Source organism: Streptomyces sp. NPDC040589, assembly GCF_055594445.1.
The window spans coordinates 1109479-1165914 of sequence record NZ_JBVIWP010000003.1 but is presented as its reverse complement, the minus strand read 5'-3'; the positions used below and the strand labels follow the sequence as shown (position 1 = coordinate 1165914).

51 protein-coding genes (1 of these 51 only partly in view) are annotated in these 56436 nt (G+C 71.2%); 33 read left to right on the top strand and 18 right to left on the bottom strand.

All coding sequences use genetic code 11. From position 1 onward, the window contains the following. The 3 genes in view from aceE to ACZ58V_RS17690 are tightly spaced (at most 59 nt apart) and all read left to right on the top strand, a layout consistent with a single transcriptional unit that may run on beyond the window. A protein-coding gene (gene aceE, locus ACZ58V_RS17700; RefSeq protein ID WP_471290665.1) for a pyruvate dehydrogenase (acetyl-transferring), homodimeric type crosses the window boundary here: on the top strand, nucleotides 1-852 show its 3' portion. It extends 1851 nt beyond the left edge of the window; the window shows 852 of its 2703 coding nt (coding positions 1852-2703); the start codon falls outside the window, past its left edge; the stop codon is at nucleotides 850-852. Between the two features lie 59 nt (nucleotides 853-911). Beyond that, complete coding sequence (locus tag ACZ58V_RS17695) at nucleotides 912-1898, top strand: helix-turn-helix transcriptional regulator (RefSeq protein ID WP_468190600.1); 987 nt, start codon at nucleotides 912-914, stop codon at nucleotides 1896-1898. A gap of 53 nt (nucleotides 1899-1951) precedes the next feature. Beyond that, nucleotides 1952-2473: a DUF4240 domain-containing protein gene (locus tag ACZ58V_RS17690; protein WP_468190602.1), complete on the top strand. Its 522-nt coding sequence runs from the start codon at nucleotides 1952-1954 to the stop codon at nucleotides 2471-2473. Here the strand turns inward: ACZ58V_RS17690 and ACZ58V_RS17685 are convergent. Beyond that, nucleotides 2463-2657, bottom strand: a complete 195-nt coding sequence (locus ACZ58V_RS17685; RefSeq protein WP_468190604.1) for a hypothetical protein — start codon at nucleotides 2655-2657, stop codon at nucleotides 2463-2465. The genes ACZ58V_RS17690 and ACZ58V_RS17685 overlap by 11 nt on opposite strands. Next, nucleotides 2654-3574 (bottom strand): peptidoglycan recognition protein family protein, encoded by a 921-nt coding sequence (locus ACZ58V_RS17680; protein WP_468190606.1) that lies wholly within the window; start codon nucleotides 3572-3574, stop codon nucleotides 2654-2656. Before ACZ58V_RS17680 ends, ACZ58V_RS17685 begins: the two co-directional genes overlap by 4 nt. A gap of 190 nt (nucleotides 3575-3764) precedes the next feature. Here ACZ58V_RS17680 and ACZ58V_RS17675 point away from each other — a divergent pair, with 190 nt between their 5' ends. Next, nucleotides 3765-4949 carry a MarP family serine protease gene (locus ACZ58V_RS17675; RefSeq protein WP_468190608.1) on the top strand — a complete coding sequence of 395 codons (1185 nt, stop codon included), beginning with the start codon at nucleotides 3765-3767 and terminating at the stop codon, nucleotides 4947-4949. A gap of 7 nt (nucleotides 4950-4956) precedes the next feature. Here the strand turns inward: ACZ58V_RS17675 and ACZ58V_RS17670 are convergent, their stop codons facing one another. Further along, nucleotides 4957-5454 (bottom strand): GNAT family N-acetyltransferase, encoded by a 498-nt coding sequence (locus ACZ58V_RS17670; protein ID WP_468190610.1) that lies wholly within the window; start codon nucleotides 5452-5454, stop codon nucleotides 4957-4959. Nucleotides 5455-5525: 71 nt separating this feature from the next. On the opposite strand from ACZ58V_RS17670, the gene ACZ58V_RS17665 reads away from it, so the two are divergent. After that, nucleotides 5526-6422: a TIGR01777 family oxidoreductase gene (locus ACZ58V_RS17665; RefSeq protein WP_471290664.1), complete on the top strand. Its 897-nt coding sequence runs from the start codon at nucleotides 5526-5528 to the stop codon at nucleotides 6420-6422. Nucleotides 6423-6658: 236 nt separating this feature from the next. Beyond that, a complete protein-coding gene (locus ACZ58V_RS17660) occupies nucleotides 6659-8065 on the top strand; it encodes an NAD(P)/FAD-dependent oxidoreductase (RefSeq protein ID WP_468190614.1) in 1407 nt (468 codons plus the stop codon). A gap of 98 nt (nucleotides 8066-8163) precedes the next feature. Here the strand turns inward: ACZ58V_RS17660 and ACZ58V_RS17655 are convergent, their stop codons facing one another. Continuing rightward, nucleotides 8164-9642 carry a regulator gene (locus ACZ58V_RS17655; RefSeq protein ID WP_468190616.1) on the bottom strand — a complete coding sequence of 493 codons (1479 nt, stop codon included), beginning with the start codon at nucleotides 9640-9642 and terminating at the stop codon, nucleotides 8164-8166. A gap of 238 nt (nucleotides 9643-9880) precedes the next feature. Here ACZ58V_RS17655 and lipB point away from each other — a divergent pair, with 238 nt between their 5' ends. The 4 genes from lipB (at nucleotide 9881) to ACZ58V_RS17635 (ending at nucleotide 13002) form a co-directional block, all read left to right on the top strand. Continuing rightward, a complete protein-coding gene (gene lipB / locus ACZ58V_RS17650; protein ID WP_468190618.1) occupies nucleotides 9881-10681 on the top strand; it encodes a lipoyl(octanoyl) transferase LipB in 801 nt (266 codons plus the stop codon). A 103-nt stretch (nucleotides 10682-10784) separates the two neighbouring features. Beyond that, a complete protein-coding gene (lipA, locus tag ACZ58V_RS17645; RefSeq protein WP_468190620.1) occupies nucleotides 10785-11750 on the top strand; it encodes a lipoyl synthase in 966 nt (321 codons plus the stop codon). 261 nt (nucleotides 11751-12011) lie between these two features. Next, nucleotides 12012-12224, top strand: a complete 213-nt coding sequence (locus tag ACZ58V_RS17640) for an SCO2195 family GlnR-regulated protein (protein ID WP_189724639.1) — start codon at nucleotides 12012-12014, stop codon at nucleotides 12222-12224. A gap of 76 nt (nucleotides 12225-12300) precedes the next feature. Next, complete coding sequence (locus tag ACZ58V_RS17635) at nucleotides 12301-13002, top strand: DUF4191 domain-containing protein (protein ID WP_189724640.1); 702 nt, start codon at nucleotides 12301-12303, stop codon at nucleotides 13000-13002. Nucleotides 13003-13111: 109 nt separating this feature from the next. Here ACZ58V_RS17635 and ACZ58V_RS17630 read toward each other — a convergent pair whose 3' ends face one another. After that, nucleotides 13112-13579 carry an RDD family protein gene (locus tag ACZ58V_RS17630; protein ID WP_184596315.1) on the bottom strand — a complete coding sequence of 156 codons (468 nt, stop codon included), beginning with the start codon at nucleotides 13577-13579 and terminating at the stop codon, nucleotides 13112-13114. A 210-nt stretch (nucleotides 13580-13789) separates the two neighbouring features. Here ACZ58V_RS17630 and glnA point away from each other — a divergent pair, with 210 nt between their 5' ends. From glnA to ACZ58V_RS17600, 6 genes are all read left to right on the top strand, one after another. Continuing rightward, a complete protein-coding gene (gene glnA / locus ACZ58V_RS17625) occupies nucleotides 13790-15199 on the top strand; it encodes a type I glutamate--ammonia ligase (protein ID WP_376647837.1) in 1410 nt (469 codons plus the stop codon). A gap of 109 nt (nucleotides 15200-15308) precedes the next feature. Then, nucleotides 15309-15593 carry an SCO2583/SCO2584 N-terminal domain-containing protein gene (locus ACZ58V_RS17620; protein WP_468190660.1) on the top strand — a complete coding sequence of 95 codons (285 nt, stop codon included), beginning with the start codon at nucleotides 15309-15311 and terminating at the stop codon, nucleotides 15591-15593. 51 nt (nucleotides 15594-15644) lie between these two features. Further along, nucleotides 15645-16016, top strand: a complete 372-nt coding sequence (locus ACZ58V_RS17615; RefSeq protein ID WP_468190664.1) for a cupin domain-containing protein — start codon at nucleotides 15645-15647, stop codon at nucleotides 16014-16016. A 97-nt stretch (nucleotides 16017-16113) separates the two neighbouring features. Further along, nucleotides 16114-17031, top strand: coding sequence for a zinc metalloprotease HtpX (gene htpX, locus ACZ58V_RS17610; protein WP_471290663.1), 918 nt, complete (start codon nucleotides 16114-16116; stop codon nucleotides 17029-17031). Nucleotide 17032: 1 nt separating this feature from the next. Then, complete coding sequence (gene pspAB, locus ACZ58V_RS17605) at nucleotides 17033-17617, top strand: PspA-associated protein PspAB (protein ID WP_468190668.1); 585 nt, start codon at nucleotides 17033-17035, stop codon at nucleotides 17615-17617. A gap of 54 nt (nucleotides 17618-17671) precedes the next feature. Further along, a complete protein-coding gene (locus tag ACZ58V_RS17600) occupies nucleotides 17672-19312 on the top strand; it encodes an alpha/beta fold hydrolase (RefSeq protein WP_471290662.1) in 1641 nt (546 codons plus the stop codon). Between the two features lie 51 nt (nucleotides 19313-19363). Here ACZ58V_RS17600 and ACZ58V_RS17595 read toward each other — a convergent pair whose 3' ends face one another. Beyond that, entirely contained in the window at nucleotides 19364-19975 is a 612-nt protein-coding gene (locus ACZ58V_RS17595) for a TetR/AcrR family transcriptional regulator (RefSeq protein ID WP_471290661.1), read from the bottom strand. A gap of 118 nt (nucleotides 19976-20093) precedes the next feature. Here ACZ58V_RS17595 and ACZ58V_RS17590 point away from each other — a divergent pair, with 118 nt between their 5' ends. Beyond that, nucleotides 20094-21167: an aldo/keto reductase gene (locus ACZ58V_RS17590; protein WP_471290660.1), complete on the top strand. Its 1074-nt coding sequence runs from the start codon at nucleotides 20094-20096 to the stop codon at nucleotides 21165-21167. Here ACZ58V_RS17590 and ACZ58V_RS17585 read toward each other — a convergent pair. Continuing rightward, on the bottom strand, nucleotides 21155-21469 hold the full coding sequence (locus ACZ58V_RS17585; RefSeq protein WP_189724648.1) for a hypothetical protein: 315 nt from the start codon (nucleotides 21467-21469) through the stop codon (nucleotides 21155-21157). The two genes, ACZ58V_RS17590 and ACZ58V_RS17585, sit on opposite strands and share 13 nt — an antisense overlap. Before the next feature lie 228 nt (nucleotides 21470-21697). Between ACZ58V_RS17585 and ACZ58V_RS17580 the strand changes: the two genes are divergently transcribed. The 9 genes from ACZ58V_RS17580 (at nucleotide 21698) to ACZ58V_RS17540 (ending at nucleotide 31054) form a co-directional block, all read left to right on the top strand. Beyond that, complete coding sequence (locus tag ACZ58V_RS17580) at nucleotides 21698-22057, top strand: arsenate reductase family protein (RefSeq protein WP_471290659.1); 360 nt, start codon at nucleotides 21698-21700, stop codon at nucleotides 22055-22057. A gap of 119 nt (nucleotides 22058-22176) precedes the next feature. Continuing rightward, entirely contained in the window at nucleotides 22177-22872 is a 696-nt protein-coding gene (locus ACZ58V_RS17575) for an RlpA-like double-psi beta-barrel domain-containing protein (RefSeq protein ID WP_471290658.1), read from the top strand. 361 nt (nucleotides 22873-23233) lie between these two features. Beyond that, nucleotides 23234-24265, top strand: coding sequence for a glutamine synthetase (glnII, locus tag ACZ58V_RS17570; protein ID WP_468190680.1), 1032 nt, complete (start codon nucleotides 23234-23236; stop codon nucleotides 24263-24265). A gap of 88 nt (nucleotides 24266-24353) precedes the next feature. Continuing rightward, nucleotides 24354-25289, top strand: a complete 936-nt coding sequence (locus ACZ58V_RS17565; RefSeq protein WP_468190682.1) for a DUF6891 domain-containing protein — start codon at nucleotides 24354-24356, stop codon at nucleotides 25287-25289. Between the two features lie 331 nt (nucleotides 25290-25620). Beyond that, nucleotides 25621-26208 carry a winged helix-turn-helix domain-containing protein gene (locus tag ACZ58V_RS17560; protein ID WP_471290657.1) on the top strand — a complete coding sequence of 196 codons (588 nt, stop codon included), beginning with the start codon at nucleotides 25621-25623 and terminating at the stop codon, nucleotides 26206-26208. A 75-nt stretch (nucleotides 26209-26283) separates the two neighbouring features. After that, nucleotides 26284-27294, top strand: coding sequence for an SDR family oxidoreductase (locus ACZ58V_RS17555; RefSeq protein ID WP_471290656.1), 1011 nt, complete (start codon nucleotides 26284-26286; stop codon nucleotides 27292-27294). A 103-nt stretch (nucleotides 27295-27397) separates the two neighbouring features. Then, nucleotides 27398-28663 carry a sensor histidine kinase gene (locus ACZ58V_RS17550; protein WP_468190688.1) on the top strand — a complete coding sequence of 422 codons (1266 nt, stop codon included), beginning with the start codon at nucleotides 27398-27400 and terminating at the stop codon, nucleotides 28661-28663. Then, nucleotides 28648-29301, top strand: a complete 654-nt coding sequence (locus ACZ58V_RS17545) for a LuxR C-terminal-related transcriptional regulator (protein ID WP_184596280.1) — start codon at nucleotides 28648-28650, stop codon at nucleotides 29299-29301. The genes ACZ58V_RS17550 and ACZ58V_RS17545 overlap by 16 nt, the downstream gene beginning before the upstream one ends. Before the next feature lie 202 nt (nucleotides 29302-29503). After that, entirely contained in the window at nucleotides 29504-31054 is a 1551-nt protein-coding gene (locus ACZ58V_RS17540; RefSeq protein WP_471290655.1) for a DUF1996 domain-containing protein, read from the top strand. Between the two features lie 86 nt (nucleotides 31055-31140). Here ACZ58V_RS17540 and ACZ58V_RS17535 read toward each other — a convergent pair whose 3' ends face one another. After that, nucleotides 31141-31590 carry a hypothetical protein gene (locus ACZ58V_RS17535; protein WP_468190692.1) on the bottom strand — a complete coding sequence of 150 codons (450 nt, stop codon included), beginning with the start codon at nucleotides 31588-31590 and terminating at the stop codon, nucleotides 31141-31143. A gap of 145 nt (nucleotides 31591-31735) precedes the next feature. Here ACZ58V_RS17535 and ACZ58V_RS17530 point away from each other — a divergent pair, with 145 nt between their 5' ends. From ACZ58V_RS17530 to ACZ58V_RS17520, 3 genes are all read left to right on the top strand, one after another. After that, the gene (locus tag ACZ58V_RS17530) at nucleotides 31736-32263 is read left to right on the top strand and encodes a tetratricopeptide repeat protein (RefSeq protein WP_468190694.1); all 528 of its coding nucleotides are present in this window, start codon (nucleotides 31736-31738) and stop codon (nucleotides 32261-32263) included. Between the two features lie 48 nt (nucleotides 32264-32311). Beyond that, a complete protein-coding gene (locus tag ACZ58V_RS17525) occupies nucleotides 32312-34234 on the top strand; it encodes a hypothetical protein (protein ID WP_468190696.1) in 1923 nt (640 codons plus the stop codon). Nucleotides 34235-34328: 94 nt separating this feature from the next. Next, nucleotides 34329-35018, top strand: a complete 690-nt coding sequence (locus ACZ58V_RS17520; RefSeq protein WP_189724659.1) for a TetR/AcrR family transcriptional regulator — start codon at nucleotides 34329-34331, stop codon at nucleotides 35016-35018. 6 nt (nucleotides 35019-35024) lie between these two features. On the opposite strand, the gene ACZ58V_RS17515 is transcribed toward ACZ58V_RS17520, so the two are convergent. From ACZ58V_RS17515 to ACZ58V_RS17475, 9 genes are all read right to left on the bottom strand, one after another. After that, entirely contained in the window at nucleotides 35025-35381 is a 357-nt protein-coding gene (locus ACZ58V_RS17515; RefSeq protein ID WP_468190698.1) for a 5-carboxymethyl-2-hydroxymuconate Delta-isomerase, read from the bottom strand. Nucleotides 35382-35410: 29 nt separating this feature from the next. Continuing rightward, nucleotides 35411-37030 carry a SpoIIE family protein phosphatase gene (locus ACZ58V_RS17510; RefSeq protein WP_468190700.1) on the bottom strand — a complete coding sequence of 540 codons (1620 nt, stop codon included), beginning with the start codon at nucleotides 37028-37030 and terminating at the stop codon, nucleotides 35411-35413. A 78-nt stretch (nucleotides 37031-37108) separates the two neighbouring features. Then, on the bottom strand, nucleotides 37109-42439 hold the full coding sequence (gene pulA, locus ACZ58V_RS17505) for a pullulanase-type alpha-1,6-glucosidase (RefSeq protein ID WP_471290716.1): 5331 nt from the start codon (nucleotides 42437-42439) through the stop codon (nucleotides 37109-37111). Beyond that, nucleotides 42342-42893, bottom strand: a complete 552-nt coding sequence (locus ACZ58V_RS17500) for a helix-turn-helix domain-containing protein (RefSeq protein ID WP_471290714.1) — start codon at nucleotides 42891-42893, stop codon at nucleotides 42342-42344. The genes pulA and ACZ58V_RS17500 overlap by 98 nt, the downstream gene beginning before the upstream one ends. A gap of 166 nt (nucleotides 42894-43059) precedes the next feature. Next, nucleotides 43060-44445: an alpha-amylase gene (locus ACZ58V_RS17495; RefSeq protein WP_471290654.1), complete on the bottom strand. Its 1386-nt coding sequence runs from the start codon at nucleotides 44443-44445 to the stop codon at nucleotides 43060-43062. A 120-nt stretch (nucleotides 44446-44565) separates the two neighbouring features. Beyond that, nucleotides 44566-46257 carry a glycoside hydrolase family 13 protein gene (locus tag ACZ58V_RS17490; RefSeq protein ID WP_468190703.1) on the bottom strand — a complete coding sequence of 564 codons (1692 nt, stop codon included), beginning with the start codon at nucleotides 46255-46257 and terminating at the stop codon, nucleotides 44566-44568. 204 nt (nucleotides 46258-46461) lie between these two features. After that, complete coding sequence (locus ACZ58V_RS17485) at nucleotides 46462-47370, bottom strand: sugar ABC transporter permease (RefSeq protein ID WP_468190705.1); 909 nt, start codon at nucleotides 47368-47370, stop codon at nucleotides 46462-46464. Between the two features lie 14 nt (nucleotides 47371-47384). Further along, nucleotides 47385-48389 (bottom strand): carbohydrate ABC transporter permease, encoded by a 1005-nt coding sequence (locus ACZ58V_RS17480; RefSeq protein WP_468190707.1) that lies wholly within the window; start codon nucleotides 48387-48389, stop codon nucleotides 47385-47387. A gap of 119 nt (nucleotides 48390-48508) precedes the next feature. Next, entirely contained in the window at nucleotides 48509-49777 is a 1269-nt protein-coding gene (locus ACZ58V_RS17475) for an extracellular solute-binding protein (RefSeq protein ID WP_471290653.1), read from the bottom strand. A gap of 403 nt (nucleotides 49778-50180) precedes the next feature. Between ACZ58V_RS17475 and ACZ58V_RS17470 the strand changes: the two genes are divergently transcribed. Both ACZ58V_RS17470 and ACZ58V_RS17465 read left to right on the top strand, forming a co-directional pair. Next, entirely contained in the window at nucleotides 50181-51215 is a 1035-nt protein-coding gene (locus tag ACZ58V_RS17470; RefSeq protein ID WP_468190711.1) for a LacI family DNA-binding transcriptional regulator, read from the top strand. Nucleotides 51216-51311: 96 nt separating this feature from the next. Beyond that, nucleotides 51312-52193, top strand: a complete 882-nt coding sequence (locus ACZ58V_RS17465; protein ID WP_471290652.1) for a phosphatase PAP2 family protein — start codon at nucleotides 51312-51314, stop codon at nucleotides 52191-52193. Between the two features lie 8 nt (nucleotides 52194-52201). Here the strand turns inward: ACZ58V_RS17465 and ACZ58V_RS17460 are convergent, their stop codons facing one another. Next, nucleotides 52202-55210: a bifunctional [glutamine synthetase] adenylyltransferase/[glutamine synthetase]-adenylyl-L-tyrosine phosphorylase gene (locus ACZ58V_RS17460; RefSeq protein ID WP_471290651.1), complete on the bottom strand. Its 3009-nt coding sequence runs from the start codon at nucleotides 55208-55210 to the stop codon at nucleotides 52202-52204. Nucleotides 55211-55365: 155 nt separating this feature from the next. Here ACZ58V_RS17460 and ACZ58V_RS17455 point away from each other — a divergent pair, with 155 nt between their 5' ends. Further along, entirely contained in the window at nucleotides 55366-55878 is a 513-nt protein-coding gene (locus tag ACZ58V_RS17455) for a pyridoxamine 5'-phosphate oxidase family protein (protein ID WP_468190717.1), read from the top strand. A 61-nt stretch (nucleotides 55879-55939) separates the two neighbouring features. Continuing rightward, nucleotides 55940-56386: a VOC family protein gene (locus ACZ58V_RS17450; RefSeq protein ID WP_471290650.1), complete on the top strand. Its 447-nt coding sequence runs from the start codon at nucleotides 55940-55942 to the stop codon at nucleotides 56384-56386. Nucleotides 56387-56436 lie beyond the last annotated feature (50 nt).

The following is a 56436-nucleotide window of genomic DNA, read 5'->3' as shown; positions in this document are numbered from 1 at the left end:
CAGCGCACGGCCGACCAGATGTGGCAGCTCGGCGACCAGCTCGGCCGCGGCTTCCTCGTCGGCGCCACGGCCGGCCGCACCACCCTGACCGGTGAGGGCCTCCAGCACGCCGACGGCCACTCCCCCGTCATCGCGGCGACCAACCCGGCGGCACTGTCGTACGACCCGGCGTTCGCCTACGAGGTCGCGGCCATCGTCAAGGACGGTCTGCGCCGGATGTACGGCGAGGCGGCCCCGGGCGAGGACCAGAACGTCTTCTACTACCTGACCGTCTACAACGAGCCGATGCCGCAGCCGGCGAAGCCGTCCGTGGACGGGGTCGACGAGGGCATCGTCAAGGGCCTGTACCGCTTCAACACGGCGGAGTCGGCGGGCATCACGCCCCCGGCCAACGCCCCGCGGATCCAGCTGCTCGGCTCCGGTACGGCGATCCACTGGGCGCTCAAGGCGCAGCAGCTGCTCGCCGAGGAGTGGGGCGTGGCGGCCGACGTGTGGTCGGCGACGTCCTGGGGCGAGCTGCGCCGTGACGCGCTGGAGGCGGACGAGGCGCTGCTGCGCGGCGAGGAGCGGGTGCCGTTCGTCCGGCAGGCGCTCCAGGGCGCCGAGGGCCCGGTGCTGGCGGTCTCCGACTACATGCGCCAGGTCCCGGACCAGATCGCGCAGTGGGTCGAGCAGGACTGGTCCTCGCTGGGCGCCGACGGCTTCGGCCTCTCGGACACCCGTGAGGCGGCCCGCCGCCACTTCGGCGTGGACGCCGAGTCCATCGTCGTCGCGGCCCTGGCCCAGCTCGCCAAGCGCGGCGAGGTCAAGGCGACGGCCGTGAAGGAAGCGCGCGCGAAGTACGGTCTGTAAGGACCGGTGATCAGCAGGGCCCCCGGCTTCGGTCGGGGGCCCTGCTGCATGATGTGCCCATGCGTGCTGCCCGGCTCATCAAGATGGTGCTGCTCCTGCAGTCCCGGCCCGCCATGACGGCCGCCGAGCTCGCCCGTGAGCTGGAGGTGTCGGAGCGGACGGTGACCCGGGACGCCCAGGCGCTGTCGGAGGCGGGGGTTCCGGTGTACGCGGACCGGGGCCGGGCCGGCGGGTACCGGCTGATCGGCGGGTACCGGACGCGGCTGACCGGGCTGCACCGCGGCGAGGCGGAGGCGCTGTTCCTGTCCGGGGTTCCGGGGGCGCTGCGCGAGATGGGCCTGGAGGACGCCGCCTCGGCCGCTCAGCTGAAGGTGTCGGCGGCCCTGCTGCCGTCCCTGCGGGACGCCTCGAGGACGGCGGCGCAGCGCTTTCATCTGGACGCTCCGAACTGGTTCAAGGAGCCGAGGACGCCCGCGCTGCTGCCGGCCGTAGCCGACGCCGTGTGGGACGACCGGCGGGTCGTCGCACGGTACCGGCGCGGGGAGGACGAGGTCGTCCGGGAGCTGGAGCCGTACGGGCTCGTGCTGAAGGCGGGCGTCTGGTACCTGTGCGCGCGGGTGGCCGGGGGCGGGTCCTTCCGGGTGTACCGGATCGACCGGTTCACGGCGGTGGACCCGGGCGAGGAGCGCTTCGAACGGGAGCCGGAGTTCGAGCTGCCCGCCTTCTGGGAGGAGCGGGCGGAACAGTTCGCCCGGTCCATCCTGCGGGCGCGGGTGGTGGTGCGGCTGTCCCCCGCCGGTGTGCGCGCACTGCCGTACGCCCTCGACTCGCTGTCCGCGCGGGAGGCCCTGGCGGACGCGGACGGTCCGGACACCGACGGATGGGTGACGGTGGCTCTGCCGGTGGAGTCCGAGGAGGTCGCGCACACCCAGCTGACGGCGCTCGGCGCGGAGGTGGAGGTGCTGGCGCCCGAGGGCCTGCGCGAGCGGTTCGCGGGGGACGCGCTGCGGCTGGCCGGGCTGTACCACCGCGCGGACGGCGCATAACGATCCCGCGCACTCCGGGTGCGCCCGTGTGCCCCAGGGCCGATGCTTGACCCGTGATGGACGAGACGCAGTTCTGGGAGCTGGTGGACGACTCTCGCGAGGCCGCCGAAGGCGACCCGGAGGAACAGGCCGACCTGCTCGTGGAGCGGCTTTCGCAGCTGGACCCGGACTCGGTCCTGGACTTCGCCCGTCACTTCGAGTCGCGCTACAACCGCGCCTACCGGTGGGACCTGTGGGGCGCCGCCTGGGTGCTGCTGGACGGGGCGAGCGACGACGCCTTCGACTTCTTCCGGTGCTGGCTGATCGGCCAGGGCCGCCATGTCTTCGAGGGCGCCGTGCACGAGCCGGACTCGCTCGCCGAGCTGCTGGGCGAGTTCGACGAGGAGATCGACGGCGACGGCGAGGAACTCGGCTACGCGGCGGACGAGGCCTACGAGCAGCTCACCGGCGTGGTCGCCCCGGATCTGGAGATCCCGCCGGCGCCCCCGGAGCCGGAGGGCACGTCGCTCGACTTCGAGAACGAGCGGCTCCTCGCCGAGCGCTATCCCCGGCTGTGGGAGCGCTTCAGGGGCTGACCGCCGGGGTCCGGGTGTCGCTCTTCACCGCGTGGTACAGCGGGGCCGCGTTGGCCTGGTCGAGGGCGGACGCGGTGGCCGCCGCCGGGCCCAGGACGACGGTCGCGACCGCGCAGAGCACCGCCCAGGGGCCGCGCGTGGCCGTGATCCAGGTGTGCGGGTTCTTCGTACGGCGGTCGTTCATGGTCCCCACCTCCGGTCGGCTGCCTGTGCGGGTGACCGTAGGGGGCCGTGATCTGAGGACACTGCGCGCCGGCTGTGGCCTTGCTGTGGGTCTTTCGGCCGGTGCTGCAGTCGGGCCGCCAGCTCTCTGATCTCCGGCAGGCGGGCGTGCAGGGCGGCGCCGGGGCAGCTGGTCATGTAGCCGTCGTTGTGGCCCGCGAGGGCGGGGAGTTTCGCGGTGGTGCCGGCCGCGTACCGGCTCAGGCCGTTGCTGGAGACCAGGCGGACGCTCGCCCGCGGGTCGGTGCCGGACAGGCCCAGTTTCCAGGCGGACAGCGCGGCGATGGCGTGGATCATGGCCTGCGGCACGGGCATGCCGTCGGTGAAGGTGCCGAGGGCGGCGATGCCCGTGGTGCCGTGGTTGAAGCCCTGGGTGTGGGCGCCGGTGACGGCACGCTCGACGCCGCCGGCCCGGCCCTCGTAGATGGTGCCGCAGCGGTCGACGACGAAGTTGTAGCCGATGTCGTCCCAGTCGCGGGTGCCGGTCTGGCCGGTGTACACGTCCCGGATGATGCGGGGCGCGTCGGCGCAGTCGTAGCCGTTGGGCGTGTCGGTGTGGTGGACGAACACGGCGCCGACCCGGTCGTCGTAGCGGGGGCGCGGCTGCTTGCGGGCGGCGTCGCCCAGCCAGTGCGCTCGGGGCACGATGTGCGGCCGGGGGGCGGTGTAGGGCTTCGCGGTGGGGCGGGCCGCGGCCGGCTCGGGGGCGCTGTCGGCGGCGTTCTCGACGCCGTAGGCGCACAGCACCAGCGCCACGGCGGCGGAGAGGCCCGGCAGGCAGCCGAGGCCCACCCGGGCGGCGCGCGGCAGTCCGGTTATGCCGGGTGTCCTGGCGGCGCGGTGCCTGCGCGCACCCTGCCGTCTTCGGAAGACACGCATGTGCTCACTGTCGACCCGATCCGGTCCGTCCGCGATGTGTGATGTGCCACCCGGTGGAACCATCGTCACGGTCCGCGACGTTTTTCCTGGTGCACGGACGCGTGGCCGGTTCTGATCATCCACGCGCGTGTGACTGATCACCGGGCCCTCCCCCCACGTACTAAGGGGTTCCGAATGAAAGGCGGCGTGCGTGGACCTGCTCGACATCCTGCTGTTGCTGGTCGTCCTGGCCTATGCGGCGTCCGGGTACCGGCGCGGGCTGGTGGCCGGCTGCGTGTCACTGGCGGGCTTCGTGGGCGGCGCGGTCATCGGCGTGTGGGTCCTGCCGTGGGTGATGGACCTGGTGACGCCGGGGACGACGGGGGCGACGCTGACAGCGGTGTTCACGGTGCTGCTCCCGGCGGTGGTGGGGCACGAGCTGGCGGGGCGCCTCGCGCTGCGGCTGCGGCGGGAGCTGGACAGAGGGCCGCTCAGAGTGGCGGACGGGATCGGCGGGGCCGTGGCCAACGCCGTCGCCGTGCTGATCGTGGCGTGGGTGGCCGCGAGCGTCCTGGGCGTGTCCTCGTCGCCGCTGGTCACCTCGGCGATCCGGGACTCGCGGCTGCTCGACGCCGTGCAGCGGACGATGCCGGACACCACGCCGGACTGGTTCTCGGGGGCCACCTCCGCGCTGACCCAGGCGGGCTTCCCGCAGGTCTTCAACCCGTTCGAGAACGAGTCGACCGCCGAGGTCGCCGCGCCCTCCGGTGACAGCGTCACCGCGGCCGCCACCGACGCCGCCAAGCGGAGCACGGTGAAGGTCGAGGGCGTCGCCGGCACCCAGGGCCGCGAGGGCAGCGGGTTCGTGTACTCCCGGGAGCATGTGATGACCAACGCCCATGTGGTGGCCGGCATCGATGAGCCGACCGTGCAGATCGGCGGGGTCGGGCGGACGTACGAGGCGCGGGTGGTGCTCTTCGACTCGCAGAAGGACGTGGCCGTGCTGTACGTGCCGGGTCTCAAGGCCCCGGTGCTGCGGTTCGACGACGCGGCGGAGCGCGGCGACTCGGCGGTCGTCGCGGGCTATCCGCAGGACGGCGACCTGAACCTCCAGGCGGCGACGGTCGCGAACCGTGTGCGGGCGACGGGCCAGAACATCTACAACGACGGGACGGTCACCCGCGAGATCTACTCGATCCGCTCCACCGTCCGGCCCGGCAACTCCGGCGGCCCTCTCCTCACCACCGACGGCCGGGTCTACGGCGTGGTCTTCGCCCGCTCCACCTCGGACGCCGAGACCGGCTACGTCCTGACGGCGGCCGAGGTCGCCGCCGACGCGCGACGGGCGGCGGACGCGACCACTCCGGTGGACACGGGGGATCTCGCCACGTCATGACGCCCGGTCAGGCGGTCGGCAGGGAGCGCCCCATGAAGACGTCGTCGACATACGCGCCGTCCAGGAAGAACTCCTCCGGCAGGACCCCCTCCACCACGAATCCCTCGGACTCGTAGAGCTTTCGGGCCGCCGTGTTGTGCGCGAGGACGCGCAGGGTGATGCGCCGCGCCCCCTGCCGTCGTGCCTCCTGGCCCGCCGCCCGCAGCAGCGCCCGGGCGACGCCGTGCCCGCGGGCCTCCCCGGCGACGGCGAGCCCCCGGATCATCCGCACATGGGCGTTGCAGGCGAGCGACGTCGCGGTCCCCAGCCGGAGATAGCCGGCCAGGACCCCGTCGAACTCGGCGACAAGACAGTCCTGCGCCGGGTCCCGCTCGGAGAAGAAGGGCTCGTACGGCGGCTCGGGGCGGGGCTGGACGGCGTGCAGATGCGACCAGACGGCACGGTCGAGCAGCCCGAGCGCCTCCTCGTCGTCGAGCCGTGCGGGTCGTATGTGCGGAGTCGGCATGGCGGTCACGTTACGTCGGAGACGGCGGTTCCCGACGGGGCTTTTATGTACGCGAGCGGCAAGATTGAGCCATGCGACGCATCGCGGTGACCGGCGCTTCCGGTCTCATCGGCAGCGCTCTGGTGCGGTCCCTGACCGCCGACGGGCACGAGGTGGTGCGCCTGGTGCGCCATGGGCCCCGGGCGGCGGACGAGGTCCGCTGGGACCCGGAGGGCGGGCGCGTGGACGCGGCCGGGCTCGCCGGGTGCCACGGGGTGGTGAACCTGGCGGGGGCCGGGGTCGGCGACCGCCGCTGGACGGACGCCTACAAGCAGCGGATCCGCGACAGCCGGGTGAACGGCACGGCCGCGCTCGCCGAGGCCGTCGCCTCGCTGGACGAGAAGGACCGGCCGCGGGTCTTCGTGAACGGCAGCGCCATGGGCTACTACGGCGAGACCGGGGACCGGACCGTCGACGAGAGCGCTCCGGCGGGTGAGGGCTTCCTGCCCTCGCTCTGCGTGGACTGGGAGGGCGCCACGGCACCGGCCCAGGAGGCCGGTGTCCGCACGGTGTTCACGCGGACCGGCCTGGTCGTGTCCCGCGACGGCGGTGCGTGGGGGCGGCTGTTCCCGCTGTTCCAGGCGGGGCTCGGCGGGCGGATGGGCGACGGACGCCAGTACTGGTCGTTCATCGCGCTGCACGACGAGGTCGCCGCGATCCGGCATCTTATCGACACGGACGGTCTGTCCGGGCCGTTCAACCTCACCGCCCCGAACCCCCTGACGAACCGTGAGATCGTCGCGGCGATGGGACGCGTGCTGCGCCGCCCCACGCTGTTCGCCGTGCCCGCACCCGTCCTGCGGAGCGTGCTCGGCGAGATGGCCGGGGACGTGCTCGGCAGCGCCCGGGTGCTGCCGACGCGGCTGCTGGAGTCGGGCTTCCGGTTCGCCTTCCCGGAGATCGAGGGGGCGATCCGGGCGGCGCTGTGACGGGTCCGGTACGGGTCCCGGCCGTTCCGCGACAGCTCTTCGAGTCACCCACAAGCAGTCTGCGACCACTTCATGCCCACAAGGCATCCGTATGCGACCGCCGTGCGACCGTGCCCTGTTGATGCGCGACCCCATTTGACCGATCACGGCCCTACCCTCGACCAGAACTCGCGTATCCCTGCGGCCTGTTGAGGGCATGACGTCTCCAGCGCCCGCGCAACCTCGAGGAGGGGCACGTGCTTGAGCCCGCGTACCAGGCGGACGTGGTCGTCGTGGGGGCCGGGGTCGCCGGACTCTCGGCCGCGAACCGGCTCACCCGCGCAGGAGTGACGACCATGGTCCTGGAGGCCGCCCACGGCGTCGGCGGCCGCATGGCGACGGAGAAGGTCGACGGCTTCCGGCTCGACAGGATCGGCCAGTTGCTGTCCACGGCGTATCCCGAACTACAACGGACACCCGGCCTGGGCGGGCTGGTGCTGCGCCCCTTCGCACCCGGTGTCCTGCTGCACGGCGACGGACGCCACCATCGCGCGGGCGTCCAGCCGGGTGCGGGGGGCGCACGGGGCGCACTCCATGCGGTGCGCGCCCTGGCGAGCGCCCCCCGGTCGCCGGTCGCGCCCCGGCCGCCCAGGAGGCCGGTGGCGGTACCGGGCCGGCAGGTCTCCGTGCCCCGGAGCCGGTCCGGCGCCCCGCTCGGCACGGCCGTCGACCAGGCCCGGCTGGGTGCCGCGCTCACCCGGCTGGCGAGCACCCCGGCCGAACGGCTGCTGGCCCGCCCCGAGCGGCCCGCCGGTGAGGCCCTGGCGGCGCGCGGCCTGCCCGCCCGTACGATCGACGGCTTCCTGCGTCCGCTGCTCGCCGCCCTGCTGTGCGACCCGGACCTGACCACGTCCAGCCGGTGTGCCGACCTGGCGCTGCGGGCCTTCGCGAGCGGCCGGCTCTGCGTACCGGAGGGCGGCGCCGAGGCCCTGCCGGAGCTGCTGGCCCGCACGCTGCCGCCGGGCACCGTGCACACCGGCGTGCGTGTCACCTCCGTCTCCACGACCTCGGTGACCACCGCCGAGCACGGCGAGATCCGCTGCCGGGCGGTGCTGGTGGCGACCGATGCCCGGGCCGCCGCCGAGCTGCTGCCCGGGCTGCGGGTGCCGGAATTCCACCCGGTGACGGTGGTGCATCACACGACCGACGAGCCGCCGGAGACAGGGGCGTCGCTGCTGCTCGACGCGGATCTCGGCGGGCCCGTCGCGCACACGGCGGTGGTGAGTCATGTCGATCCGTCCCGGGCGCCGGCCGGGCGGGCGCTGGTGTCCTCGACGGTGCTGGGGCGGGCGCCGGGGGATGTCGACACGGCGGTGCGGATGCACTTGGCGCGGTTGTACGGGATGCCGACGGCTCGGTGGGAGACGCTGGCCGTGCACCGGACGGTGGAGGCTGTGCCGGCGATGCGGCCGCCGCATGATCTGCGGCGGCCGGTGCGGTTGATCGCCGGGCTGTATGTGTGTGGGGATCATCGGGACACCAGCACGGTCCAGGGCGCTTTGCACTCCGGGCATCGGGCTTCTGCGGCGATCTTGGCGGATCTGGGGGCGGGGCGGTCCATGCATGTCGCCGATCCGCTGCCTACTGTGCCTCGAGCTGCGTAGGAGCTTGGTCGGGTGCGGGCGCGTGGGGGCTTGTCGCGCCCACGCGGCGGAGCCGCGCATCGACACACCCCCCGCGCCCCTAAAGAAGGGCCGCTACCTTAAAGAAGGGCCGCTACTTTGTCGCGGTAGGTCCGCACCGGGGCCGCGTCCCTGTACGGCTCCAGCCGTCGCTCGAAGTCCCTGACGTACTCCACCGCCCTTACCGAACGCATCTCGGCGGCCTGGCCGGCGGCCTCCGCTCCGAGTTGGCAGGCCTGGTCGAGTTCGCCCAGGCCCAGGCGGGCGGTGGCCAGGACCACGCGGCAGAAGAGGCGGCTGCGGGCGTAGGAGGGGGCGCGTAGTTGCAGGGAGCGTTCCGCGTGCTGGGCGGCGGCGCGGAACTGCTGCAGGTCGCGGTGGCAGTGGCCGAACTCGTCGGCGAGCTGGGCCTCGTCGAAGAACTTCGCCCAGTGCGGCACGTCGTCCCCGGGCCGGGCCGTCTCCAGGGCGCGCTCGGCGCGGACCAGGGCCGCGGTGCAGGCCCGGACCTCGCCGAGCACTCCGTGCCCGCGCGCCTCGGAGGCGTGGAGCAGCGTCTGCACGACGGGCGGGGCCGAGGTGCCGACGCCCTGCTGTGCCACACGGGCGAGTTGCACGGCCTCCCGCCCGTGCCCGAGGTAGACGGCCTGCCGGCTCATGGTGACCAGCACATACGCCCCGTACGTCCGGTCCCCGGCCGCCTGGGCGAGCCGGAGCGCCTGCACGAAGTAGCGCTGGGCGAGTCCGTGCGCGGCGATGTCGTACGACGTCCAGCCCGCGAGCCGGGTCAGGTCGGCGGCGGCGGCGAACAGGCGGCGGCCGGTCTGCTCGCCGTAGGTGCCGCGCAGCATCGGCTCGCACTCGTGCTCCAGATAGCGCACCAGGGCCTGGCGGGCGTGACCGCCGCCGTAGGCGTCGTCGAGGGTGCGGAAGAGCTCGCCGACCGAGCGCAGGGCGGCGATGTCGCCGCCGGTGACCTTCTGGCCGGGCCCGCGCTCGGCCTGGCCGCGCTGGCGGGGCAGGGACGGTACGCCCGGCTCGCCCGTGGCCGGGAGACGGACGGGGACACGGCCCTGCGCCGGGATGCGGGCGGCGGGCGGCTCGCCCCGGGCGACCTTCTCGTCGGCCCGGCCGATCAGCCAGTCCCGGCTCGGCACGACCAGCCCGGCCGGGGTGAAGGCGATCTTGCGCAGCTCGGCGTGGCTGCCGGAGTCCTTGCGCCACAGCCCGCTGACGATGTCGACGGCCTCCTCGGGGGCGGCCGCGAATTCCAGCCCCGCGTAGACCGGGGCGCAGGCGTCCAGGCCGAGGTCCTGGGCGGTGAGGCGGCGGCCCAGGCGCCGGGTGAAGACCTCGGCGATGAGCGCGGGCGTGGTGCCTCGGGGCTGCTGGCCGCGCAGCCACCGGGTGACGGAGGTCTTGTCGTATCTCAAGTCGAGCCCGTGTTCGAGACCGAGCTGGTCCACGCGACGGGCGAGTCCCGCGTTGGAGAACCCCGCTTCTGCGATGAGCGCGGCGAGCTGTCGGTTGGGGGTGCGCTGCGCGGGTCGTTCCGTCATGGTGCGGTGCGGTCTCCTGCCTTCCGGTGTTGGTGATGTGCCGGATTGCGTGTGAGCAGGCCTTTTGGCTTGCTGGACGGCGCGAATGTAGCGGAGAGTAAGCACCCCATCACACATTTTCGGGGACATTCATCCGATCGTGTGAGGATTGGCCCTGGGACTGACGTGCGCGGGCCGGACGTACAGTGGCTTGGGCGCGATACGTGTCTGACACACCTGTCCGAGGGAGGCGCTTGCCGTGAGTGGGTTGCGGTTCGTCCGCATGGGGTTCGGTGACGAGGCCGTCGAGTACCGGGAGGCCTGGGACGAGCAGCGCCGGGTGCACGCGGCGCGGTTCGCCGACGAGATCTCCGACACGGTCCTGCTCCTGGAGCACCCCCCGGTCTACACGGCGGGACGGCGCACGGCGGACAACGAGCGGCCCCTGGACGGCACGCCGGTCGTCGACGTGGACCGCGGCGGCAAGATCACCTGGCACGGCCCCGGCCAGCTGGTGGGCTACCCGATCCAGAAGCTTCCCCGCCCGGTGGACGTGGTGGCGCACGTACGCCGCCTCGAAGAAGCCCTGATCCGCGCGTGCGCGGAGTTCGGCCTCGAGACGAGCCGGGTCGAGGGCCGCAGCGGCGTATGGGTCCTGGGCGACCCGGTCGAGCAGCGTCCCGCCCTCGGCGGCCTGTCGCTGGACATCGACCCGCGTCTGCACGACGAGGAGTTCGACCCGCGCATGAACGGCCCCGAGTACGCCCCGTCCAACGCGGGCCAGCGCCGTGAGGACCGCAAGATCGCCGCGATCGGCATCCGGGTGGCCAAGGGCGTCACCATGCACGGCTTCGCGCTCAACGTGAACCCCGACAACAAGTGGTTCGACCGGATCATCCCCTGCGGCATCCGCGACGCGGGCGTGGCATCCCTGGCGAACGAACTCGGCCGCGACGTGCCGATCGCCGAGGTGCTGCCGGTCGTCGAGCGCCATCTGAAGGATGTGCTGGAGAACGCGGAGCTGAAGCCGCGGGAGATCGAGAAGACGCCGGCGGCATAAATCGGCCCGCGCAGGAGCTAGAGGGGTTAGCACCCACGCAGGCTTTCAAATCAACGGGCGTACCCTAGAGGGCGCCGAAGAATCAATCGCTAGGGAGCCGGTCGTGTCCGCAGTCGCACCCGACGGACGCAAGATGCTGCGCCTGGAGGTCCGCAACAGCCAGACCCCCATCGAGCGCAAGCCCGAGTGGATCAAGACCCGGGCGAAAATGGGTCCCGAGTACACCAAGATGCAGAACCTCGTGAAGAGCGAGGGCCTGCACACGGTCTGCCAGGAAGCCGGCTGCCCCAACATCTACGAGTGCTGGGAGGACCGCGAGGCGACCTTCCTCATCGGCGGCGACCAGTGCACCCGGCGCTGCGACTTCTGCCAGATCGACACCGGCAAGCCCGAGGCGCTCGACCGCGACGAGCCGCGCCGGGTCGGTGAGTCCGTGGTCACCATGGACCTGAACTACGCCACGATCACCGGCGTCGCCCGCGACGACCTGGAGGACGGCGGCGCCTGGCTGTACGCCGAGACGGTCCGCCAGATCCACCAGCAGACGGCGGACCGCGAGGACGGCCGGACGAAGGTCGAGCTGCTCGCGCCCGACTTCAACGCCGTCCCCGAGCAGCTGGCGGAGGTCTTCTCCTCCCGCCCCGAGGTCTTCGCGCACAACGTCGAGACGGTCCCGCGCATCTTCAAGCGCATCCGCCCCGGCTTCCGCTACGAGCGCTCCCTGAAGGTCATCACCGAGGCCCGCGACTACGGCCTCGTCACCAAGTCGAACCTGATCCTCGGCATGGGCGAGACCCGCGAGGAGGTCAGTGACGCGCTCAGGCAGCTGCACGACGCGGGCTGCGAGCTGGTCACCATCACGCAGTACCTGCGGCCCTCCGTGCGCCACCACCCCGTGGAGCGCTGGGTGAAGCCCCACGAGTTCGTGGAGCTGCAGCAGGAGGCCGAGCAGATCGGCTTCTCCGGTGTGATGTCCGGCCCGCTGGTGCGCTCCTCGTACCGCGCGGGGCGCCTCTACCGGATGGCCATGGAACAGCGGGACGCGCGCATCGCGGCCCAGGCTGTCTGACGCATCGTCACCACCCTCGCCCACCACAGGGCGAGACCAGTGTGTGAATTCCCGCACAAGACGCTACCCGCCAGTAGCGGCCGATTCGACGCGGTCCTGACCGTCCTCGCAGATGAGGGCACATGTCAGGACCGCGTCGGCGTTTCACCACTCCCCGCCGGGGCTTCATGGGTGTTTGACCGGCCGGTCACGCCCTGGTAACACCAATCAGTGACGCTGAACTCACAGCACGTACACCCATACCGAGGGGGGACCTCACCCATGCAGGCCGCGCCGGTCCGCGCCACCGCGATTCCGTCCTTCACCACCGCACTGCGTGCCGTCGAGTCGCTGCTGATGAGCAGCGGTCAACGCACCGCCCGCCGCAACGCGTGGACCTCCGTGCTGGAGGACCGCCGTCGCGCCAAGGACCGGGTCGAGACGCAGCGCGTCCTCGACCAGTCGGTTTCCCGGTCCGCCTCCGTCCGTCCCTGACTCCGGGCCCCTCCCCCACGGGCCCCCGCGGGCACTGCCGTCGTCGGCGCTTGTGGGGCCACGTAGACTTCGTGCCATGGCGAGGAAGGAACCTGCAGCGGACGCTGCGAACCCCGGGCGACTGAAGCAGATCGCTCTGACCTACAAGATGACCCGCAGGGCCGACAAGAAGATCGGTCTTGTACTCGCGGCAGTCGGAATCGTCACCTTTGGTGTCTTCCTCGCGATCGGTTTCTTGATCGGTCACCCCATCTATCTCGGCATCCTGGGCCTCCTGCTCGCCTTCCTCGCGTCGGCGATCGTGTTCGGGCGCCGGGCCGAGCGGGCCGCCTTCGGGCAGATGGAGGGACAGCCCGGCGCCGCGGCGGCGGTGCTCGACAACGTCGGCCGGGGCTGGACGACGACCCCCGCGGTGGCGATGAACCGCAACCAGGACGTGGTGCACCGCGCGGTCGGCAAGGCCGGCATCGTCCTGGTGGCCGAGGGCAACCCGAACCGGGTGAAGTCCCTCCTCGCCGCCGAGAAGAAGAAGATGAACCGCATCGTCGCGGACGTGCCCGTGCACGACCTGGTCGTGGGCACGGGCGAGGGCCAGGTCGACCTGAAGAAGCTGCGCACGACCATGCTGAAGCTGCCGCGCGTGCTGACCGGCCCGCAGGTCACGGCGACGAACGACCGGCTGCGCGCCCTCGGCGACCTGATGAGCAACATGCCGCTGCCGAAGGGGCCCATGCCGAAGGGCATGAAGCTGCCGAAGGGCGGACCGAAGGCCCGCTGACACCCCGCACACGCTGACGACGAAGGGGCGCCCGGTGATCCGGGCGCCCCTTCGTCGTCAGCGTGTGGTCATCGGGGTCGCTGTCGTCAGCGTGTGGTCATCGGGGTCGCTAGATGCGGACCTCGACCGTGCCCGCCAGCCGGTCGTGCAGACCGCGGCCGTCGCGGTCCCAGATCAGGGCGGGGATCGCGAGGAAGAGCAGGACCGTGCGCAGGAGGGTGCGCCAGGGGCTGACGCGGCCGGTGTCCAGGGCGAGCACCCGCAGGCCGAGGAGCCGCTTGCCCGGGGTGAAGCCGACCGTGCCGACCGTGAGCACCATGAGGGCGAACAGGATGAGCGGTGCCCAGATCTGGGCCGCTTCGTTGTAGCTCTGCGTGATGAGACCGTATGCGATCAGGAGACTCAGCCCCCAGTCCACGGCGAGGGCGCCGAGCCGGCGCCCCGGACGGGCGATCGAGCCGGGTCCCTCCTCGGGCAGACCCAGCTGCTCGCCCCGGTAGCCGAAGTCGACACCGGCCTCTTCCGCGGCCGCGCGGGGCCCGGAAAGCCACGATCCGAGTGCTTGCCTGTTGTCCACCCGTCCACGGTACTGCGCCCGTAAATGACCAGGGCACGGCGGGGTGTGGTCCGGCTACGGTGGAGGGTGAGCCGGTTAACTTGTGCGAAACAAATGAGTCACGCCAGAGAAACCACCCGTCCCTAGGGTCTACGTCAGCGTGTGCCACCCGCACTGGCAGCACGAACGAACTACCACCCCGGCGGGACGGTCGGGAGTAGGAGGAGCTGGATGTTCCAGAACGCCGACGAGGCCAAGAAGTTCATCGCGGACGAGGACGTCAAGTTCATCGACGTCCGCTTCTGTGACCTGCCGGGCGTGATGCAGCACTTCACGATCCCCGCATCGGCCTTCGACCCGGCCGAGGAGCTCGCCTTCGACGGCTCCTCCATCCGCGGCTTCCAGGCCATTCACGAGTCCGACATGGCGCTCCGCGCCGACCTGTCCACCGCGCGCGTCGACCCGTTCCGCCGCGACAAGACGGTCAACATCAACTTCTTCATCCACGACCCGATCACGGGTGAGCAGTACTCCCGTGACCCGCGCAACGTGGCGAAGAAGGCCGAGGCCTACCTCGCCTCCACCGGGATCGCCGACACGGCGTACTTCGGTCCGGAGGCCGAGTTCTACGTCTTCGACAGCGTCCGCTTCGCGACCAGCGCGAACGAGTCCTTCTACCACATCGACTCCGAGGCCGGCGCCTGGAACACCGGTGCCGTCGAGAACAACCGTGGTTACAAGGTCCGCTACAAGGGTGGCTACTTCCCGGTCCCGCCGGTCGACCACTTCGCCGACCTGCGTGCCCAGATCTCCCTGGAGCTGGACCGGGCCGGCCTGCAGGTCGAGCGCCAGCACCACGAGGTGGGCACCGCCGGCCAGGCCGAGATCAACTACAAGTTCAACACGCTGCTCGCCGCGGCCGACGACCTGCAGCTCTTCAAGTACATCGTGAAGAACGTGGCGTGGCAGAACGGCAAGACGGCGACCTTCATGCCGAAGCCGATCTTCGGTGACAACGGCTCGGGCATGCACGTCCACCAGTCGCTGTGGACGGGCGGCCAGCCGCTCTTCTACGACGAGGCCGGTTACGCGGGCCTGTCGGACACCGCCCGCTACTACATCGGCGGCATCCTCAAGCACGCCCCGTCGCTGCTGGCCTTCACCAACCCGACGGTGAACTCGTACCACCGCCTGGTCCCGGGCTTCGAGGCGCCGGTCAACCTCGTGTACTCGCAGCGCAACCGCTCCGCGGCCATGCGTATCCCGATCACGGGCTCGAACCCGAAGGCCAAGCGCGTCGAGTTCCGTGCGCCCGACTCCTCCGGCAACCCGTACCTGGCCTTCTCGGCGCTGCTGCTCGCGGGCCTGGACGGCATCAAGAACAAGATCGAGCCGGCCGAGCCGATCGACAAGGACCTCTACGAGCTCGCCCCCGAGGAGCACGCGGGCGTCCCGCAGGTCCCGACCTCCCTCCCGGCCGTCCTCGACCGCCTGGAGGCCGACCACGAGTTCCTGCTCGCGGGCGACGTCTTCACGCCGGACCTGATCGAGACGTGGATCGACTACAAGCGCGCCAACGAGATCGCGCCGCTGCAGCTGCGTCCGCACCCGCACGAGTTCGAGCTGTACTTCGACGTGTGATCGACGCCTGATCGAGGCATCACGACCGTGCCCCCGCCGCCGTACCGGCAGCGGGGGCACGGTCGTTTGTTCTATTCTGCTGACAGGACCACACGGGGGTGGAGTGGGAATGTCCGAGCACGAACAAGACGGCCAGGAGCGCGAGTTCGACCTCAGATGGGCGGACGACGCCGAGCACAAGGAGCCCTCGGCCCGGGCCCGTATGCTCGCCGCGCGCTGGAAGCACAACCCTCCCGGCCCCGTGCCGTTCCGCCCCGATCCCGACCACCGGTCGTCCGGCCGCCGCTCACCCGGCCGCCGCTCCCGCTCGTCATGGATCTCCACGGCCCTGGTGTTCGGCTGTGTGGCGGCGGTGATCGTGCTGCTCGGGTACATCAACTTCCGGGCGCCGTAGCGGGGCGTGCGGTGAGAGCGCCGACCAGGGCGGCTGCTAGCGTCCCGGCGCGTGGACGACGGTGTGTACGTGGGCAACGCGGGTGTGGACGCGGCGTTGGACCGGGGGTGGCTGCTCGGGCATTTCAAGGGGGGCGGTGATCCGCGTCGGAGTGAGGCGGTGGAGGTCAAATGGGGTGTCCACGCCGCTGGTGAGGAGCGTGCGCGGTGGGTGCGGGGTGAGGAGCGGACCGCGTTGCTGGTGCTGATCAGCGGGCGCTTCCGGGTGGAGCTTCCCGGGCGCAGCGTGCTGCTGGAGAGGCAGGGGGACTATGTCGTGTGGGGGCGCGGGGTCGATCACTCCTGGGTCGCGGAGGAGGAGTCGGTGGTGCTGACCGTTCGGTGGCCGTCCGTGCCGGGGTACGCGGTGGGCGCGGGCGGCTGACGCCTTTGCCTGTCCTGGGGTCGATCACGACCCGTTCATGGGCGGGGCCGGGTGCACACTGGCAGTGGGACGAGTGCCTGACTGCGGGGTGATGCAGATGCACAGTCGCTTCCGGAGCGACCGGCGGTTGACCACCCGTATGGGGATCACGCTGTTCCTGCTCGGGCTGTTGTACGTGGGGTTCGTGGCGGCGCTGATCGTGCTGCTGAAGTCCTGGGTGCTGGTCGTGGTGGTCGCGGCCGGGCTGTTGGGGGCTCAGTACTGGTTCTCGGACCGGATCGCGCTGTACGCCATGCGCGGGCGGGTCGTGGAGCGGGAGGAGTTTCCCGAGCTGCACGGGGTCGTGGACCGGCTGTGTGCCATCGCGGACATGCCCAAGCCGGTGGTGGCCGTGTCCGATATGGACATGCCGAACGCGTTCGCGACCGGGCGGAACCCCGACCACGCCGTGGTCTGTGTGACGACCGGGCTGCTGCGGCGGCTGGAGCCGGCCGAGCTGGAGGGCGTCCTCGCGCACGAGCTGTCGCATGTGGCGCACAAGGACGTCGCCGTGATCACGGTCGCGTCCTTTCTGGGGGTGATCGCGGGGTTGATCGTGCGATTCGCCTTCTATTCGCAGCTGTTCGGCGGGGGGCGCAGGGACCAGAACACGGCGGTGATCTTCGCGGCGGTGATGGGTGTGTCGGCGGCCGTGTACGCGATCAGCTTCCTGCTGATCCGGGCCCTGTCCCGGTACCGGGAACTGGCCGCCGACCGGGCGGCCGCGCTGCTCACCGGCCGGCCCTCGGCGCTCGCCTCCGCCCTCACCAAGGTCTCCGGCGACATCGCCCGCATCCCGACGAAGGACCTGCGCACGGCCCAGGCCTTCAACGCCTTCTACTTCACCCCGGCGCTGGGCCGCGAGCCCGGTGTCGCGCGGCTCTTCTCGACCCACCCGAGCCTGGAGCAGCGCCTCGACCAACTGGGCCGGATCTCCGCCGAGCTGGGCGAGGCGGCGGCACCCGGAGGGGTGTGACATGGGGCTGCTGGACATCCTGCTCGGCCGGACCAAGCCGGTCGTGGCGGATCTCGACCGGCTCTTCGCGCTGCCGTCGGCGGCGGTGACCCTGGAGGCCGCGGCGGGCTTCGCCCCGACCGGGCAGGGCGCGGTCTGCTTCGCCACGGTCGAGGGCGCGGCCTTCGAGCAGACCCACCGCGAGGTGCAGGCCCTGCTGGACGCCGACACCGACCGCGACGGCCCACCGGTGGAACTGCGGCAGGACGGCTACGGCTACTCCTGGCTGGTCTCGCACCGCGCCCCCGACCAGCTGCACGCACTCGTGAACGACCTGCACGCCGTGAACAGCCAGATGGAGGTCAACGGCTTTGGCCCGCAACTGCTGTGCTCCCTGGCCGGGTTCCGGGACCGGGCCGGCCGGCGGCTCGCGCTGGTCTACCTCTACAAGCGCGGCACCTTCTATCCGTTCGCGCCCCTGCCGGACGAGGCGCAACGGCGCGACAACGCGCTGGAACTCCAGGTGCGCTCGGCGCTCGCCGACGATCTGCGCGTCGAACAGGACCTGAGCCGCTGGTTCCCGGTGTGGGGAGCGCCCGGCCTCTGATGGCCCCTCACGGATCACCCCTCACGTGCCTGTGCCGTGTGAGTGAATGACCGTATGAGTGAGCTGATCCCTTTCCGGCACACCATCGACTCCGCGCACACCCTCGGCGGTGAACGGCTCAGCGGGCTGTACGGCCGTGCCGGTGCGTCGGCGAGGGCGACCGCCGTGGTCCTGCACGGCGCGGGCAACGGCAGCAAGGAGCGGCTGGTGCCGCTGCTGTCGGAGTTCGCCGCACACGGCTGCCACGCCCTCGCCTTCGACTTCTCGGGTCATGGGGAGAGCACCGGCCTGCTGCGGGAGCTGAGCCTGCGCCGCCGCTTCGAGCAGGCCGTGTCCGTGATCGACGCGCACGCGCCCGGGGACGGGCCGCTGGTCCTGGTCGGGTTCAGCATGAGCGGTCAGACGGTGGCCGATCTCGCCCGGCACTACGGGGACCGGGTGGTGGCCCTGGGGCTGTGCGCGCCCGCGGTGTACGCGGCCGAGGCGTGGGACGTGCCGTTCGGGGAGGGTGACGGGCGGTTCAGCGAGATCATCCGCCGGCCCGGCAGTTGGCGTGCGTCGCCCGCGCTCGACGTGCTGCGGGCTTACGAGGGACGGGCGGTGCTCGCGGTGCCGGGCACGGACGAGGTCATTCCACCCGCCGTGACGGAGGCCCTCTCGGAGGCGCTGGCCCGGCGCGCCCAGTTCACCCACTGGGAACTTCCGGAGGCGGAGCACCGGTTGGGCCTGTGGTTCCGGGACCGTCCCGACGACCGGCGGGCGTTCGTCGGCGCCGTGCTGGCCGGACTCGGCGAGCAGGGCTGGACGGCGACCCGGGCGTGGGTGGCCAAGCAGCTCCCGGAGGGCCGTACGGTCGACAAGTCGTCTTTCCTGAAGGGTGGCTGGAGCGCCCAGATGCGGCGGCTCACCCTCGACGACGGCACCGCCCTCGCCCTGCGGACCTTCGTGAAGCCTTTCTTCCGGCGGCACGCCCCCGGGCTGCTGGCCCGCGAGGCGGACGTGCTCACGCTGCTGGCCGGGCAGGAGGGCGTGCCGGCGCCGGAGCTGATCGGCGTGGACGCGACCGCCGAGCACTGTGACCATCCGTCCCTGCTGATGTCCGTGCTGCCGGGGCGGGTCCGGGTCGACGAGGAGGACCTCGACGCGCGCGTGGAGCTGCTCGCGGCCCAACTGGCCGGGATCCACCGGGTCGTCCCCGGGGAGCGTCCGCGTGCGTACCAGGCGTGGACGTCGCCGACGGGGGTCCCGCCGGGGTGGGAGCGGGCCGTGGACGTCATCCGCGGCGATCCCCCGCCGTACGAGGGCTGTTTCCTGCACCGGGACTTCCACCCCGGGAACGTGCTGTTCACGGGCTCGGGGGCCGGTCTGCGGATCGGCGGTGTCGTCGACTGGGTGGAGACCTCGTGGGGTCCCGCCGACCTGGACGTAGCCCACTGCTCGACGGCGCTCGCGCTGCTGCACGGCCCGGAGTACGGCCTCGGGTTCCGGGAGCGCTACGAGGCACACGGCGGCCGACGCCTGGCCGACGGCCCGGACCATCTGTACTGGCGGCTGCTCGACGCCCTGGCCTACGTCCCCGACGCGGCGAAGCTGGCGGTCCCTTGGCGGGAGCTGGGGCGGACCGACCTGACGCCGGAGGTGCTGGGCGGGCGCTTGGACGCGTATGTGACGGGGCTGATGGAACGGTACGCCTGAGGCGCGCAGGCCGGGCGCGGGCGCTCCCGGGGCAGGCGCGCCTTCGCGGCCTCAGGCCCGTACGTACACACCCGCGCGTGCCGCGGTCGCCGCGGCCTCCGCGGCCCGGTCGGCCATGGCCCCGTCGAGCCGGCCGCCGCTGATCAGCAGGTGATAGTAGAGCGGGGCGGAGACGGCGCGGATCACTTCGTGCGTGTCGGTGCCCTCGGGCACCTCGCCCCGGTCGACGGCCTGCCGCACGCAGGGAGCCCATTCCCTGACGCGGATGTCGTAGAAGCGCCGCAGCGCCGCGGCCGTCTTGGGGTCGCAGGTGGCGGCGGCGATCAGCGCCTTGAACAGCGCACCCTGCCGGGGGTCCGTCAGGGTGCGCTGCACGAGCCGGGCGTTGGCCGTCAGGTCGCCGAGGAGCGAGCCGGTCTCGGTGCGGGGCGCGGACTGCTCGGCCATGTCCAGCAGGAGGTCGGCCACCAGCCCGGTGACCGTCGCCCAGCGGCGGTAGACGGTCGTCTTGCCGACTCCGGCGCGGCGGGCGACGTCGGCCAGGTCCAGGCCGGTGAAGCCCTGCTCGGTCAGGGCGTCCTCGGCCGCCCGCAGCACCGCTTCCCGTACCCGCGCCGTGCGCCCTCCCGGCCGTAGGGTCCCCGGCTCGCCTCCGTCAGCCATAACGGCACTCCCGTTCCATTAAGCGGTTCACCCTGCTACCTTAGTAACCACTAACGGAACCATAGACCCGTTAGTGGAGGCCACTCGTCAGCGAGGGTCGCTCTTGAAAGGGGCCGAGATGGAATACAGGCGACTGGGCACGTCCGGACTCATGGTTCCCGCGCTGAGCTTCGGAGCCGGCACCTTCGGCGGGCGGGGCCCGCTGTTCGGCGCGTGGGGCACGACCGACGCACAGGAGGCGCGCCGCCTGGTGGACATCTGCCTGGACGCCGGGATCACGATGTTCGACACCGCCGACGTCTACTCCGCCGGCGCCTCCGAGGAGGCCCTGGGGCAGGCGATCAAGGGCCGCCGGGACCAGGTGATCGTCTCCACCAAGACCGGCCTGCCGATGGGGGACGGACCGGGCGACGCGGGTTCCTCCCGCTCCCGTCTGATCACCGCCTGCGAGGACGCCCTGCGCAGACTGGGCACCGACCACATCGACCTGTTCCAGCTCCACGCCTTCGACGCCGGGACGCCGGTCGAAGAGGTGCTGGCCGCGCTCGACACCCTCGTCCAGGCGGGCAAGGTGCGCTACACCGGCGTCTCCAACTTCTCCGGCTGGCAGGTGATGAAGTCCCTCGCGAGCGCCGAGAGGTACGGCCGTCCGCGCCATGTGGCCCACCAGGTGTACTACTCCCTCGTCGGCCGCGACTACGAGTGGGAGCTCATGCCGCTCGCCCTCGACCAGGGCCTCGGAGCGATCGTCTGGAGCCCGCTCGGCTGGGGGCGCCTCACCGGCAAGGTCCGCCGCGGAGCACCGCTCCCGGCCGGCAGCCGGCTGCACCGCACCGCCGACCAGGGCCCGCCCGTCGCCGACCAGCACCTCTACGCCGTGGTCGACGCGCTGGACGAGATCGCGGAGGAGACGGGCAAGGCCGTGCCGCAGATCGCCCTCAACTGGCTGCTCCAGCGACCGACGGTGTCCTCCGTCCTCATCGGCGCCCGCGACGAGCGGCAACTGCGCCAGAACCTCGGCGCCGTCGGCTGGAGCCTGACCCCGGACCAGATGGCGAGGCTCGACGCGGCGAGCCACCGCCCGGCGCCCTACCCCTACTTCCCCTACGAACGCCAGGAGGGCTTCGCCCGGCTGAACCCACCGGTGTTCCCCGCGCCGGGAACACCGGTGGGACGGCTTCAGCGCGCGTAGCGCATGAACGCCCGCACCATGTGACACGTCGTGTCCGACGGCGGGTGGACACCGATCTGTTCCGCCGCGCCGCGGATCGTCTCGTTGCGGGCCTGGTTCGGCATGTAGACGCCGGAGTCGAGCAGGGCGATGGCGAGTCGCATCGCCTTGAGGCGACGGTTGTGCGTGACGTACCACTCGCGCGGCCGGCCCGGCGGCAGCGGCCGCTTCTCCACGGGCGCGTACGGCAGGTCGAGCAGGACGGGACGCTTCGCGGTGGACTGAGTGGGCAACGGCTTCGACTTCAGAGCGGCAGCGGGCACAGGCATCCTCCTGTCGCGATCGGGCGCTCACCGGAGTCCTCTGCGACCCCGGCGCCACCCTCGAACACTGCACATATTCTACCGCCGGGCACTGACAACGGGGAGTCCGCCGAGCGCGTCAAAAGCCCAGGTGAGAAAGGAAATTGGCACCACGTCACGGCAGGTCCACGAGGGGCGCCTGAGGTCGCCCGAAAATCGAACAGCGGCGGCAGCGCGTACCGTGAGCGCATGGAGATCTGGATCAATCCGGCCTGTTCGAAGTGCCGTAGCGCCCTGACGCTGCTCGACGCCGAGGGCGCCGACTACACCGTCCGCCGCTACCTGGAGGACGTGCCGAGCGAGGACGAGATCCGTGGCGTTCTCGCGCGCCTCGGTCTCGAGCCGTGGGACATCACCCGCACGCAGGAGGCGGCCGCCAAGGAGCTCGGGCTCAAGGAGTGGCCGCGGGACGCCGGTTCGCGCGACCGGTGGGTCAAGGCGCTCGCCGAGCACCCGAAGCTGATTCAGCGCCCGATCATCACCGCGGACGACGGCACGGCCGTGGTGGGCCGGACGGACGAGGCCGTGCGGGACGCACTGTCGCGCTGACCACCCCTCTTTTCACGTGTGGCGCAGGTCACTTCGTTGACTCCTGTAACCGCTGAGTAACTTCGTTCGGTATCTCGTACATAGCGGCGTACGCTCCCCTACCTCTTCAGGAGGCGCGCATGTCGCGTAGGAGAACTCTCGGCCCAACGAAGAAGATCGCGCTGCTGGTGAGCGCGGCGGCGGTGGCGGGAGGCGGGGCCTTCGTCATGGCGAGCACGTCGAACGCCTCGCCGCCGACCACCAGGTCGGCGGCGGAGTCGACGGCCTGCCTGGGACTCGCCACCGCCCTCGGCAACAACGAGAAGTTCATCGCCGACCAGCAGGCCAATCCCGACGCGCAGTCGGAAGCCCGGATCGCCAACCGCGAGGCGGTCATCGAGGAGATCAAGCGGAAGCAGGAGGCGTCGGGGTGCGCGGTTGGGGAGTCGGCTCAGGACTCCCAGGCCGCGCAGCCGTCGCAGCCCGCCGAGTCGGCCGCGCCGTCCGATCCCGCCCAGTCGGCGGAGGCTTCGGCACCCGCCGAGTCCGCCCCCGCGGGAAATGCCGGCGACGGCGCCGCGGCCTCCGGGCAGCAGGTGTGCAACGGCTCCACGGTCACGCTCTCCGGCGAGGGCGGTGCGCCTGCCGCGTCCAGCAACCAGTTCCCGGTCGGCACGAAGCTGAAGGTCACCAACCTGGACAACAACAAGTCCACGACGGTGGAGGTCACTTCGGTCTCCGGCAGCTGTGCGCTGCTCAACAACGCGGCCTTCGAACAGGTGCGTGAGCCCGGCAAGTTCCTGATCCGCCGGGCCGTGATCGAGAAGGTGGGGTGATGCCGGACGGCCGAACGGGTCACTGAGGCGGCGGCCCACCCCTCGGCCGCCCCCTCGGTACGTGTCACCGGTCCTGCTGCTCCCGGCCAGGAGCAGCAGGACCGGTACGTCCGGGTCACGGGGGCGCGGTCACCGGCTTGACGGAGGGAAGCCGGTGACCGCCCCCTCCCCTCCCCGGCGGAAACGCCCTCTCGGCGTGAAGTACGGCGCGGGCACACCAGGTAACACGGGGTTCACATTCGAGCAATGGCCGGGAAATCGCCTGTTGACAGGCTGCCGGGCAGTTGAAGCGGCGCATCGGTGCCGCAGCGCCGCAGCACCCGCGATACGCGCCCAGACACACCCCCGAAGGATGTGGCCCGTGACCTTCAAGGCTGAGTACATCTGGATCGACGGCACCGAGCCGACGGCCAAACTGCGTTCCAAGACCAAGATCATCACGGGCTCGCCCGCCGGTCTCGACGCGCTGCCGATCTGGGGCTTCGACGGGTCGTCCACCAACCAGGCCGAGGGCCACGCCTCGGACTGCGTCCTCAAGCCGGTCTTCACCTGCCCGGACCCGATCCGCGGCGGCGACGACATCCTGGTGCTGTGCGAGGTCCTGAACATCGACCTCACCCCGCACGCCAGCAACACCCGTGCCGCGCTGGCCGAGGTCGCCGAGAAGTTCGCCGCCCAGGAGCCGATCTTCGGCATCGAGCAGGAGTACACGTTCTTCCAGGACGGCTACCCGCTGGGCTTCCCCAAGGGCGGCTTCCCGGCCCCGCAGGGCGGCTACTACTGCGGTGTCGGCGCGGACGAGATCTTCGGCCGTGAGGTCGTCGAGGCGCACCTGGACAACTGCCTGGAGGCGGGCCTCGCCATCTCCGGCATCAACGCCGAGGTCATGCCCGGCCAGTGGGAGTTCCAGGTCGGCCCGGTCTCCCCGCTGGAGGTCTCCGACCACCTGTGGGTGGCCCGCTGGCTGCTCTACCGCACCGCCGAGGACTTCGACGTCGCCGCCACCCTCGACCCGAAGCCGGTCAAGGGCGACTGGAACGGCGCCGGCGCGCACACCAACTTCTCCACCAAGGCGATGCGCGAGTCCTACGACGCGATCATCACCGCGGCCGAGTCGCTCGGCGAGGGCTCCAAGCCGCTCGACCACGTCAAGAACTACGGCGCCGGCATCGACGACCGCCTGACCGGTCTGCACGAGACCGCCCCGTGGAACGAGTACTCCTACGGCGTCTCCAACCGCGGCGCCTCGGTCCGTATCCCCTGGCAGGTCGAGAAGGACGGCAAGGGCTACATCGAGGACCGCCGTCCGAACGCCAACGTCGACCCGTACGTGGTGACCCGCCTGCTCGTCGACACCTGCTGCTCGGCCCTGGAGAAGGCCGGCCAGGTCTGACCGGCACCACCCGGCTCCCGAGGGGGCGCTCACCGCTCGCGGTGGGCGCCCCCTCGCGTTGTCGGTGGGGCGTGCCATGGTGGGGCGCATGGAGATCGACGGGGGCCTCGCGGTCAAGGTGCAGACGGAGAGCGGGCAGGCGTACGCGCGGATCGCGGCGCGGGAGCTGCGGGAGTTGGTGGAGCGGATCGGCGGGGACGACGACCACTTCCTCATCGTGCAGCGGATACCGGACCGGCCGATGGTCTTCATCCAGACGGCACGCGACGGGGACGGGGCTTACGACCTCCAGCACCGCACGGGGTCCGTTCCGCACCTGTGGGTGACCCGGTTGACCGATCCGGGCCTGGTCTGCGAGGTGATGGTCCGCTGGGCGCGCCAGGAGGACGGCTGGGACACCGGGGTCACCTTCGAGCGCGAGGAGTTCGGGCTGCCGGCCCCTCCGCCCCGGCTCGCCCCCGAGGTCTCGGCGCGGGCCGAGGGGTACGTCCACGAGATGCTCCGGGACGGCTACCTGGGCATCGAGACGATGGTCCGCGAGACGGTGTACCTGACGCGGGGCAAGGAGGACTCCTCCCCCGTCTCCTCGGCGCAGGCCCGCGAGATCGTCGAGCGGCTGTGGCTGGAGCGCGTCGACGAGCAGGAGACGTGGAGCGAACCGACCGACCCGGACCGGCTGGAGCGTGCTTTCGCGGCCCTGGACCGCGCCGGCATCGTCGCCCGCGAGGACTTCACCTGCTGCCGAGGCTGCGGCATGGCGGAGATCGGCGCGGAGGCGGACGGCAAGCCGGGGGCGCGGGGGTTCGTGTTCTTCCACCACCAGGGCACGCGCGGCGCGGCGCGGGGACACGGCCTGTCGCTCTACTACGGCGGGTTCGACGGCTCCGAGGACACCACGAGAGCCGTCGGGCGCGAGGTCGTCGCGGCGCTGACCGCGGCCGGGCTGTCCGCGGAGTGGGACGGTGACCCGGGCCGGGCGATCGATGTCGCGCCCCTGGAGTGGCGGAAGCGCCTGGTGGGGTGAAGGTTTCGGCGTGCCGGCCGGATGTCCGGCATGTGTCCAAGGTGTGAGAGGAGGGTCCCGGCGCGGGGGCCTCTCTGCTTCAATGGGGCCATGGCCAGCTACCAGAGGTACACCGCGACGGGTCGTCATGACCTCGAGCCCTTCTGGCCGTCCCGTCAGGACTACGACTTCGACCGGGTGTGTTGCCGCGCGACGAACGCGCCGGCCCTCTAACGCCGTACACCCCGGCCTTCGGCCAGCGCGAACCGCGTACGTCCTCGGCGACCCCGACCACGAACTCGCGGCCGTCGACCTTTCCGACGAACTCCTCGCGCGAAAGAGCTGACCTCTCATGGCGACCACTCGTTCTCTGTCCACCGCCACCCTCAACACCCCTCCGACGAACAGCGCCCGGCATCGGCTGCGTGCCGTCGACCGGGACGAGGTGGTGACCGTCGCGGATCTGCTGCCGCCGGGTGCGACCTGGCTTCCGGCGCCGCAGCACACGCTGCCCACGCTGCCGGGCCAGCCGCCGATGGTCGGCTATCTGGTGCTCGTCCCGGCCGACCAGCAGCCGCCGTTCCCGGTGGCGGTGCCGGACCGGCCGGAGCCCGTCACCCCCGAGGCCGGTCCCGAGCCGGGCGGCGAGCAGCTGATCCGCGTCGACACCGCGCAGCGCACCGCCCAGGTGGCCGGCCGGCCGCTCGACCTCACGTATCTGGAGTTCGAGCTGCTCGCCCACCTGGTGGCGCACCCGGGCCGGGTGCACACCCGCGACCAGCTGGTCGGCACGGTGTGGGGCTACGGGCACGTGGGGGACGGCCGTACGGTCGACGTCCATGTCGCCCGGCTGCGCCGCAAGCTGGGCGCGGAGCACCGCGACACGATCCGGACGGTACGCCGGGTCGGATACAAGTACGTGCCTCCCGTGAGTCACTGAGCCACCGGCCCCCACCCGTCTGCTGACGGCAGATCCCCGTTCCCTACCGCCGCCCCACCGGGCAGAGTCAGCGGCATGAGGCTTCTGATGCTGGGTGGTACGGAGTTCGCGGGGCGGGCCGTCGTGGAGGCGGCCCTGGGGCGGGGCTGGGACGTGACCGTCTTCCACCGGGGGCGGCACGAGGTGCCGGAGGGCGCGCGGTCGCTGCTCGGCGACCGCACCGCACCCGGCGGTCTCGCCGCCCTCGCCGACGACCCGGGCGAGTGGGACGTCGTCGTCGACACCTGGTCGGCGGCGCCCCGCGCGGTGCGGGACACGGCGCGGCTGCTGCGGGGCCGCGCCGGCCGGTACGTGTACGTGTCGAGCTGCTCGGTGTACGCGTGGGCCCCGCCCGCCGGGTACGGCGAGGACGCGCCCCTGGTGGAGGGCGCCTCGGCCGACGCGGAGCGGACCGCGTACCCGCAGGACAAGCGCGGCGGTGAACTGGCCGTGCTGGACGCCTTCGGCGCGGACCGGTCGGTGCTCGTCCGGGCCGGGCTGATCCTCGGCCCGTACGAGAACATCGGCCGGCTGCCCTGGTGGCTGGGCCGCATGGCGCGCGGTGGTCCGGTGCTCGCCCCGGGCCCGCGCGAGCTGCCCCTGCAGTACGTGGACGTCCGGGACCTGGCCGAGTGGATCCTGCACGCGGCCGAGCGGGAGCTGAGCGGGCCGTACAACCTGGCCGGTCCGCAGGGGCACGCCACGACGGGCGCGCTGCTGGAGGCGTGTGCGCGGGTCACCGGCGGTGCGGCCGAACTGCGGTGGACCGAGCCGGAGGTGATCCTGGAGGCGGGCGTCGAGCCGTGGACCGAGCTGCCGGTGTGGGTGCCGCCGGGCAGCGATCTGCACGACGCCCTGCACAGCGCGGACGTCTCCCGGGCGGTGGAGGCGGGGCTGACCTGCCGGCCCGTCGCGGAGACCGTGGCCGACACCTGGAGCTGGCTCCGGGACATCGGCGGCACGGCGCCCCAGCGGCCGGACCGGCCTCGCTCGGGGCTCGACCCGGAGGTGGAGGCGAAGGTGCTCGCGACCGGCGGAGGCGTATGAACCACCGCACCGCCTCACCGGCTCCCGGGTGTACGTAGCACCACCCCCTGACCGGGTGTCCCGGCCCAGTGACCCCGCACCGCCGCTCGGCGAGACTGACGCCATGACCATCGACACGCAGAGCGGCTACAGGGCAGCGAAGGGGCGGGGCGTCGCGCTCGCCGCGCTACGGGGGCTGGGGGTGGCCCTCGTCTCGCTGCCGGGGGCGGTGTTGTGCTTCACCCTGTCCCTGGTGTCCATGGCGCTCATCCCGATCGGCGTCGGGCTCGTCACCACGCCGTACGTACTGAAGGGGGTGCGGGCGTTCGCGAACTGGCGGCGGGTGCTCGCGGCGGAGTGGGGCGGGGTGCGGATCCCGCCGGCGTACCGGCCGCTGCCGAAGGACGCCAACCCGTGGGCGGCCACGTTCGGGATGCTGCGCGACCCGGCGACCTGGCGGGACCTGATGTGGCTGCCGGTCGACATGACGGCCGGGTTCCTCACCGCGCTGCTGCCGGCCGCGCTGTGGCTGTACCCGCTGGAGGGCTTCGCGCTCGCGGCCGGGCTGTGGCGGGTCTTTCCCGAGGGGTACTGGTACGGGTTCGTCAAGGTCACCGGGCAGGTGTCCGCGTTCGGTGCCGCCGCCCTGGGCCTGGTCCTCCTCTTCTTCGCGCACTTCCTCACCCCGCGGCTGCTGGACGTCCACTTCCGGCTCACCCAGGCCGTCCTGGGCTCCGGACAGCGCGAACTGGCCGAGCGGGTGCGGGTCCTGACCGAGACGCGGCGCGACGCCGTCGACACCTCCGCCGCCGAGCTGCGGCGCATCGAACGGGACCTGCACGACGGGGCCCAGGCCCGGCTGGTCGCGGTGGGCATGGACCTGGGCACCATCGAGGCGCTCCTCGACAAGGACCCGGCCAAGGCCAAGGAGCTGATCGCGCAGGCCCGCACGTCCTCGGTCGAGGCCCTGGCCGAACTGCGCGAGCTGGTGCGCGGCATCCATCCGCCGGTGCTCGCCGAGCGCGGCCTCGGCGACGCGATACGGGCGCTGGCGCTGCGGCTGCCGGTGACCACCGAGGTGAGCGTGGATCTGCCCGGGCGGGCGGAGGCGCCCGTGGAGTCCGCCGCGTACTTCGCCGTCAGCGAGGTGCTCACCAACGCGGTGAAACACTCCGGAGCCGACCGGATCTGGGCCGACCTGCACCACGCCGACGGGATGCTGCGGGTGTCCGTCACCGACAACGGCAAGGGAGGTGCGGTGATCGGAGCCGGTTCCGGACTCTCCGGGGTCGAGCGGCGGCTCGGTACATTCGACGGCGTCCTGGCCGTCAGCAGCCCCGCGGGCGGTCCCACCATGGTCACCATGGAGATCCCTTGCGCGTTGTCCTAGCCGAAGACCTCTTCCTGCTGCGCGACGGGCTCGTCCGGCTGCTCCAGGCGCACGACTTCGAGATCGCGGCGGCCGTCGAGTCCGGCCCCGAACTGGCCGCCGCGCTGGCCGAGCTGGAACCGGACGTCGCCGTGGTCGACGTACGCCTGCCGCCCACGCACACCGACGAGGGGCTGCAGTGCGCGCTCGACGCCCGCCGCAAACGGCCCGGCCTTCCGGTGCTGGTGCTCTCCCAGCACGTGGAGCAGCTGTACGCGCGTGAGCTGCTGGCCGACGGCAGCGGCGGGGTCGGGTACCTGCTGAAGGACCGGGTGTTCGACGCCGAGCAGTTCGTGGACGCCGTACGGCGGGTCGCCGCCGGGGGTACGGCGATGGATCCGCAGGTCATCCAGCAGCTGCTGGCGCGCCGGTCGGGCGACGACCGGCCGCTGGCGCGGCTGACGCCCCGGGAGCGGGAGGTGCTGGAGCTGATGGCGCAGGGCCGGACCAACGCGGCGATCGCCGGCCGGCTGGTGGTGACGGAACGGGCCATCGCCAAGCACACCGCGAACATCTTCGCCAAACTGGGACTGGAGGTCTCGGACGACGACAACCGCCGCGTGCTGGCGGTTCTGGCGTATCTCGACCACGGCCGGTGAAACCGGACTCGCTGGTTCACCGACCGTGGGGGATCAACAACTCCCGGTACGAAATGGGTTGTTGAGAACACAGAGCCCTCACGAATCTCGCATCAATTTCCGGGACCTCTGAACACCCGTGGGACCCCCTGCGTATGGATGGGAGCCGCTTCACTCCTGTCGGGCGCCTCATGCCCCCGAAAAAGGAAGTCAGAGGAGTTCCATGGGACGCAACACAAGAAAACGCCGGACGCCGATGGCCACCAAGGCCATAGCCGCATCGGCGGCCCTAGCGCTCGGTGGGGGCGGGCTGATCTGGGCAAACTTCTATGCCTCGGCGCATGAGGAGAACTCGGCGAACCAGACGAAGTCCGCGGGCGCTCAGGTCGCCACGATCCAGTGCCCGGACGTGGGCCAGAGCCTGACCGACGTGCCGGACGGCGCACGCCAGGGCGTGGACAAGGAGCTGGCGAACCTCGACAAGCAGATCAGCGAGGCCTACACCCGGCTCGCCTCCACGCGTCAGGCCCAGGCCGGTGACTCCGGCTTCGTCAACAACGCCATCCTCGGCCCGCTGAAGTCGAAGCGGACCGCTGCCATCGACCGGATCGGCATCAACATCAAGCGTGTTGGTGGCCAGGCGCCGGACAACCTCGCCCAGATGGCCGAGTGCCAGGGCATGGCCGCCGACGCGAACACCACCGACGGCCAGGCCGGGGGCGATCAGAACCAGGACGGCCAGAACCAGGACGGCCAGGACCAGGGCGGCCAGGATCAGGGCGGTCAGGACCAGGGCCAGGATCAGGGCGGTCAGGACCAGGGCCAGGGCGGCAACGGCGGTCAGGACGGCAACGGCCCGGTGGCCGCGGACTTCGTCAACATCGAGGAAGTCCAGCCGAACTCCCGCAACCTGCCGAACGGTCTGGCGGCGAACGGTGACGGCGGCTCCACGGGCACCTTCACCACGCAGTGCGGCACCAACGAGAACGAGAACCGCAACTCGGACAACGTGATCGTGGCGCCGGGTGTCTCCAACGGTGCCCAGCACCAGCACGACTACGTCGGCAACCAGGCCAACAACGCCTTCGCGAGCGACGAGGACCTGGAGAACGGCGAGACGACCTGCCAGAACCAGGGCGACAAGTCGACGTACTTCTGGCCGGTCATCCGGATCCAGGACGGTTCGGACGACATCGACGCGGGTCAGCCGGGCGGTGGCCAGGACGGCAACGTCGGCAAGATCGTCGAGCCCGCGCAGGCGGAGCTGAAGTTCGTGGGCAACCGCACCAGCGACGTCGTCGCGATGCCGAAGGCCCTGCGGATCATCACCGGTGACGCCAAGTCCCTGACCAACGGCCTCAACAACGCCAACACGTCCTGGACGTGCACCGGCTTCGAGGACCGTCAGGTGACGGACAAGTACCCGATCTGCCCCGAGGGCAGCAACATGGTCCGGTTGTCCAACTTCCAGAGCTGCTGGGACGGCCAGAACATCGACAGCGCCAACCACCGCACCCACGTCGACTTCGTGGAAGCGGACGGCAGCTGCTCGAACGGCTTCCAGGCCATCCCCCAGCTCCAGGTCCGTCTGGTCTACGACGTCCCGGCGCCGCAGATCAACAATGGACAGGTCCAGAACGCGTTCGCGGTGGACTCCTTCCCGGAGCAGCTGCACAAGCCGATCACGGACCACAACGACTTCATCAACTTCTTCGACGAGAACGTGATGAACGAGATGGTCCAGTGCATCAACAACGGCGAGAACTGCCAGTAGTCCTCAGCCAGTAGAAAGCCGGCGGTGGGAATTCCCACCGCCGGCTTCTCGTGTGTCCGTCTCTGTTCCGCCCGGGCCCGCGAGGTTCAGCCGTGGTGGCTGCTGTCGCTGCTGTGACCGCCCTTGTTGTGGCTGCCACCGGGGTTCATGTGCTCGGAGCCTTCCTCCATGGTCCCGCCGAGGGTGCTCTGCAGCGCCGTGACCGTCTTCTGCTGGCCCACGGCGACCCACTTGCGGCCGACGAGGTAGTAGCCGCCGTAGTCCTTCGCGCCGTTCAGCCACTCGCGCTGGCCGCGGTCGGTGGAGAAGGTCGCGAGGACGTACTTCTCCTTGCCCTTCTTGCAGAGGGCCTGGCGGATCGTGTCGGCGTCGGTCTGCATGTTCGGCTTGCACTTGGCCTCGGCCGCGATGTGCTCCAGGCTGCCGGTCACCTCCTCGGGCACGGCTGCCTCGTCCTTGCCGCCGGATCCGCAGCCGGCCAGCGCCAGTATCGCCACCGCGCCGCTCAGCGCGAGCATCGGTCGGGTCACCCTCATCTGTTCCTCCGGTCCTTGTCACGGCACGGTCCGGACGCATGCCGCACGGAGCCCCGGCAAGGGCTCTCGCCTTCGATACGGCTGCGGAGCCCAGAGCGCTCAAATTCCACTGCCTCCGTAGGCACGCCTGTGCGAAGGTGGCACGGTGAACCAGGACTGGGAAGATCGCGTCACCGCTCTGTGGGCCCGCTTCGACGACTACGCGGAAGAGGAAGCGGACGAGGCGCGCTTCCGTGCCGAGGTCGACGCCCTCGTCGCCGAGCTGCCGGACGGCAGCCCGCTCGGGCCGTTCGAGCAGGCCTGCGCCTGGGACTCCACGGGCCGCTCGGACAAGGCGGTCCCGCTGTACCGGGAGGCGCTGCGGCGAGGACTCGCGGACGCCAGCCCCTACAAGGCCCGCCGGACGAAGATCCAGCTGGCCAGCTCGCTGCGGAACGTCGGCCGGGCCGAGGAGGGCCTCGCGCTGCTGGCGCCCGAGCTGGTCGCCCCGTCCGACGAGCTGGACGACCCCGTACGCGCGACGCTCGCGCTCTGTCTGTCCAGCCTCGGCCGCGACCGGGAGGGTCTGTCGCTGGCCCTGGGCGCGCTGGCCCCGCACCTGCCCCGCTACCAGCGGTCGATGGCGAACTACGCCCGGCTGCTCGTGGAACCGCAGGAGCAGCCGGGGGTGTGACGCTCCACGGTCAGGTGACCATCCGACCATTCGCTCGTTCTGCTGAACGTGCAGTCACAGGATGTCGCCCAGCGCCCCGCACCCTCCTCCCCCGCCGGCCCGGTCGTCGACGTCGAGCAGGCCGAGGCCGCGCTCGTCGAGCACTACCCGCGGCTCGTGCGGCTGGCCTATCTGGTGCTGCCGCCGGGCCTGGGCCGCAGCAGGCGCGTCGTGACCGCCCACGCCCTCACCCAGCGCGCACTCCCCCGCAACCGCACACCGGCACCGGTGATCCCGGCCCAGTCGACCGGCCGTGACGGCGATCCGGGCTACGCCCTGGTCCGCCTCCAGGTGCTGCGCACGGCACTGGAGGCGGGACTGCCGCTGCGGCGCAGGGCATGGCCCAAGCGGTCCCAGCTGCCGCCGCTGCTGCCCCAGGTGTGGGGCCTGAAGCTGTTCCCCCGGTCCGGCGGCGCCGACGAACTCGCCCTGGACCAGCGGCTGTCCACCCTGTCGGGACCGGCCCGGGCCGCCTACGCGCTGCGCGGCCTGGAGCGGCTCGCGGACGACGGGGCGCGCGAGGTGCTCACGGCGGCGGGTGTCGCCGACCCGGACGGCGCGCTGCTGGAGGCCGACGGGGTCCCCGCGCAGTACGGACTGCTCGACTCCCCCGAGTTCGACCCCTGCTCGCTCCAGGCCCGGCCCACCGACCTGATGCGGCGCCGCCAGCACCTGAAGGCCGCGCTGGCCGCCGGGGCGGCGCTGCTGGTGTGCGGGGCACTGCTCGGTCTGCCCGGCGAGGGCTGGGGCCCCGACGGTGCCGCCGCACCCCCGTACGCGCGCAACCCGGCCGCCCAGGCCGCCCTGGACCCGGCGAAGCTGACCCGGGTCGATCCGGCCGCGTGGCAGAGCTCGGCGCGCACCGACTTCTCCGTGTGGCCGGCCCGCGGCGACCTCACCGGCGACTCGGCCCTGCTGCGCCGCGCCCTGGCCGTGTGGGCACGCCCCGGCGAGCGGGTCCAGGTGTCGGCGACGCCCGGCACCCTGTCCGGCGGCCCGGCCGGACCTCCCCAGCTGCTGTACGCGGGGACGGTCGACGCCGCGCGCGTGGTGATCCTCTACGACGGTCTGCGCATCGCCCGGTACGCCGAGCCCAAGGACGGCACGCAGGGCGCCGCCCTCGACTTCGCCCGGGTCGACGGCGCCGGCCGGGCCGAGGCGGGCGCGGTGGTCCTGGGCCGGGCCGACGGCAACGTCCGCTATCTGACGGCCCCTTGGGTGTCGAAGGCGGGCGAGCGGGATCTGCTGAAGCCGGGCTCCGGGGCGATGGACCTCGCCCTCACCGACGGGGTGACCGCGCCGCTGGCCAGCCCGGCCCTCAGGTCCGGTCCGTGCACGTCGTGGAACGTGCTGCAACTGGCCGACGGCAAGCGGACCCGGCTGCTGAGCGACCTCGGCGAACTGGTCCCGGCCCGGCTCACCAGCGGCCGGCCCGGCTCGCCGTCAGAGGCGTCCGGCGCGGCGGCGCTGCGCACCTGGCAGCCGTACGCCTGCTCGCTGGCCACGGTGCGCTCGGCGGGCGTGCGCAGTGTCAACGCCTGGGCGTTCAACGAGCAGCCGCTGCCGGACGCGAGCGGGTCGGCGGCGTGGGTATGCACACGGGCCGAGACCTGGCGGGGTGGCGGGGCGCGGGTGCTGGCGCAGTTCCACACGCCCGGAGGGCGGTATGGAGCGGTGGCGGCGAAGGCCGAGAACGTCCCGGCGTGCGGGGCGCGCGATCCGCATGTGCTGGCCGGGGTGCTGTGGAAGTCGGAGGCGGGCACCTGGTATCTGCTGGCCGCGGGCAGCCGTCGGACCGCGTCGATCCGGGCGACGGGCGGGATCAGCGGGTCGGCGCGGAGCAGTCTGCTGACCGTGCCGGGCGAACAGGGGGCGCGGGCCGAGCTGAAGGGGACCCTGCGGGACGGGCGTTCGCTCGGCGGGCTGCGCTGACAGGCCCGTTCTCGTGCCCGCCCGGCGCACCCGGCTGAACGTCCGCGATCGATCCGGTCCGTTCGAGGCTGGAATCGATCGGTAAGGTGTTCGCATGACTACCGGGGTTCGCCGCAGATTGGGAGTCGAGGAGCGGCGGCAGCAGTTGATCGGCGTCGCCCTCGAACTGTTCAGCCGCCGCTCGCCCGACGAGGTCTCCATCGACGAGATAGCGTCGGCCGCGGGCATTTCGCGGCCGTTGGTCTATCACTACTTTCCCGGCAAACTCAGCCTGTACGAGGCGGCGTTGCAGCGGGCGGCGGACGATCTCGCGGCCCGTTTCGTGGAGCCGCACGAGGGTCCGCTGGGGGCGCGGCTGCTGCGCGTGATGGGCCGCTACTTCGACTTCGTGGACGAGCACGGGCCGGGTTTCTCGGCCCTCATGCGCGGCGGACCCGCGGTCGGCTCCTCGACGACCAACGCGCTCGTCGACTCCGTACGGCAGGCCGCGTATGTCCAGATCCTTTCGCACCTGGGCGTGACCGATCCGCCCGCGCGTCTGGAACTGGTCGTCCGTTCCTGGATCTCGCTCGCCGAGTCGACGGCGCTGATCTGGCTGGACGGCCGGCGCATCCCGCGGGCGGAACTGGAGAGCCAGCTCGTGCACGACTTCGCCGCGCTGGCCTCCGTGAGCGCCGCCTACGACCAGGAGATGGGTGCCCTGCTGCGCCGCATCTTCAAGGAGGAGCCGGCCGACGGCCCGTTCGCCGACCTGGCCGGCCGGCTCCTGACGCTGGCGACCTGAACCCGCTCACCCTTCGAACTTCCGGTAGGAAACGTCCAGGTCACGCACCTCGGCGGAGGCGTGCAGCACGATCCCGTCGGCGGTCTTCAGATACGTGCGCAGCAACTCCAGCGCGGCTTCGGTGAGCCGGGCCTTGGTCTCCTCGGTGCGGCCGGCGAGCAGCGCGATGTGGACGTGCACATGGGCATGTCCCTCGGTGTCGGGCCCGACCACGATGTCCTCGGTCGGGCGGAACCGGCTCTTGCACGCCGGCGGCTTGGCGGCCGCGATGTCGACGGTCGCCTCGTGCAGCGCCTTGGCGAATCCGGTCCGGTCGAAGCCGTCCGCGAGGTCGGCGGAATAGTCGACGGTGATCTGCGGCATCAGTACTCCAGTCCTGGGCGGCCAACGGCTCACCCTAACCGGAGGGCCAGCATGGCGATGTCGTCCTCCCGGTCGTGGCCGAAGCAGCCCAGGAGCACGTCGCAGAGGGTGTCCAGGGGGGTGGGGGCGTCGGCGGCGGCCGTGCGGAGTTGTTCCAGGGAGACCTCCAGAGGGATGCCGCGGGTTTCGATGAGGCCGTCGGTGACCATGAGCAGGCGGTCGGTGGGGCTCAGGTGGTGCTCGGTCGGCGGGGGGCGTTCCAGGCCCAGGCCGAGCAGCGGACCGCACGCGTCGACGTACTCCGCGCCGCCCCCGTCGCGCAGGATCAGCGGCGGGATGTGACCGGCGTTGGCGATCCGCACCCGGCCGCTGCCGGGGTCGACCAGGGCCAGGCACACGGTGGCCGTGAAGTCGGGGTGGTACCGCTGGAGCATCCGGTCGAGCCGCCCGGCCAGCACGACCGGGTCGCTCTGGTCCACGCAGTAGGCCCGCAGCGCGTGCCGTATCTCGACCATGACGGTGGCGGCGTCCAGCGAGTGCCCGACCACGTCCCCGACCGCGGTGAGCACCCCGTCGCCGGTGCGCAGGGCGGCGTAGAAGTCGCCGCCGATCTCGGCCTGCCGGGAGGCGGGCACATAGCGGACCTCGATGTCGACGCCGGGCAGGTGGGGCAGCTTGTGCGGCCGGGGCAGGAAGCTGTGCTGGAGGGTGAGGGCGACATGCCGCTCCACCTGGTACAGCAGCAGCGGTTCGGCGGCGAGCGCGGCGGCCTGGGCGAGCCGGGCCAGCAGCCCGTCGTCCGCGGGGCCGTTGATCGCCGCGCGCCGCACGGGCGTGGCCAGGCACACGGCCGTACGGCCGTCCTGGCCCGTCGCCACGGTCAGGAGGGCGTCCTCCTCGACGCCCGGCCGGAAGATCCCGGCCGGCCACAGCGGCGCGGGGACGACGGCGCTGTGCACGCCCGTACGGCCCTCCGCGATCCGGGCGGCCAGCCGTGCCGCCGCCTGGTGCGCGCCGCTGTCCGTCGCCGCGGGACGGCTGCGGGCCGATCCTTGGTAGGGCTCGCCGTCGGGGGCGATCACGAACACCACGGCGGGCGAGCCGGTGAGGCGGGCGGTGCCGTCGGCGGCCGCGGTGGCGAGTTCCCGGGGGCAGCGCGCCGTCTGCACCGTGATGATGGCCTCGGACAGCAGGGTCAGCCGGTGGACGACGGTCTCGGCGCCCGCGGTGCGGCGCGCTCCGCGCACGGCGGCCCGGACGACGGCCTGGATCTCCAGCGGTTCGGCGGGCACGGTCAGATAGGCGTCGCCGCCCGCGTCCAGCCCCCGGCACCGGTCGCCGGGCGCGGTCTGGGCTGCCGAGAAGTGCACGACGGGCAGGGCGGCCATGGGCGGCAGGGCCCGGAGCCGGCGGCACAGTTCGAAGCCGCTCATGTCCGGCAGGCCCACATCGACGAGGGCCACGTCGGGCAGGGTGCCGTCGCGCAGCCGGACGTCGAGTTCGACGAGCGCCTCGCCGCCGCTGGCTACGGGCACGACCTGGTGACCGGCCCGGCTGAGCACCGCGCCCATGGCGTACCGGCTGGCCGCGACGTCGTCCACGACCAGCACGGTGGTGCCGGGGATGTGCTGCGTGCCGTTGCCGTCCATCTCGATCGAGGAGCACCTCGGGGCGTACGTGGGTGGGGCGGGCCGTCGGTCACGGCCTGCCCCACCCAACGTAGTGCGCTACGCGCCGGCCCGGGTGAAGACGGCGACCGTGCGCCCCGGAACGGCGAACGTGCCCGATTCAGCCGCGTACGTGGACGACTTGACGGTAGGGTCCGCCCCCGCCGCCTGCACCGGGTGCAGCCGGTAGCCGGTTCCGGCGAGCGCGGTGACCTGCTGTTCCTGGCGCTCGGGTGTGGCGTTGAAGACGACGACGAGATCGCCGAGCCGCATGGTGATCACGCCGGGTGTCTCGTCCTTGCCGGACAGCGGGAAGGAGAGCTTCGACTGCACCTGGCCGGCCGTGGCGAGGGAGAACGCCGGCTCCGCGGAACGGATCCTCAACAGATCCCGGTACGCGGCCGAGGTGCCCTCGATCTGCTCGCAGCCGACCTTGACCGTGCTCAACAGGGGCTTGCCGTAGGGCCACTTGTCCTTGTTGTCGGCCGCCATGGGCAGGCCGCGGCCGAAGCCGTTGCCGTCGGCGCAGTTCCAGTGGACGGCGTTGAACCAGTCGCCGCTGTCGTAGGAGTTGCGGTCCAGGGACTTGGAGCGCAGCAGGTCGGTGCCCGCCTGGGAGAGGGCCGGCCCCTGGGAGAGGGTGGCCGTCGCCATGGCGAGGACCTGCATCCGGGCCCGGTCGGACGCACTCGTCGTGGCGGGCAGTTTGAAGGCGAGGGCGTCGAAGAGCGACTCGTTGTCGTGCGCGTCGGCGTAGGCGAGGGCGTCGCCGGGGGCGGCGGCGTAGCCGGCGGGTTGGCCGTTGTAGTCGACGTCGGCGCCGGTGACCTCCTTGCCGCCGGTGTCGGTGAACCGGTAGCCGGCGAGGTTGCCGGAGAGCCCGACCTTGATGAGGTCCTGGTAGTGCAGCAGGCGGGCCTTCTGCTCGGCCGGGGTGCCGTTGTGCTGCGAGGAGTTGGGGTCGGTGTACAGGCCGGACGCGAAGCCCTGGACGCCGGGGTCCTCGTCGAAGGGGCCGCCGCCGCGCACGGCGTCACGGGCGCGGTCGGAGAAGGTGGCGATGCCGGTGCCGGCCATGTTCTTCTGTGTGGCCTGCGGAAACCGGGCGTCGTCGGCGATCTCGCCGAAGTTCCAGCCCTCGCCGTAAAGGATGATCCTCTTGCCGTCGACGCCGTCCTTGGCGAGGGTGAGCGCGTCGAGGGCCTTGCGGACCGCGAGGATGTTGGCCTTCGGGTGGTGGCCCATGAGGTCGAAGCGGAAGCCGTCGACCTTGTACTGCTTGGCCCAGGTGACGATCGAGTCGACGACGAGCTTGCCCATCATGGCGTTCTCGGTGGCCGTGTTGGCGCAGCAGGTGCTGTTCGCGACCGAGCCGTCGGCGAGGAGCCGCTGGTAGTAGCCGGGCACGATCCGGTCGAGGACGCTTGTCCGCTCCTGGCCGCTGGCCGCGGTGTGGTTGTAGACGACGTCCATGACGACCCGCAGGCCGTCGTCGTTCAGCGCCTTCACCATCTTGCGGAACTCGACCGTGCGGGCCGTGCCGTCCGGGTCGGTGGCGTAGGAGCCCTCGGGGACCGTGTAGTGGTACGGGTCGTAGCCCCAGTTGTAGGCGTCCTTCGCGGCGATCTTCCCGACGCACTCCTGCTGCTTGTCGGAGTCGGCCGGGTAGGAGGCGAGGTCGCAGTCGACGCGCGCCTGGTCGGCCTTGCGCTCCGGGACGGTGGCGATGTCGAAGGCGGGCAGGAGGTGGACGTACGAGGTGCCCGCCTTGGCCAGCTCGCGCAGATGCTTCGAGCCGTCGCTGTCCTTGTCGGTGAAGGCGAGGTAGCTGCCGGGGTGCTTCGCCGTGCGGTCCTCGACGGAGAAGTCCCGGATGTGCAGCTCCTGGATCTGGGCGTCCCTCAGCGGTACGGCCTTGGGCTTGGTGTAGGCCGACCAGCCGGAGGGCTTGAGGGCCTGGTCGTCCAGGTCGACGACGAGGCTGCGCTCCGAGTCGGCGGTGAGGGCCAGGGAGTAGGGGTCGGTGACCTTGTTGGTGACGACCTTGCGGACGCTGGGGGCCCAGACCTCGACGACGTACCGGTAGGGCTTGCCCTTCCAGGACTTCGGGCCGGTGACGGACCAGACGCCGGTGGTGGCGTCGCGCTTCATCGGCACGGTGGAGTCGCCGATCTCCAGTGACACCCGCCGCGCGGTCGGTGCCCAGACGGACAGCGTGGGGCGGCCCCGGGAGAACGCCGGGCCCAGGTCGGCCTTCGTGGCGTCGTACAGGTCGTCGAGGACACCGGCGATCTGGACACCGGTCGCCGCGAGCACGGCACCGTTGCCCGCGTGCTGCGTGGCGACGACCTGGCCGCGCAGGGCCTCGCGCACCCGGTCGCGGTCGCGCGGGTCGACAGTCCAGGCGTCGTACGCCTTCAGGTGCGGGAACCTGGCCTTCTGGGCGTCGGTCAGCTCCGTCTTGGACAGGCGCAGCCACTTGGCGTCACCGGTGAGGGCGCCGTCCTTCACCTCGATCGAGCCGTCGCGTGCGTAGAGCAGCTGGGTGGAGGCGGCCGCGTCGGAGCCGTTCCAGGCGAGGGTGTTCCGGTCGATCCAGACCGCCTTGGACGTGGTCAGGTCGAGCGCGGCGGCGGCACCCACCGGCTGCGGGAGCAGGTACTTCTCCTGGCCGCTCAACAGCCACACCTCGTGGCCGTTCGCCTTGAGGTCGAGCGACTGGTCGGAGGGCAGGTCCTTCTCGTCGCCCTTGTGGAGGATGTAGCTGAGGCTGGTGGCACCGTCGGTGAGCGGTACCTCGAAGACCGCACCATAGGTATCAGTCTTGACCGGCTTGAGGGGGTTCGACCAGTCGGTGGGGTTCGCGGCACCGGTCCAGACGTGCAGGCCCCAGCCGTCGTAGTTCCCGTCGGCCCGGTGGTAGTGCAGGACGGCCTTGGTCTTGTCCGGGGCCGGGTAGTCGGCCGCCGGCTTCTCCGTGCGGACGGTCTCCTCGCCCTGCTCGATCCAGACCTCGCCGGTCTTCGTGACGTCGATCGTGCGGTCGGTGGAGACGTCCTTGTCGCCGTCCTTGTCGATGACGAGGAAGCTGACGTTCGAGGCGCCGGGCTTGAGCTTGACGTAGGCGAAGGCGCCGTAGGCGTCACGGCCGGTGAAGGGGTGGCTCTCGGGCCATGGCGTGGCCTCGCCGTCGGCGAGGTCGCCCCAGGCGTACAGGCCCCAGTCGGCGTAGTTCCCGTCGGCGCGCTTGTAGTGGACGATCGCGTAGTCACGGGAGGAGGCGCTGGGCGGCTCGTCGACGGGCGGGGTGCCGGTGGTGGAGGCGGCCAGGGCGCTCGCGGTGCGCCCGGCCGAGTCGACCACGACGGCCTTGTAGCGCAGGGCCGTGCCGGGCGGTACGTCCTTGGCGACCGTGTGCGTGACCTTGTACGGGGCGTGGTCGGCGGAGCCGAGTGTCTGCCACTTTCCGTTGCCGGTCCGGGCCGCGAAGACGACCCGGTTGAGCCCGCCTCCGTCGACGTCGGCGGAGAGCTCCACGGTGCCGGTGGCGCCGACCGCCGGGGCCCTGAGGGTGATCGTCGGCTCGGTGGCGGGCGGGGCGAGCTCGCCGGCCGCCTTGAGGACGATCGCCGAGCCGGCCGGGACGGTGACGGTGAGCTTCTTGCCGCCGTCGCTCTTCGGGGAGGCGTCGGTGCCGTGGATGCCCTTGAAGGTCATGCCGGCCGAGCCGGTCGGGAAGGTCGCGGTCTTCGCCTCGCCCGCGTTGTTGAAGGCGACGACGTACTCGGTGCCGGTCTTCGCGTCGGTGCGGGAGAAGGCGTAGACGCCCGGGCCATCGGCCGCGTACCGCTGCTGCTGGACGCCGTCGGTGAGGGCCGGGTTGGCCTTGCGGAGTGCGGCGAGGGCGCTGATCTGCCGGTAGAGCGGGGCCTTGGTGTCGTAGGCGTCCTCGGCGTGGGTGCGGTCGGTGCCGATGCGGTCGTCGTCGAGGTAGTCGGCGGTGCGCGAGGCGAACATGCTCTGCCGGGCGTCCTTGTCGCCGCCCGGGCCGGTGAAGCCCTGCTCGTCGCCGTAGTAGACGACCGGGTTGCCGCGGCTGAGGAACATCAGCTCGTTGGCGAGCTCGTCCTTGGCGAGGAGCTCGGCGTCGGTGGCCTTCGGGTCGTCCTGCTTGAGGAACGAGCCGATGCGGCCCATGTCGTGGTTGCCGAGGAAGGTGACCTGCTCGTACGCGTTGGCCTTGCCGGTCGTGTACTTGTAGTCGTCGCCGAAGACACCCGCGAGCTTCTGCGCGCTCGCGCCCTCCGAGGCGTACTGCCGGGCGGCCTCCTGGAAGGGGAAGTCGAGCGTGGCGTCGAGCCGGCCCTGGGTGACGTACGGGGCAGTGACGTTCGTGTCGGCCGAGTAGACCTCGCCGAACATGAAGAAGTCGTCCCGGCCGCGCTGGGCGGCGTAGGCGTCGAGGGCGGTGGCCCACTGCGTCCAGAACTCCATGTTGACGTGCTTCACGGTGTCGATCCGGAAGCCGTCGACGTCGAAGTCCCGCACCCAGCGCTGGTAGATCTTCTCCATCCCCCGCACGACCTCGGGCCGTTCGGTCCACAGATCGTCCAGGCCGGAGAAGTCGCCGTGTTCGGAGCTCTCACCGGCGAAGGTGGAGTCGCCCCGGTTGTGGTACATCGTCGGGTCGTTGAGCCAGGACGGGACCTTGACGTTCTTCTTCGCCGCGGGGACGACCGGGGTGCGCGGGAAGGAGCCGGTGCCGACCTCGGGGAAGTCCCGTCGCCCGTCCGCGTAGTCGGCGTCGTCGAAGGGCTCGCCGTCCTTCGTCAGGTACGGGAAGGCGCCCTTGGAGAGGTAGTCGTAGGACTTCTCCTCGTAGTCGACGACGTCCGCCGTGTGGTTGGTGATGACGTCGAAGAAGACCTTCATGCCCTTGGCGTGGGCCTTGTCGATGAGGGTCTCGAGGTCCTTGTTGGTGCCGAAGTGCGGGTCGACCCGGGTAAAGTCCGTAATCCAATAGCCGTGGTAGCCCGCCGAGACGTTAGAGCCGTTGCCCTGTACGGGCTGGTTCTTGAAGATGGGGGCCATCCAGAGGGCGGTGGTGCCCAGGCCCTTGATGTAGTCGAGCTTCTTGGTCAGGCCCTTGAGGTCGCCGCCCTGGTAGAAGCCCTTGTCAGTGGGGTCGTAACCAGTGGTCAGGCGGGTACCGGTGAGTGCGCCCTTGTCGTTGCCGGTGTCGCCGTTGGCGAAGCGGTCTGGCAGGACGAAGTAGAACTGCTCGCGCGTGGAGTCATGCCGGGCGGGCTCGGCGGCGAGCTTGGCGTCGGACGGGGGCGGTGGCGGGGTGTCCGCCCGCGCCGCGAGGGGTTGGACGAGCGCTGCGGCCAGCGCGGTGGCGGTGACCGCGGCGACCCGTCCGGTACGGGCAGTTCGGCGCCTCGACGGCACCGGCCATCTCGGTATCAAGACGTGGACTCCTTGCGATGTGCGGCTCTTCGGGTCCGACCCCGCGCGACCGTATCGCCGCCGTAACTCTTACAGCAAGAGTCCTGAAAACATCAGAAAGGAATTGCATCAGAGGAAGTTGGTCTGGGGCAGTGCCTCCACAGGCAGCAACGCCTGATGCTCGTAGATGCGGGTCGACTTGAGTGAAGTCGGTGATCCATTTGATGACCCGCTTCGGCAGCTCACCCGCCGTCGGGCGCGGCAGTCCCTGCGCATATGCCTCACGACGTAGTCGAAGGGCGTCGTTCCACACGACGCGGGCGCACCCGAACGCCCTCGCCAGACTGCCGCACTGAGAAGCGCTCGGGTACACACGAAGGTTGTACCGGAGCTTCATGTTGATCACCTATGAGCACGGGACCCCATCCCCCGCCCGAAATGCTTCCTCATCAGAGCCCGGTCCCGCTCGCCGCTCCCAAACCGGCCACAGGCGTACCGGTGCGACGCGGCCGTGCTGACGCCCCTCGGGGAAGCCGGCCGAGGGGCGTCAGCTGACTTGCAACTCAGCAGCTCGACTTGCCGGCGTAGATCGCGAGGGCGGTGTTGGAGCCGAGGGTGGCCGTGAACTGCCCGCTGGAGTTCACCGTCACGGTCCTGTTGTTCTGCACATCGCAGTACGTCCCCGCAGGCAGCGACGTCTGATACGTACGGCTCAGCGAACCCGGCTCGTGGTTGATGGTTACGAACCCCTTGCCGCCCCGGCCGAAGGCGATCGCGTCGCCGCCGTTGTCCCACCAGTTGGTGACGGCCTGGCCCCGGGTGGCGTTGCGGAAGCCGACCATCGACTTGATCTCCGGCCAGTTGTGCTGGCACTTCCAGCCGTCCTGCCAGCAGGCGTTCACCTGGCCGCCGCCCGGCGGGCCGGCGTCGTGGTCGGAGAACTCGTAGCCGGAGTTGATGTCCGGGGCGCCGTAGGGCCAGGCGAGCATGAAGACGTTGGCCAGGGTGTAGGTGGCGTTGTCCTTGTAGCTCAGGGTGCTGCCGTTGCGCTCGGTGTCGTGGTTGTCGACGAAGACGCCGGAGACTCCGCTGTTCATGTAGCCCCAGCCCTCGCCGTAGTTCTTCAGATAGGCGAGGTTCTCGTTGTTGAAGACCCGCTTGAGGTCGTAGGCGTAGCGGAACTCCTGGACGTCGCCGTTACTCGTGTACTCGGTGGGCTGGACGGCTTCTCCGCTGCCGTAGATGACCTCCTGCTTCCAGTACACCGACGGGTTGCTCAGCCGGGACTTGATGTTCGCCAGGTCGGCCGTGTCCATGTGCTTGGCCGCGTCGATGCGGAAGCCGTCCACGCCGAGGGAGAGCAGGTCGTTCATGTACCCGGCGATGGCCCCGCGGACGTAGTCCTCACCGGTGTCGAGGTCGGAGAGGCCGACCAGTTCGCAGCGCTGGACGTTCCAGCGGTCCTGGTAGTTGGTGATCTGGGAGGTGCAGTCGTCGAAGTCGCTGGAGGAGTACAGGCCCGGATAGGTGTACTTCGTGTACGACGAGCCGCCGGTGCCGGTGCCGTTGCCCGCCGCCATGTGGTTGACGACGGTGTCGGCGACGACCTTCACACCGGCCGCGTGGCAGGTGTTCACCATGTTCCGGAAGGCCGTGCGGTCGCCGAGCCGGCCGGCGATCTTGTAGCTGACCGGCTGGTACGACGTCCACCACTGGGAGCCCTGTATGTGCTCGGCGGGCGGGGAGACCTGGACGTAGCCGTATCCGGCGGGGCCGAGGGTGTTGGTGCACTCGCGGGCGACGGAGGCGAAGTTCCACTCGAAGAGGACGGCGGTGACGTCCTTGGTGCCAGGTGGGGAGGCCTGTGCGCTGGTCGGGTTCATGACAACCACAGTCGCGGCGAGCGCGACGGCGGCGGAGAGGTGTCCGGGGAGGTGTCTGCGTGCCATGTGGGGTTTCCTTCTTCGTTGAAGGTTCTTGCAGCAAGGTTCAGAAACCTTGCGGTGACGCAGATGGTAAAGGCCCGCCACCCGAAAGGGCAGCGGGCCGTACGAAATTCAAAGGAAAAATCAGGCGGTGATCGCGGCGGTCGCGGTGGTCCACCACACCGTGCTGTCGGCCGGCACCTTCGCCTCGTCGTCGACCAGGACGACCTCGCCGCTCGCGACCAGCACCCGGCCGTACGCCGGCATCGCCACCGACTCCCCGGTGGTGTTCGCGACGCACACGAACTCCCCGCGCCGGAAGGCCAGCACGCCCTCGGGCGCCCGCAGCCACTCCACGGACGTACCGGCCCCCAGGTCGGGCTGCTCACGGCGCACGGCGAGCGCGGCCCGGTACAGCTCCAGGGTCGAGCCGGGCTCCCCGGTCTGCGCCTCGACGCTCAGCTCACCCCACCCGTCCGGCTGCGGCAGCCAGCTGCCCCCGTCGCCGAAGCCGTACGACGATCCGGTCCGGGTCCACGGGATCGGCACCCGGCACCCGTCGCGGAAGCCGTCCTGTCCGGCGCCCCGGAAGTACGCCGGGTCCTGACGCACCTCGTCCGGCAGGTCGACGACGTCGGGCAGCCCGAGTTCCTCGCCCTGGTAGACGTAGGCCGAGCCGGGCAGCGCCAGCATGAGCAGGCTCGCGGCCCGGGCCCTGCGCAGCCCCAGTTCCCGGTCGCCGGCCAGCCGGATCTGGGTGCCGAGCCCTGCCGGGTTGGCGAAGCGGGTGGCGTGCCGGGTCACGTCGTGGTTGGACAGCACCCAGGTGGCGGGGGCGCCGACCGGGCGCATGGCGTCCAGGGTGCGGTCGATGACCTCGCGCATCTCCTCGGCGTCCCAGTGGGTGCTGAGGTACTGGAAGTTGAAGGCCTGGTGCAGCTCGTCCGGGCGGACGTAGTGGGCGGTGCGCTCGATGGTCGGCGTCCAGGCCTCCGCGACGAAGATCCTCTCCCCCGCGTACTCGTCGAGGATGAGCCGCCACTGCCGGTAGATCTCGTGCACGCCCTCCTGGTCGAAGAACGGCATGACATCGTTGCCCAGCAGCTTCACCTGGTCGTGGGATCCAAGGTCGGGCAGCCCTTCCGCCTTCACCAGACCGTGGGCGACGTCGATACGGAAGCCGTCGACGCCCATGTCCAGCCAGAAGCGCAGGATCGAGCGGAACTCGTCGCCGACCGCCGGGTGCTCCCAGTCGAAGTCGGGCTGCTCGGGGGCGAAGAGGTGCAGGTACCACTCACCGGGCGTGCCGTCGGGTTCGGCGACCCGGGTCCACGCCGGGCCGCCGAAGATCGACTCCCAGTCGTTGGGGGGCAGCTCGCCGTTCTCCCCCTTGCCGGGGCGGAAGTGGTAGCGCTCCCGCAGCGGGGAGCCGGGGCCCTCGGCGACGGCCCGCTTGAACCACTCGTGCTGGTCGGAGGAGTGGTTCGGGACCAGGTCGACGATGATCCGCAGGCTCAGCTCGTGGGCGTCGCGGATCAGCGCGTCGGCGTCCAGGAGGTTGCCGAACATGGGGTCGACGGCCCGGTAGTCGGCGACGTCGTAGCCCGCGTCGGCCTGCGGCGAGGCGTAGAAGGGGCTCAGCCACACGGCGTCCACGCCGAGGTCGCGCAGATACGGCAGACGGGTGCGGACACCTTCCAGGTCGCCCATGCCGTCGCCGTTGCTGTCGGCGAAGCTGCGCGGGTACACCTGGTAGATCACCGCGTCCCGCCACCAGTCGCGGCGCTTGGCGACGGTGGGGGTCATGGCAGGGGCGGCGGAGTGCTGCTGGCTCATGTCGTCCTTGATGCGTCACAGGATGTCGGTCATGGAAGGCGTGGGCGGGGTGTTGTTGGGGCGGCCGCGGCACAGCGGGGTCGGATGGGCACCACGGCCGCCCACCACGCGCCCCCTCAGGGGCGCGGGGCTGTATCGATCTGCGGCTCCGCCGCGTGGGCGCGATCGGCCACGACGGCGCCGCAGCCGATCGCTCGACGAGGGTCACCCCTTGGTGCCACCGGCGGTGAGCCCGGTCACCAGGTTCTTCTGCACGAGATAGAAGAACAGGGCAGCCGGTATGGCGATCAGTACGGCGGTCGCGGCCATCAGGTTCCGCTGCGCGTCATGCTCGCTGACGAACGTCTGCAGACCGACGGCAAAGGTGTACTTGTCGTCGCTCAGCATGAACGTCGAGGCGAACGCGACCTCCCCGAAGGCCGTGAGGAAGCTGTAGAACGCCGCGACCGCGAGGCCCGGCTTGGCGAGCGGCAGGATGAGCCGCGCGAACGTGCCGAAGGGGGTCAGCCCGTCGACGCGCCCGGCCTCGTCGATCTCGAACGGGATGGTGTCGAAATAGCCCTTCATCAGCCAGGCGCAGTACGGCACGATCGTGGTGCAGTTGACAAGGATGAGACCAAGGTAGCTGTCGATGAGCTGCAGATCCGAGAGGATCTGGTACATCGGCACGATCAGGACCGCGATCGGGAACATCTGGGTGACCAGCAGTACCCACATCAGCTTCCGGTAACCCGGGAAGCGCATGCGGGAGACCGCGTAGCCGGTGGACGCCGCGACGACGACGCCGATGAGCGTCGTGCCCAGCACCACGACCAGCGTGCTCGTCAGCCAGTCGAAGAAGCTCGTGTCCTGCAGGACGAACGCGTAGTTGTCGAGCGTCATCTTGCTCCAGATGCGCCCGGGGTGGAGGTAGTCGTCCTTGTCCGGGCCGAGGGACAGGAAGACCAGCCAGGCGATCGGGAAGAGCGCGGTCAGGCTCGCGCCGATCAGCACGGCGTGCGAGGCGAGGGAGCCCGCGCGGCTGTTCTCGCCGCGGCGGCGGACCTTGCGGGGCGCGTCGGCGGGGCGCCGCTCGGTGACCGCGGCGGAGGTCTCGACGGTGGTCGTACTCATGGTGGACTCCTGCCTCAGATCGCGAGCTGCTGCTCGTTGCGGTTCAGCCAGCGGCGGTAGAAGGAGGTGAAGACGATCAGGAGGGACAGGAGCAGGATTCCGTAGGCGGCGGACTGTGCGTAGTCGCGCGGCTGCTGCCCGAAGCCCAGCTGGTAGGCCCAGGTCACGAGGATCTGGGCGTCGGGGGCGGTGTTGCCGAACAGCAGGAAGATGATGGCGAACTGGTTGAAGGTCCAGATGACGCCGAGGAGTACGACCGTCGTGCTGACGGACCTGAGGCCGGGCAGGGTGACGTAGCGGAACCGCTGCCAGGCGCCCGCGCCGTCCATCTCGGAGGCCTCGTACAGGCTCGCGTCGATCGACTGCAGTCCGCCGAGCAGCGAGACCATCATGAACGGCACACCGCACCAGGTGTTGACCATGATCGCGGCGAACCGCTGCCAGAAGGTGTCCTCCAGCCACAGCGGCGTCGGCAGGTGCAGGAGTTCCAGGCCGCTGTTGATGATGCCGCCGTCGGCGAGCATGAACCGCCAGCCGAAGACGGTGACGAAGGTCGGCACCGCCCAGGGCAGCACGAGGACCATCCGGTAGAGGGTGCGGCCGCGCAGCTTCTGGTTGAGCAGCAGCGCGAGTCCGAGGCCGATGCCGTAGTGCAGGGCGACACAGGCCGCCGTCCAGAAGACCGTCCACAGGAAGTGCGACCAGAAGCGGTCGTACGACGTCGGGCCCCACAGGATGTCGGCGTAGTTGTCCAGGCCGATGAACTTGTAGGTGGCGTCGATCTCGTTGACGCCGATCGTGCGGGCGGTGTTGAGGCTGGTGGCGTCGGTGAGCGTGAGGTACAGGCCGTACGCCAGCGGGTACAGCACGAGGACGCCGAGGACGATCGCCACCGGGGCGATCATCGCGTAGGCGTACCAGTGCTTGTGGAAGCCGTTCTTCAGCCGCTGGCCCGGCCCGGGGCGCGGGTCCCGCTCACCGCGCCGCTTGCCGGTCGCTCGGTCGATGACGACTGTCATGGTTCGGCACCTTCTGGAGGTTCAAGGAGGTCAGGGGGAGCTGCCCGGGCGCAGGCGCGGGCCTGTGGCCGCCGGATCCCCTCCCCCCATGCCAGGGGGATCCGGCGGCCACGCGGCGGTCACTTGGAGAAGTCGGGCACCAGCTTGGTGATGGCGGTCTCGGCGTCGCCGAGGCCCTTGTCCAGGGACTCCTTGCCGCCGGCGATCTCGATCAGCTCGTCGTCCAGCGGGCCCCACAGGGAGCTGTACTCGGGCAGCGCCGGGCGCGGCTGGGCGGAGGAGAGCACGCCCTGGTAGCCGTCGATGCCGGGGTCGGCCTTGACCTTGGCGGTGTAGGCGTCCTCGCGGGTGGGGAGCGTGGAGTTCTTGAGCGCGATGCTCTCCTGGGTCTTCGCCGAGGTCATGAAGTTGACGAACTTCAGCGAGGCCTCCTGGTGGGCCTTGTCCGAGCCCGCGTAGACGGAGAGGTTGTGGCCGCCGGTCGGGGCGCCCGCCTTGCCGGTGGAGCCGGCCGGGACGGTGGCGATGCCGAGGTTGTTCTTGTCCTTGAAGGCGGAGCCCTTGTAGAAGTTGGTGATCTCCCACGGGCCCTGGACGATCGAGGCGACCTTGCCGCTGACGAACGCCTCCTGGATGTGGGCGTAGGCATCGGCGGTGGTGTCGGCCTTGTGCAGGCCCTTGCCCTTGAAGAGGCTCTGCCAGGTGCCGTAGGCCTTCTTGGCCTCCGGCGAGGTCACGGTGATCTTCTTGGCGTCGACGTCGACGGTGTCGGCGCCCTCTCCGTAGAGGAAGCTCTGCGCGTAGTAGGCCTGGGTGGAGCCCCAGTAGCCGTCGACGCCGGTCTTGTCCTTGATCGTGGCGGCGGCCTTCTTCAGGTCGTCCCAGGTCTTGGGGGCCTCGACGCCGGCCTTCTTGAACAGGGCCTTGTTGTAGACGAGGGCGAGGGTGTCCGTGGTGAAGGGGACACCGTAGGTCTTGCCGTCGTACTTGGCCTGCTCGATCAGGCTGGGCTGGAACTTGTCCTGCTCGGCGAGGGCCTCGGTACCGTCGAGCGGCGCGAAGAAGCCCTTCTTGGCGAAGGCCGGGGTCCAGCCGACCTCGGAACGCAGCACGTCGGGGGCGCCCTTGGAACCGGCGGCGGTGTCGAACTTGTTCTGCGCCTGGTCGAAGGGGACGTTGACGTAGTTGACCTTGATGTCCTTGTGGGCCGCCTCGAACTCCTTGACCAGGGCCTTGTACGCCGGCGCCTCGTTGGTCGCGTTGGAGGTGTCCCACCAGGTGATGGTGACCGGGCCGCCGGCCTCGTCGCCGCTGTCGCTTCCGCCGCACGCCGTCGCCGCCAGGGCGAGGGACGCCACCAGCGCGGTGGCCGCTATGCCACGCCGCATGAGTTCTCCTTGAGGGTGAAAGCCCGTTCGTGCTGCCGACTGCGCCGTTGGCCGCCGGGCGTCGGTGAGATTAGCCGCGCTTCACGGACTTGCGAAAGACCTTGCAGCAAAAAGTTGCAAGCGGTGCGGATGGTTACCCCGCCGTGACCTCGCTTCTGCCCCTGCGGAACCCGGATTTCCGGCTGCTCGGCGGGGACTCGGACAGCTGTGCAAGACTCTGCAAGCACTTGCCATCCGCTTCCGTCGGGGGAATCATCCGTTGCGGATCGGACGCCGGCCACGACCTCTTCTCGACCTTTTGGGGACCGCGATGACCCAGCAACCCGCCGCCGGCCGTGGGACGGCACGCACCAGGCGTCCCGTCGGTGTGCAAGGAGATCCCCGGCCGCTACAGTCCGGTGCTGTGACCACACGGCTTGCCGACATCGCCGCTCAGGCGGGGGTGAGCGAAGCGACCGTCAGCCGCGTCCTCAACGGGAAGCCGGGCGTCGCCGCCACCACCCGCCAGTCCGTGCTGGCCGCCCTCGACGTACTGGGCTACGAACGCCCGGTGCGCCTGCGCCAGCGCAGCGAGGGCCTGGTGGGCCTGATCACCCCGGAGCTGGAGAACCCGATCTTCCCGGCCCTGGCCCAGGTCATCGGCCAGGCGCTGACGAGGCAGGGCTACACCCCCGTCCTCGCCACCCAGACCCCGGGCGGCTCGACGGAGGACGAGCTCACGGAGATGCTCGTCGACCGCGGCGTCGCCGGCATCATCTACGTCTCCGGGCTGCACGCGGACACCACCGCCGACATGCAGCGCTACGACCGGCTGCGCGCGCAGGGCGTGCCGTACGTGCTGGTCGACGGCTTCTCGCCGAAGGTGCAGGCGCCGTTCATCTCCCCCGACGACCGCGCGGCGATGAGTCTGGCGGTCACGCACCTGGTGTCCCTGGGGCACCAGCGGATCGGGCTGGCCCTGGGGCCCAAGCGGTTCGTGCCGGTGCAGCGCAAGATCGAGGGGTTCGTGCGCACGATGCAGGACCAGTTGGGCCTGGGCGCCGAGGCCGTCGAGACGGAGCTGGTCCAGCACTCCCTCTACACCCTGGAGGGCGGCCAGGCCGCGACCACGGCGTTGATCGGGCGGAACTGCACGGCCGTGGTGTGCGCGAGCGACATGATGGCGCTGGGCGCGATCAGGGCGGCGCGGCAGCTGGGCCTGGACGTGCCGAAGGACATCTCGGTGGTCGGCTTCGACGACTCGCCGCTGATCGCCTTCACCGACCCGCCGCTGACCACGATCCGCAAGCCTGTCCCGGCGATGGGCCAGGCCGCCGTCCGCACGCTGCTGGAGGAGATCGGCGGGACTCCGGCCCCCCACAGCGAGTTCGTGTTCATGCCCGAGCTGGTGGTACGCGGTTCGACCGCCTCGGCACCCGGGGATCGCGGTCGTTCCTGACGTCGTGGCCTGATCTCGCCCTAGGGAGAACATGCGACCCGGGCCTCGCCGGGGGATGATCGGTGGGGAAGTCCTTTTCTGGCAGACTTTGTGCCTATGGGTGACACGACCGTGACGAAGCCGGAAGGCCGGGAATCGGCCCTTCCGCAGACCGTTACGGCCGAGAGCGGTCCGGGTTCGCCGCGCGGGCTGCGCGCCCCGCGCCGGCCCCGGTTCTGGTTCGAGATCCTGCTGATCGCGGTGAGTTACTGGACGTACTCACTGATCCGCAACGCCGTGCCCGAGCAGAGGGCCGAGGCGCTGCGCAACGCCGACTGGATCTGGAAGGCCGAGCACCATCTGGGCATCGCCGTGGAGGAGTCGGTCAATCACGCCGTGAACGCGGCGACTTGGCTGATCATCGGCATGAACTACTACTACGCGACGCTCCACTTCGTGGTGACGCTGAGTGTGCTCGTGTGGCTGTTCCGTCGGCATCCCGGCCGGTACGCGGCGACCCGGCTGGTGCTGTTCGCGACCACCGCCGTCGCCCTGGTCGGCTACTACCTGTATCCGCTGGCGCCCCCGCGGCTGATGAACGGCGGCGATTTCATCGACACCGTCATGGTCCACCAGACCTGGGGATCGATGGCCTCCGGCGACCTGAAGCACATGTCCAACCAGTACGCCGCGATGCCGTCGATGCACATCGGCTGGTCACTGTGGTGCGGCCTGACGATCTTCGCCCTGTCGGCGATCCCCTGGGTGCGGGTGCTGGGCCTGCTGTACCCGACGCTGACCCTGGTCGTCATCGTCGCCACCGCGAACCACTTCTGGCTGGACGCGGTGGGCGGCATGCTCTGCCTGGCCTTCGGATTCACGGTGGCGAGGCTCTGGTACGGCACCCAGCCGTACGCACTGCCGCGCCTGGTACCGGCGAGATCCGCCTCGCCCGGGCACCGTCAGCGGGTTCGAGCCGGCCGCGGGCCGTCGGCCTAGGGCAGGACCTAGCGCTCCGCCGCCCCGTAGAACAGCTCCTCCACCACGCCCCGTGCCCTGCGTGCCGTGCGGCGGTACGCGTCGAGCATGTCGCCCGCGTGGCCGGGGCCGTAGCCCAGGTAGCGGCCGACGGCCGCGAGTTCTCGGGGCTCGGTGGGGAACGTGTCGCCGGCCCGGCCGCGGACCAGCATCACCGCGTTGCGGACGCGGGTCGCGAGGACCCAGGCCTCGTCCAGGGTCGCGGCGTCCTCCTCCGTGATGAGCCCGGCCGCGCGGGCGGCGGCCAGGGCCTCGCGGGTGCGGGTGGTGCGCAGGCCCGGCTCCGCCGAGCCGTGCCGCAGTTGCAGCAGCTGGACGGTCCACTCCACGTCGGACAGGCCGCCCGGGCCCAGCTTGGCGTGGAGTTTGGGGTCGGCGCCGCGCGGCAGCCGCTCGGACTCCATACGGGCCTTGAGCCGCCGGATCTCGCGGACGGCCTCGTCGTCGAGCCCGTCCGCCCGGTAGCGCAGCGGGTCGATCAGCTCGATGAACCGGCGGCCCAGGTCCTCGTCCCCGGCGACGGGCTCGGCCCGCAGCAGCGCGTGCGACTCCCAGGTCAGGGACCACCGGCGGTAGTACGCCTCGTACGACTTGAGGGTCCGGACGAGCGGCCCGGACTTGCCCTCGGGGCGCAGGTCGGCGTCGATGAGGAGGGGCGGGTCGGCGCTGGGGATCTGGAGCAGGCGGCGCATCTCGGAGACGACCTTGTTGGCGGCCTGCCCGGCCTCCTGCTCGTCGACGCCGTCCCGCGGCTCGTGCACGAACAGCACGTCCGCGTCGGAGCCGTAGCCCAGCTCGTGCCCGCCGAAACGGCCCATGCCGATGATCGCGAACCGGGTGGGCAGGCTGTCGCCCCAGCCCTCCCGCACCACGGCCCGCAGGGTGCCGGCGAGCGTCGCCGCCGTCAGGTCCGACACCGCGCCGCCGACCCGGTCCACCAGCGCGCCCTGGTCGGCCTCGGCGGGCTGCTCCTCGGTGCCGTAGGAGCCGACGATGTCGACGGCGGCCGTACGGAACAGCTCGCGGCGGCGCACCCCGCGTGCCGCGGTGACGGCCTGGGTGGCCCCGTCGGCCCGTTTCACGGCGGCGAGTATCTCCTGCTCCAGATGGGCGCGGGAGCGCGGTTCGAGACCGCCGCCGTCCCCGTCGCCGAGCAGCGCCACCGCCTCCGGGGCGCGCATCAGCAGGTCGGGCGCGAGCCGCCCGGCGGACAGCACACGGGCGAGGTTCTGCGCGGCGGCGCCCTCGTCCCGCAGCAGCCGCAGGTACCAGGGTGTCTTGCCGAGGGCGTCCGACACCTTGCGGAAGTTGAGCAGGCCCGCGTCCGGGTCGGCGGAGTCGGCGAACCAGCCCAGCAGGACGGGCAGCAGGGTGCGCTGGATGGCGGCCTTGCGGGTGACGCCGGAGGCCAGCGCCTCCAGATGGCGCAGGGCGGAGGCCGGGTCGGCGTAGCCGAGGGCGACCATGCGCTCCCGGGCCGCCTCGGGCCTGAGCCGGGCCTCTCCGGGAGCGAGCTGGGCGACCGCGTCGAGCAGCGGCCGGTAGAACAGCTTCTCGTGCAGCCGGCGTACGACGGTGGCGTGCCGCCGCCACTCGCGGTGCAGGTCGGCGACCGGGTCGGCGCGCAGGCCGAGGGAGCGGCCGATGCGGCGCAGCTCGGCCTCTTCCTCGGGGACGAGATGGGTCCGCCGCAGCCGGAACAGCTGGATTCGGTGCTCCATGGAGCGCAGGAAGCGGTAGGCCTCGTCGAGCTGGGCGGCATCGGCACGGCCGACGTAGCCGCCGGCGGCGAGGGCCTTGAGCGCGTCGAGCGTGGTGCCGCTGCGCAGGGAGGTGTCGGTCCGGCCGTGCACCAGCTGGAGCAGCTGCACGGCGAACTCGACGTCCCTGAGGCCGCCCGGGCCCAGCTTCAGCTGGCGGTCGACCTCGGCGAGGGGGATGTTCTCCACGACCCGGCGGCGCATCTTCTGCACGTCGGGGACGAAGTTCTCGCGCTCGGCGGCCTTCCACACCAGGGGCTGGACGGCGGCGACGTACTCCGCGCCGAGGTCGAGGTCGCCGGCCACCGGGCGGGCCTTGAGCAGCGCCTGGAACTCCCAGGTCTTGGCCCAGCGCTGGTAGTAGGCGAGGTGGCTGGAGAGGGTCCGCACCAGCGGACCGTTTCTGCCCTCGGGCCGGAGGTTGGCGTCCACGGGCCAGATGGAGCCCTCGACCGTGGTCTCCGAGCAGATCCGCATCATGTGCGAGGCGAGCCGGGTCGCGGCCCGCACGGCCTTGGTCTCGTCGGTCCCCTCGGTGGCCTCCCCCACGAAGATGACGTCCACGTCGGAGACGTAGTTCAGCTCGTGGCCGCCGCACTTGCCCATCGCGACGACGGCGAGCCGGCACTGGGCGGCGTCCTCGGGCGCGGCCGCCTCGGCGATGCCGAGGGCGGCGCGCAGGGTGGCGGTGGCGAGGTCGGCGAGCTCGGCCGCGGACTCGGCGACGCCGGTCGTGCCGCACACGTCCCGGGCGGCGATGGACAGCAGGCAGCGCCGGTAGGCGACGCGCAGGGAGACCGGGTCGGTGGCCTCCGCGAGGCCGGCCTCGAACTCCTCCACCCCGGGGTGCAGGTCGTACGCCTCGTACATGACGAGCGCCTGCCAGTCGTCCGGGTGCCGGGTGAGGTGGTCGGCGAGGGCGGTGGAGGCGCCGAGCACGCCGAGCAGCCGGTCGCGCAGCGGCTTGGCCGCGATCAGCGTGTCGAGCAGTTCCCGGCGGGCGCCGGGGTTCGGCTGGGCCTCCAGCAGCCGGACGAGCCCGAGCAGCGCGAGATCGGGGTCGGCGGTCCCGCCCAGCGCTTCCAGCAGCACCGGGTCGTCGCGCAGGAGCACGAGTTCGGCACTGTCCAGGAGCCGTTCGGCGGCGGTGGCGTCGGTGAAGCCGTGCCGCAGCAGCCGTGTGAAGGTACTGCTCCTGCGCCCCGGCGCCGCCGTCATACCGGGCCTCCCTCGGACTCGTCTCGGACTTCTTCGGTCTTCTTCGGATCAAGGTCGTACGGCTTTGAGCCTAGCCGCAGAGCCCGGGGCGGGCTCCGATGAGTTCGGTGGACGGACAGGGTCTGCCCTGTGAGGCGAGAGGCGGGAGGACACTCATGACCACCATGCACCCCGAGACCCGGCTGGACCGGCGCTACAGCGACGAGACGGCCACCGCGACCGACTGGCAGGAGGCCGAAGCGCGGCTCACGGCGGCGGAGCTGTTCTGGATCACGACGGTACGACCGGACGGGCGCCCGCATGTCACCCCGCTGCCGGCGATCTGGTCGGACGGCGCCCTGCACTTCTGCACGGGCCCGGAGGAGCGCAAGGCGCGGAACCTCGCGGAGAACCCGCACGTCGTGCTCACCACCGGCACGCCCACGTGGGACCAGGGCTACGACCTGGTGGTGGAGGGCGAGGCGAGGCGCGTGACCGACGACGCCCGGCTACGCGAACTGGCCACCGCGTGGGAGACGAAGTACGGCAGCTTCTGGCACTTCGAGGTGCAGGAGGGCTATTTCCACCACGGTGCGGGACACGCGGCCGTCTACGCGGTGGCGCCGCGCACGGTTTTCGGCTTCGGTAAGGGGGAGCCGTTCAGCCAGACGAGGTGGCGGTTCGCCTGAGCCGTGATCCGATGCCCGACGGATGCCTGACGAAACGGATGCCTGACGAAGGAGTCACGCCATGGACTTCACTCTCGAAGTGATCCCGCTGCCCGTCACCGACATCGACCGTGCCCGGGACTTCTACCGGGACAAGGTCGGCTTCCACGTCGACATCGACCAGGAGGTCATGCCCGGGATGCGGATCGTCCAGCTGACCCCTCCGGGTTCCGGCTGCTCGATCGCCCTCGGCGAGTCGATCTGGGAGATGACACCCGGCCCCACCCCGGCCCCCGGCTCGTACCAGGGCCTGCAACTGTGCGTCGCCGACATCAAGGCGGCCCACGCGGAGCTCGTCGAACGCGGCCTCGACATCTCGGAGCCGGTCCAGTACGCGCCGGACGACGGCGCCACGTTCATGCACTTCACGGACCCGGACGGGAACGGCTGGGCGGTCCAGGAGTACCGCCGCCGGGCGACGGAGCCACTGCACCAGCTGCTGGCGGACCTCAAGCGACAGGGGGCGTGACCCTGCCGGGCCCCGCGGAAGCGGACGAGGGGCCGACGGTCCGCGACCGT

Excerpts from the sequence above, each read along its gene's own strand:
- ACZ58V_RS17485 (WP_468190705.1), bottom strand. The coding sequence starts at position 47,370 with ATGAGTACGACCACCGTCGAGACCTCCGCCGCGGTCACCGAGCGGCGC.
- pspAB (WP_468190668.1), top strand. The coding sequence starts at position 17,033 with ATGGGGCTGCTGGACATCCTGCTCGGCCGGACCAAGCCGGTCGTGGCG.
- ACZ58V_RS17465 (WP_471290652.1), top strand. The coding sequence starts at position 51,312 with ATGGGTGACACGACCGTGACGAAGCCGGAAGGCCGGGAATCGGCCCTT.
- ACZ58V_RS17685 (WP_468190604.1), bottom strand. The coding sequence starts at position 2,657 with ATGAACGACCGCCGTACGAAGAACCCGCACACCTGGATCACGGCCACG.
- ACZ58V_RS17550 (WP_468190688.1), top strand. The coding sequence starts at position 27,398 with ATGACCATCGACACGCAGAGCGGCTACAGGGCAGCGAAGGGGCGGGGC.
- ACZ58V_RS17590 (WP_471290660.1), top strand. The coding sequence starts at position 20,094 with ATGGAATACAGGCGACTGGGCACGTCCGGACTCATGGTTCCCGCGCTG.
- ACZ58V_RS17520 (WP_189724659.1), top strand. The coding sequence starts at position 34,329 with ATGACTACCGGGGTTCGCCGCAGATTGGGAGTCGAGGAGCGGCGGCAG.
- ACZ58V_RS17670 (WP_468190610.1), bottom strand. The coding sequence starts at position 5,454 with ATGCCGACTCCGCACATACGACCCGCACGGCTCGACGACGAGGAGGCG.
- ACZ58V_RS17480 (WP_468190707.1), bottom strand. The coding sequence starts at position 48,389 with ATGACAGTCGTCATCGACCGAGCGACCGGCAAGCGGCGCGGTGAGCGG.
- ACZ58V_RS17640 (WP_189724639.1), top strand. The coding sequence starts at position 12,012 with ATGCAGGCCGCGCCGGTCCGCGCCACCGCGATTCCGTCCTTCACCACC.
- ACZ58V_RS17495 (WP_471290654.1), bottom strand. The coding sequence starts at position 44,445 with ATGGCACGCAGACACCTCCCCGGACACCTCTCCGCCGCCGTCGCGCTC.
- ACZ58V_RS17580 (WP_471290659.1), top strand. The coding sequence starts at position 21,698 with ATGGAGATCTGGATCAATCCGGCCTGTTCGAAGTGCCGTAGCGCCCTG.
- ACZ58V_RS17490 (WP_468190703.1), bottom strand. The coding sequence starts at position 46,257 with ATGAGCCAGCAGCACTCCGCCGCCCCTGCCATGACCCCCACCGTCGCC.
- ACZ58V_RS17460 (WP_471290651.1), bottom strand. The coding sequence starts at position 55,210 with ATGACGGCGGCGCCGGGGCGCAGGAGCAGTACCTTCACACGGCTGCTG.
- ACZ58V_RS17565 (WP_468190682.1), top strand. The coding sequence starts at position 24,354 with ATGGAGATCGACGGGGGCCTCGCGGTCAAGGTGCAGACGGAGAGCGGG.
- ACZ58V_RS17655 (WP_468190616.1), bottom strand. The coding sequence starts at position 9,642 with ATGACGGAACGACCCGCGCAGCGCACCCCCAACCGACAGCTCGCCGCG.
- htpX (WP_471290663.1), top strand. The coding sequence starts at position 16,114 with ATGCACAGTCGCTTCCGGAGCGACCGGCGGTTGACCACCCGTATGGGG.
- ACZ58V_RS17500 (WP_471290714.1), bottom strand. The coding sequence starts at position 42,893 with ATGAAGCTCCGGTACAACCTTCGTGTGTACCCGAGCGCTTCTCAGTGC.
- ACZ58V_RS17635 (WP_189724640.1), top strand. The coding sequence starts at position 12,301 with ATGGCGAGGAAGGAACCTGCAGCGGACGCTGCGAACCCCGGGCGACTG.
- ACZ58V_RS17665 (WP_471290664.1), top strand. The coding sequence starts at position 5,526 with ATGCGACGCATCGCGGTGACCGGCGCTTCCGGTCTCATCGGCAGCGCT.
- ACZ58V_RS17620 (WP_468190660.1), top strand. The coding sequence starts at position 15,309 with ATGTCCGAGCACGAACAAGACGGCCAGGAGCGCGAGTTCGACCTCAGA.
- ACZ58V_RS17450 (WP_471290650.1), top strand. The coding sequence starts at position 55,940 with ATGGACTTCACTCTCGAAGTGATCCCGCTGCCCGTCACCGACATCGAC.
- ACZ58V_RS17515 (WP_468190698.1), bottom strand. The coding sequence starts at position 35,381 with ATGCCGCAGATCACCGTCGACTATTCCGCCGACCTCGCGGACGGCTTC.
- ACZ58V_RS17595 (WP_471290661.1), bottom strand. The coding sequence starts at position 19,975 with ATGGCTGACGGAGGCGAGCCGGGGACCCTACGGCCGGGAGGGCGCACG.
- ACZ58V_RS17695 (WP_468190600.1), top strand. The coding sequence starts at position 912 with ATGCGTGCTGCCCGGCTCATCAAGATGGTGCTGCTCCTGCAGTCCCGG.
- ACZ58V_RS17575 (WP_471290658.1), top strand. The coding sequence starts at position 22,177 with ATGTCGCGTAGGAGAACTCTCGGCCCAACGAAGAAGATCGCGCTGCTG.
- ACZ58V_RS17535 (WP_468190692.1), bottom strand. The coding sequence starts at position 31,590 with ATGAGGGTGACCCGACCGATGCTCGCGCTGAGCGGCGCGGTGGCGATA.
- ACZ58V_RS17680 (WP_468190606.1), bottom strand. The coding sequence starts at position 3,574 with ATGCGTGTCTTCCGAAGACGGCAGGGTGCGCGCAGGCACCGCGCCGCC.
- ACZ58V_RS17560 (WP_471290657.1), top strand. The coding sequence starts at position 25,621 with ATGGCGACCACTCGTTCTCTGTCCACCGCCACCCTCAACACCCCTCCG.
- ACZ58V_RS17600 (WP_471290662.1), top strand. The coding sequence starts at position 17,672 with ATGAGTGAGCTGATCCCTTTCCGGCACACCATCGACTCCGCGCACACC.
- ACZ58V_RS17540 (WP_471290655.1), top strand. The coding sequence starts at position 29,504 with ATGGGACGCAACACAAGAAAACGCCGGACGCCGATGGCCACCAAGGCC.
- ACZ58V_RS17555 (WP_471290656.1), top strand. The coding sequence starts at position 26,284 with ATGAGGCTTCTGATGCTGGGTGGTACGGAGTTCGCGGGGCGGGCCGTC.
- ACZ58V_RS17510 (WP_468190700.1), bottom strand. The coding sequence starts at position 37,030 with ATGGACGGCAACGGCACGCAGCACATCCCCGGCACCACCGTGCTGGTC.
- ACZ58V_RS17455 (WP_468190717.1), top strand. The coding sequence starts at position 55,366 with ATGACCACCATGCACCCCGAGACCCGGCTGGACCGGCGCTACAGCGAC.
- ACZ58V_RS17475 (WP_471290653.1), bottom strand. The coding sequence starts at position 49,777 with ATGCGGCGTGGCATAGCGGCCACCGCGCTGGTGGCGTCCCTCGCCCTG.
- glnA (WP_376647837.1), top strand. The coding sequence starts at position 13,790 with ATGTTCCAGAACGCCGACGAGGCCAAGAAGTTCATCGCGGACGAGGAC.